Below are 44,838 nucleotides of genomic sequence, written 5' to 3'. Positions count from 1 at the left end.
TTCGGCTCTTGGCAGAAAACCTCCAGCTTCATGTCTGAGCAGAGGGTGAACAACGTATTGACACTCTACACCTAGGGCCTGTTAATACTTCGCTGCCTGTTTGGGGGAAGGGCCCCCTCGCTCTGCCGTCGATGCCCGTAAGGCGCCTGCGTCACCTCACGGGCATGGCCCTGCGGGCCGCCTTTCGATCGCCGCCGGCGCGGGAGGGCCAGTCTTTTCGCAGGGAAGCGAGAAAAGGCGTTCCCGCCCTTCTTCCCCCAAGCCCCCCCATTCCTTCCCCAGCGCGCTTTCGCCGGGGAAGACCGCGGGATATGCGGCGGATCCCCACGAAGCTACCGGAACGCCCTGCCGCGCGTGCGCGCGCATTGCGGAGGATCATTTATGGATGAAAAAGTTCGCGAACGTCAGGCGCAATTCGTCCTGCGCGAGAAGACGCTGGGCCAGATCCTGGACGAGACCGTGGCGCGTTTCCCGGACAGGGATGCCGTGATCTATGCCGACCGCAACTACCGCAAGACATGGCGGGAATTTGCGGAGGTCGTGGATGATTTCGCCAAGGGACTGATGGCGCTGGGCGTGCAGAAGGGAGAAAAGGTCGCCGTCTGGGCCACCAACGTGCCGTACTGGGTGGCCCTGCAGTTCGCCACGGCCAAGATCGGCGCCATCCTGCTGACGGTGAACACCAATTACCGGGAGCATGAGCTGCGGTATCTGCTGCAGCAGTCCGAGTGCGAGAACATCTTCCTCATCGACAGTCTGCGCGATCACGACTATGTGGACACGCTCTACAAGATCGCACCCGAACTGCGGATACAGTCGCGGGGCGAACTGCGCTGCCGGGATCTGCCGCATCTGAAGCGGGTCTGTTTCCTCGGGGCGGAAAAATACCGCGGCATGTATTCCGTCTCGGAGATCATGGCCATGTCCGTCATGGTGGACGACGAGGAATACGCGGCGCGGCAGGCGTCCCTCGACCCCTGGGACGCCATCAACATGCAGTATACCTCCGGCACTACGGGCTTTCCCAAGGGGGTCATGCTCACTCATGTGGGCGTGGGCCTCAACGGTTACTGGATCGGCCGCCACCAGCGTTTCACCGAACAGGACCGCGTCTGCCTGCCGGTGCCGCTCTTCCACTGTTTCGGCTGCGTGCTGGGCGTCTCGGCCTGCGTCAATCACGGGGCCTGCATGGTCATCCTGGAGTCCTACAATCCCCTGCAGGTGCTTGCCGCCGTGGACAGCGAGCGCTGTACCGCCCTCTACGGCGTGCCGACCATGTTCCTGGCGGAGCTGGAACACAAGCTGTTCAAGCGCTTCGATGTCTCCAGCCTGCGTACGGGCATCATGGCCGGTTCCGTCTGCCCGGAATCGCTCATGCGTCGCGTGGTGGACGAGATGAACATGAAGGAGATCACCATCTGTTACGGCCTGACCGAAGGCTCGCCCGTCATGACCCAGTCGGACATCCATGACCCGCTGTCCGTACGTTGCGAGACCGTGGGCTGCGCCATGCCCGGCATCGAGGTGCGCGTGGCCGATCCGGATACCTGCGAGGAACTGCCGCGCGGGCAGGTGGGAGAGATCATCTGCCGCGGTTACAACGTCATGAAGGGCTACTACAAGATGCCCGAGGAAACGGCAAAGGCCATTTCCCCTGACGGCTGGCTGCATTCCGGGGACCTCGGCATCATGGACGAAAACGGCTACGTGCGCGTGACCGGCCGCATCAAGGACATGATCATCCGCGGCGGCGAGAACGTCTATCCGCGCGAAGTGGAGGAATTCCTGCTGGAGATGCCGGGCGTGCTGGACGTGCAGGTGGTGGCCGTGCCCAGCCGCAAGTACGGCGAAGAGGTCGGTGCGTTCCTCATCCCCCGGCCGGGCGTTGAACTGGCCCCGGAGGATGTCCGCGCCTTCTGCCGCGGCAAGATCGCCTGGTACAAGGTGCCGCGTTATGTGGCCATCGTGTCCGGTTTCCCGCTCACGGCCAGCGGCAAGATCCAGAAATACAAGCTGCGGGAGATGGCCGCCGAGCGCTGGCCGGAAGCCATGCAGAAATAAGCCTCACGGCCCCTTCCGGACATGGCGCGTCCCGGACCGGAATCCCGCAAGAACCACAAAGGAACCCTGATGAAAAAGGCCATGCCTCTGCCCGAACCCTGGTCGGAAAACGACAACGCTCCGCACAGCACCGCCCTGCCCGGCGCAAGGGACGTGCTGTTGTCGCGAGGACCAGCCTCCTCCCCGGCAGCCGCGACGGAAGAAGCCCCCAACCCGGCTGCCTCCTCCGCCCCATCCGCGACGACGGACGCCGTTCCTCGTGATGAGGAGACGCCCGCCTCCCAAAAACTGACGGACATCCCCCTGCCCGGCGAAAACTTTTCTCCGGAAGAAGGACCGCAACGCGCGGGGACCAGCGTGCTCCCGACAGCGACCTGCCCCGGACAAGGACAATGTCCGCTGGCCCGCATCCCCGAAAGCGCCTGGAAGGAGATTTTCCGCCGTCCCTTCCGACGGCGGCATCCGGTGATCTTCTGGAGTATCGTCCTGCTGGTGCTGGCGGGGCTTGCCGCCGCCCTCCTACTGGATGAGGACGACCTCGGCGGCGAACGCATCGCCCTGCTGGAAGTGCGCGGCCCCATCAGCGACGTGCGGCCTCATCTGGAATGGCTGGACAAGGTAGCCGCCAACCCTGACGTCAAGGGCCTGTTGGTGCGGGTGGATTCCCCCGGCGGCAGCGCCGCGGCCTCGCAGGAACTTTATGAAGCGATAGCCGCTCTGGGCAAACGCATCCCCGTGGCCGTCTCCATGGGCGGCACGGCCGCGTCCGGCGGTCTGATGGTCAGCATGGCGGGCAAGCGCATCTTTGCTAATGCCGCCACGGTGACGGGGTCCATCGGCGTGCGTATGGATATCCCCCAGATACGCCAGCTACTGGACAAGATCGGCGTGGGGCAGGAGACCCTCACTACCGGCCCCTACAAGGATGCCGGTTCCATGCTGCGTCCGCTGACGCGCGAAGAACGCGAGTATTTCGAGGGCCTGCTCAAGGATATGCACGACATTTTCGTGGGCATCGTGGCGCAGGCGCGCGATATGCCGCAGGCAAAGGCCGCGGAGCTTGCCTCCGGCAAGGTCTTTACCGGACGGGAAGCGCTCCGGCTGGGCCTGGTGGACGAGCTGGGCACGGCCAGCGACGCGCGGCGCTGGCTGGCCGAACAGTGCCATGTGCCTGCCACACGCAAGCTGTTGCGGCGCCCCCGCGAGGACAATTGGTGGCGGCAGTCCCTGCAGAGCCTCCTGCAATCGCTGCTGCACCTGGATACGGCCGCCGCGGGAGCCGGTCCGGCCTTCCTGTATCAGATGTAGCCGCTTCCCTCGCCCTCGTTTCAACGCCGGAGCCGCCTTCCCTGCGAAGCGCTCCGGCGTTCCTGTCCCAGGGCCTGTTAGGACCTGTTAGAGCATTTTCAGTTTGAAACGCTTTGCGTTTCAAACCATACGGCCTGTCGTTTCGCGGAAAAACGCGGTTTTCCTGCTCACTTTGGGCCGGGCGGCGCTGTGCCGGGCCTCGCATTTTGCCTTTTTCAAAGGCAAAATGCTCTAACACTATTCGCTGCCTGTTGAGGGGAAGGCCCCCGCTCTGCTGTCGATGCCCGTAAGGCTCCTTTGTCGCCTAACGGGCACGGCCTACGGCCGCCTTTCGGTCGCTCCCTTCCCCCAAGCCCTCCATTCCTTCCCCAGCGCGCTTTTACCGGGGGAAGAGCCGAGGACACGAGGCAACCCTGCTCCAAAGGCAAGTGGACGGCAGGACCGGTCCGTCGCGGGATGCGCTGGCTTGACGCTGCCCGTTCAGTCCGTCCGGGGCCGGGCAAAGGCCAGCAGCGCCACGCCGAGGACAAGCAGGCCGATGCCGCAACCGTCGGTCAGGCTCACGTCTTCATGGAGCAGGAAGATGCCCCAGCAGGCGGCGGCCAGAGGTTCGGCCAAGGCCAGCGTAGCCGCCGTGGCCGCCGGCGTGCGCGCCAGTCCGGCCGTGGTCAGACTGAAGGCCAGTGCCGACGTGACCACGCCGAGATAGAGCGCCGTCCCCGCCCCCGCCGCGCTGGCCAGCCAGCCTACGGGAAAAAGCAAGAGCATGGGCAGCAGGAGCGTGCCGCTCAGGCCGCACAAGACCAGCATGACGCTGTCCGGCGCGAAACGGACGCCCAGCGGTTTGCTGAACACGAAATAACAGGCATAGCCTGTGCCGGCTGCCAGCGGCAGCAGCAAACGCTGCCAGTCAGCCGTATCCCCATCCCCCAGATTAAGGAAGACCAGTCCGGCCAGCGCCAGCGCCGTGGAAGGGTACCAGAGCGGCGCCGGCCGTTCGTCCAGCACGGCCCAGGCCAGCAGAGCGGCCACCAGCGGCGAAAAGCCGATGGCCACCACCGTGCCCACGGCTACGCCCGCAAGCTGCACGCCCTTGAAAAAACAGATCTGGAACGCCACCAGTCCCAGCGCCGCGGGAAGCATCCAGCGCAGGGGCCACTCCGCCAGTCGCGGCAATCTGCTCCGCAAGGCACACCAGACGAAGAGAGCCAGCGCCGCCACCTGCATACGCAACGCGCCGATGACATAGGGGGTCGCCCCTTCGGGCGCAAACGCCTGCGCCGTGCCTGAGGTACTGAAACAGAGCGCCCCCAGCAACACGAGCAGCGCACCGCTCGCCCCCGTCTCCCGTCGGGCGGCAAGCGAAACATCACAGACGGCGTCAGGATGGAACGAGGTTTTGTCCACAGATATCCTCCGGCGACAAATAGGCAGCGCAGAGGCGACAGACGGCGTATCCTGCCGCTCCGCCGCCGCAGACGACAGGCGCGCAACGGCGATGCCCGCGCTCCCTTTGCTTGAACATGCCCGCTTTCCTTGTTGCAGGCAATGGGAATTTTTGCACAAGCCTGCTCTTTCATCAGGACGGCGCTCGACGAACAGGCTCCCGCCCACGAGCTGCCAGCCGTTTCGACTCCATTTCCCATCGCTCGCCAAAAAAATGCGAGAAAAAAATTTTTTTCTCTAAACCCCGTTCCTTTTCCGCCGATAAAGAGGGCAGTCGCCTGCAGGGAAGCAGGTTATCATCCACTCCGTACAGACATTCAGGGAGGAATGTTATGTATATCAATCACAACTCGATGGCCACCAACGTTGCCAACACTCTGACCGGTCACTATGGCAACCTGCAGACCTCTACCCAGCGCCTGTCCTCCGGTATGCGCATCAACAGCGCCGCTGACGACGCCGCCGGTCTGGCCATCAGCGAACTCATGCGCGCCGACGTTGCCGCCCTCAATCAGGGCGTCCGCAACGCCAACGACGGTATTTCCCTTATCCAGACCGCTGACGGCGCCCTTGGCGTTATCGACGAAAAGCTGATCCGCATGAAGGAACTTGCGGAACAGGCCGCCACCGGTACCTACGACTCCACGCAGCGTCTGATGATCGAATCCGAATACCAGCAGATGGCTTCGGAAATCACCCGTATCGCCAACGCCACCGACTTCAACGGCATCAAACTGCTCGACGGCACGCTGTCCGCCATGAACAATGCCGACGGCAAGATCCACGACGGTTCTCAGCTGACCGCTCAGGGCGCCTTGAAGGTGCACTTCGGTACGGCCAACGACTCCGCTGAAGACTACTACTACATCGAGATCGGTGACTGCACCGCCTCCGCTCTGGGCGTGGGTATCTCCGCTCGCGCCGGCGCCGCCGGTAGCACCATCTCCACGCAGCAGGCCGCTCAGGAAGCTCTGGTGGCCATCAACAACGCCATCGTGTCCAAGGACAAGATCCGTGCTCACCTCGGCGCCATGCAGAACCGTCTGGAAAACACCGTGACCAACCTCACCGTGCAGTCCGAAAACCTGCAGGCCGCCGAATCCCGTATCCGTGACGTGGACGTGGCCACCGAAATGACCAACTTCGTCCGCAACCAGGTGCTTACGCAGTCCGCCGTGGCCATGCTCTCGCAGGCCAACAGCATGCCGCAGATGGCTCTGCAGCTCATCGGCTAAGCGCTCTGAAGCCTTTCCGACTCTCTGGGCAGCCCGCAAGGGCTGCCCTTTTTTTATGGTTTTAGCCAGTTGAGCGCCCAAGGCGCGAAAAGGAACCCACCGGCAAAGCCGGTGGTTCTTCATATGCGCCTATAAGGCTTTTTTACCAGCCGCGCCCTAACAGGCACATAGCGGTCTGACATCTGCATATTTGTTACTTGCGGCCCGTAAACGAGCTGCCTGCATGAAGACTGAGCTGTGCCCCCAGCTTGTCTTCTTCTAATTGCTTGCGGATATATTCACGGATTTTTGTCGCATTTTTGCCTACTGTATCCACATAATACCCACGGCACCAAAACTCACGGTTGCGATACTTGAGCTTCAAATCTCCGAATTGTTCATATATCATCAGGCTACTTTTCCCCTTCAAATATCCCATGAACCCCGAGGCACTCATTTTGGGCGGAATTTCAAGCAACAAGTGGATATGGTCAGGATAACATTCAGCCTCAATGATATTAACCCTTTTCATTCGCACAATTTACGCAAAATTTCACCGATTGCTCGCTTTTTCTCTCCATAGAAAACTTGGCGACGATATTTGGAAGCAAAGACTACATGATATTTGCAGTTCCATTTGGTATGTGCTAGACTTTTGTTGTCACCCATTGTGACCTCCTTTTGATTTGCTTCATTGTTGCAGTTGCCAGACCGCAACGAGATACTAGCAAATCAAAAGGAGTTTTTATAACACACGCAAAGCTTTAAGCTTTTTTGAACCTCCCGCCTAGCGGGAGGTTTTCTTCATACAAAAAGTGGGCGCACTTTCGTGCGCCCACTCTTCACAACTTCGTTTTCAGAAATGACTAAGGCGTTGCCTTCATATCCTGCACGATGGAGTTGAGCGTGCTCGTCTCGTGGGCCAGGTCGTTGACGGCCTGCGCCGCCTGCTCCATGGCCGAGGCATTCTCATTGGCTACCTTGTTGATGTCGGAGATGGAGCGGTTGATCTCCTCGCTGGCGGCGGACTGTTCCTCACTGGCCGCCGCAATGGCGCGGACCTGATCCGCCGCGCTCTCGGCAAGCTGCACGATCTCCTCGAGCGCCGAACCGGACGTATTGGCCAGGTCCGTGGCCTCATTGATGCCGTTGACGGCCACGTCCACCTGCCGGATGGATTCATCCGCGCTCTGCTGGATGCTGCGGATGGCCTGTCCCACTTCGGACGTGGAGGCCATGGTCTTTTCCGCCAGCTTGCGCACCTCGTCCGCCACCACGGCAAAACCGCGACCGGCTTCCCCGGCGCGGGCCGCTTCGATGGCGGCATTGAGGGCCAGCAGGTTGGTCTGGTCAGCGATATCAGAGATGACGCCCATGATCTGTCCGATGGACGCGGCGCTTTCGCCCAGCTTGCCCATATCTTCCTTGAGCACCAGCGAGAGCTGATGCACGCCCTCGATGCTGCTGACCACCTTGCGGACGATCTTGGCCCCGTCTTCGGCCTTGAGCCGCATGGAATTGGAGACTTCCGCGGCGCTGCCCGCGCTGCGAGCCACTTCCATGACGGTGGCGTTCATCTCATTCATGGCCGTCGCCGTCTCAGCGGCGCGGTCCGCCTGCTGCTGCGCGCCGTCGGCGGAAAGCTGCACCTGAGCGGAAAGCTCGGTCGCCGCCGAAGAGATGACGTTGGTCGCTCCTTCCAGCTGCTCGGCGGCGTGCAGGATACCTTCCCGCTTGGCCACTTCCGCCCGCTGGAACGCCTTTGTGGCCGCTTCCGTGGCTTCCTTGGCGCGAGCTGTCTGCTCTTCGGCCTCGCGTGCCTTGTTCTTGGCGTTTTCGATGCTGTCACTCAGGTTATGGACCATGCCGCCAAGGCTCATATGCAGCTTGAGCAGTTCGCCGTAGAAGATCTTGCTGTCGGGGATGGCGCTGAAGTCGCCCGCCGACACGGCTTCGGCCGCCGTGAGCATGATGCCGAGCGGACGGGTGATGCTGCGCGCGATGAACAGAGCGATCGCCAACGCGATGAGCGTGATGATCCCTGTAAGCAGCAACAGCCGCAGCACGGCCTCATTGCAGTGAGCGTAGATCTCTTCCACATCCTGCACCGCGGCAAGCTTCCAGCCGTTGCCCGTGGTCAGCACGTTGACCCGCACGGCCTTCCCGCCGATGGTCGTCTCGATGATGGAAGAATTCGCCCGCAAGATGGCCGCATAACCGGGGTCCGGCAATTCCTTGCCCACGGTCTTGCCCACATTGCCGGCCGCGATGGGATCGCAGAGGACGCGCCCCGTCCCTTCCAGCACCAGGAAATACCCGGTCTTGCCGAACTTGAGACGGGTCAGCATGGCGGAAAAGCTCTTGAGAGAAACATCTATGCCCACGATGCCGGCCAGCTTGTTGTCCGGCCCCTTCATCTTCTGCGTGACGGCAAAGACGATGTCCCCGGTAAGCGAGACATAGGCCTCAGACAGCAGCCCATCTTGCGCGGAGGCAGCCGTGGCCGTGTACCACGGCCGCTTGCTGGTATTGAAACCGGCAGGGACCTTCATCTCGGCAAGGCCGGTGGCGTAAGCCCCATTGGGATAACCGACATATACCTCGAGATAGTCGGCATTCTTGCTGTTGATATTTTGGAGCGGCACAAGAGCGGCGCGGACTTCCGGGCTGGTGACGGCGGAGGCGTAGTCGCGTTCCTGCGTGGTGGTGCTGAAATTGGGCATACTGTCGGCCAGGGCGACAAGATCCGCCATACTGGCCACCAGGGCGGCATTGGTTTGTGCCGTGCGCAGGAAGTTCTCCAGATAATCATCCAGAAGACTCAGCTGCCTTCCCGACGACTGCGAGAACTCGCTGTCCGCATCATCACGCATCTGCATACTGGCAAAAAAGATGCCGCCGCTTGCCGTGAGTAAAATGGTCAGGAAAAAGCCCAGGATTATACGCAGTTTTATGCTCATTCGCCCTCCTGCCGCCGGTCGGCTCGCGACCACGTGCTAACAAAGTTCCTTATGTCTTAACGGCAGGAATCATGCAAGCTATAGGCCGGACAGGCGGCGCGCCCGTGCCCGTTCAGCGGGCCTGCGAGGCATCCCCTCCTTCCGCGCGCAAACGCCTGTAGTCGATCTTGCCGGAACCCAGCAGGGGCAGCGCGGCAAGATGGCGGACATGGCGCAGCATATGCAGACCTGAGAAGCCCTCCGCCTGCAGGACGGCATTGGCCTCGGCGCAAGTCACGGATAGCGTGGTATACAGCGTCAGCTGCGGCTGCTCATCCGCATACACGGCATCCACCGCCAGACAGGGACCTCCGTCCGCGTCCTGCGCGACGAAATGACGCCGCAGGACGTCCTCCAGCTGCGGCAGGGAGATCATCTCGCCGCCCAGCTTGAGGAAACGTTCCCGTCGTCCGGCAAAGGTCAGCAGGCCCGTCTGGTCAGCCAGGACAAGATCCCCGGTATTGTACCAGCGTTGCCCGTCCAGCGTGACGAAAGGCATGGACGGTTCACCGCCCTCCGACGAGAGATATCCCCCGAAAACATTGGGGCCGCGTACGAGCAGCAGGCCCGCCTGTCCGGCTTCAAGGCGCTGATAGGGCGGATACGGAGACACCACGGCCACCTCGACCGACGGCAGGGGCCGCCCGATGGTGCAGGGACGGGCCTCCTCCGGCAGGTTGACGCAAACGACGGGGGAACATTCCGTCACGCCGTACCCCTCACAAAGCAGGCCGCCACCGGTCTGGCGGGCGAATTCCGTATACAGGCGCTGCGGACAGGCCTCCGCGCCCACAAATCCCAGTCGCAGGGAGTCGAGGTCCCCCGGCCGGGCCTGCCGCAGCATCCCTTCAAGGAAGGTCGGCGGGGTGACCAGCAGGGTGGGCCGCCAGCGGCGGCAAAGCTCGGCCAGCCGCCCCCCTTCGGCGGGGTTGGCATGGTAGACCACCGGCATACCGAAACAGAGCGGCAGGACGATATTGCCCGTCAGTCCCAGAGAATGGAAGGGCGGCAGCATGGCCAGCATGGCGTCATGCGTGTCCAGAGCAAGGACGGACGCCACGTCCCGGCAATTGGCCAGGATGTTGTCGTGCGTCAGAGGCACCCCCTTGGGCGAGGCTGATGAGCCGGAGGTAAAGAGGATGGCCGCCTGCGGCGATATGTTCCGCCCGACGGCGCAGCCTTCCCAGCCGAGCAGAGAGAGCCGGGCGCGCAAGACGCCTGCCAGCCGCAAGGAAAGGGGCAAGGCGGCGCTGACTTCTTCCAGCAGCAGCCAGTCGGCCCCGCTCTCGGCAACGGTCTTCTCGATGGCCCGTTCATCAAGGCGGCGAAGCAGCGCACGAGCGCTGATCAGATGATGCACGCGCGTCAGCGAAAGCGCATGGCGCAGATTGCGTACGCCGGTCGTCCAGTTGAGCATGACCGGCGTATTGCCCGACAGCAGTACCGCCAGCCAGCACAGCGCCGCAGCGGAAGAAGCGGGCAACATGATGCCGAGAGGCTGCCCGCTGCCGACGCGTCGGCGCAGGAAAAGGGAAAGTACGACGGCGCGCGTCCAGAAGGCGCTTGCCGTCAGCATCTGCCCGCCGTCGGCAAGCAGCGGACGGGACGGCATGGTGCGGATCTGACGCAGGATGGTCCGCACCAGATCGTCCGCCTCCGGCAACACGAGCGGTCGCCTGGGCTGGCCCCGCAGACAGGACTGCCAGCGTTCGGCCTGCTCCCGCGCGGCCTCTTCCTGAGCGGGGGAACGCGCGACGAGTTGTCTGCAAGCGGCCAGCAGACAGTCATGCACCGTCCGCAGATCACCCGGCTCGGCAGCGGCCCGCCCGGAGAGGGACGCGAGTTGCAGGCTCAGGTCCACGACGGCAAGGCTGTCCAGACCGAGATCGCTGTCCAGCCGCTGCTCCGGCCGCAGATCCTCCGGTCGGGGCTGGAGCGGCGAAAGCTCGGCCAGCAGGCGGACCACGTCCAGATAGACCTTTTCATCCAGACCGGAAGGCGTCGTATACTCGCTCCGGCTCTCCCGAACGGTCAGCGGCTGATCCGGCACTTCCGGCTCACGCCGGGAAAACGGTACGCGGCGCAACACATCCGGCTCCGCGGCGTAGCAGGCTTCCAGCAGGGCATTGAGCGCCGTCACGCCGTCTTCCGGGCCTGGCAGAGGCCGCGGACGGACAAAGGTGATGCGTACCTCCCGGCGACGCAGGAAAAAGATGCCGTTACGCAGGAGCGCAAGCAGTCCCCGGAGCAGGGAACGCCCCAGCGACGGCGCGCCGTCGGCCCAGCTGAAGGAAGAGCCCCAGAGGCCCCGCGTACGGATGACGACAGGGACGCAGTCGGGCACGGCCCGCAACAGACGATAGGCGCCGCTGTTGCCGCCAAGATGCGTCTGTCCGTCATGGCTCAGGCTGCCGGAGGGATAGACGAGCAGGTTCTCCCCCTGTTCCAGCGCGTCGGTACAGCGGGCAAGGCTCTCCTGTACCTTCTTGCGGGCGGAGATACCTTCCCTGCGCAGGTCGGGCAGGGGGATGCAGCGCATGAAGGCCGCCAGCGGCCGCAGCCAGAAACGCCCGATCTGATGCCTGTCCGCCAGCGGACGCGGCGACCACGGCGCAAGCCAGGCGCAGAGGATCACCGGGTCCATGAAGGCGGGATGGTTGGGCAGCAGCAGCAGGCCGCGCCCGCGTGTTTCGGCTTCCTTGGCGGCTTCCCGCAGGCAGTCCAGCCCTTCGAGACGCACCTGATAGCGAAGGGAGAGCGCTCCCCGGAGGAAGGCCCCCAACGCCCGCCGTGCGGTCTGGAGGAACACGCCGCTCTTTTCCGTGCGCTGCGGCAGGCGGGCGATCCCGGCTGCGAAGCCTCCTGCCGTCAGAAGGGTGAGGAGACCGAGCAGGGCCTGCCCTGTGGCGGGCGAGAGCAGCGACAGCGGGTAGTAGCAAGCCCCGGCAAGCAGCATGGCGAAAAAGGAGAAGAAGTTGCACAGACCGAGGATACGCCCCTTTTCTCCGGCTGCCGGGCGTACCTGCAGATAGCTGGATACAGGCACGATGTAGAGGCTGCCGCAGACGCCGATGGCGGCATAGCAAAGGCAGAGCAGGGGGAAGTGCCATGCCGACGGCGCATGGGGGACGCAGGCCACGAGCAGCAACAGTACGCCGATGGAGGCGGCCGCCGTCGGGACGGTCCGTTGCCAGTGCTGTTCTTGCCGCCGGGTCGTCAGCAACGCGCCGCCGCAGATGCCGAGCATGAGCGCGCCGGGCAACAGACTGGTCAGCGTGGCGCTGAGGCCGAGCTGATCGATGCCGAAGGCATTGATCTCCAGCAGGACCAGGACCGACAAACTGTAAAAGAAGGCATCCGCGCACAGACAGAGGAAAATGTCCCACCGGGCCCGCAGACGCAGGAACCCGACAGCGGAATCCCATGCGCCGAACAGCGGAAAGGGGGGGAGCTCTTCCGGGCGGGCCGCGGCGGGACGGAAGGGGATGAAAGCCACGGAACACAGCCCCAGCAGGGCTATGCCCAGTACGGTCAGGGCGACCAGCCAGCGTCCAAAGGGGATGCTGGTGGCAAACCATTCGCATTCAATCGCGGCGCCGGACAGCGCCATGCCCAGCAGGATGGAGAGCGTGGTGGAGAGCCTGAGCAGGGCATTGGCCCGCGGCACCTGCGCCTGCGGGAAGATCTCGGGCAGAGAACCGTTGAGGGCCGGACTGAACAGCGCCGAGCTTGCGCCCATGCAGAAGAGCATGGCCAGCATACCGCCCCAGTTCAGGGTGAGCAGCCCCCAGGCCCCGGCCAGCATGGCGGAGACTTCCAGCAGCTTGGCCGCCAGGATCACATGGCGCTTGGGGAAACGGTCCGCCAGCCAGCCGGCCCAGGCGGAAAAGAGCACGAACGGCAGGGAAAAGAGCACCGTCCCCCAGGACTGCAGGCTGGGGAGGTGCATACTCACGGCAAGCAGCAGGACCGCCTGCTTGAAAAAATTGTCGTTGAACGTGCCCAGCGTGTAGCTGAGCCCCAGCGTCATGGCCTGACGAGTAAGATTCCGCTGCATAGCGCGCTCCTTGCGGTGCTCCGCGCATGGCGTCAGGTCGGCGCCGCCCGTCAGTCGCGGGGGATGTCCTCCGCCATGCCGCTCAACGAGGGCCGCCGTCTTCCACGGCCAGCTCCGCGAGCGCATAATCCCTCACCCGGTCGAGCATCTCCAGCGTGAAGGGGAGGTCTCGCCGGTAGAAGACTTCCTTCCCTGAGCGTTGCGGGACCAGCAGGCCCGCGCGTACCAGCACGTTGACATGGTGGCTGACGGCGGTACGGCTCATGCCCACGGTGCTCACCAGCGTGCTCAAGCTGATGCGCTCCCCCGGCTCGAAAAGCAGAAGTATCTTCTGGCGCGTGGCATCTCCCATAGCGGAAAAGACCTGCGCCACACGCTTCCAGTCGTCCGGCAGGGCAGCGATGTACTGTGTGTTCATGACCCCTGTGTAGACGGCGGGAATGTGGCTGTCAAGGAACAGCCTAGGCAAGTGAGGTAGGCTTGTCAACTAAAAAAATAGTTATGTAGTTTTATGAAACGTATGCCGCCGCATAACGCGCGACGCCTGTCCAGACGACGTTCCCCGTCGATACGCTCCGGCCATAGGCAAAAACAACGGGGAAGACGGCCCGGAGGCCGCCTTCCCCGATCTTCGCAAAAGGTGATCGACGCGGAGGCTCGCGCTCAGCCCCTGAGGCAGTGCCGCGTCCAGAGCTCCAGCATGAGCAGGGCCCAGAGCTCGATGGTGTTATTGGCGGTCCCGTCCATATGTTGGGCGACGAGCCGCCGGATCTCGGACTGATTGACCCAGTCCCGGATGGAGCATTGCGTGCTCATGAGCGCATCGAGCACCAGGGTCCGCAGCGGGCCGCGCAGCCAGCTTTCCAGCGGCACCATATTGCTGTGCCGCCGCCGGAACACGAGGTCGTGCGGCAGATGGCGCAGACCGACCATCTTGACCAGCCATTTGGTCTCATAGCCCTTGCCGGTGCTGCCGGGACGCCGGTCCGGCATACGCCTGACGCGCATACCCACCGGCAGGGTCAGGGCGAAGTCCACGATATCGTTGTCCAGCATGGGGATGCGGATATCCAGCGTGTGCGCTCCGGTGACCATGTCGATGCGCGGCAGCAGGCGACCGGCAAGGAAGTGATCCAGCTCGAAGAACTGGATCTTGTCCAGCCAGGTGGCACGCGGGCAGCGGGCAAAGGCCCGCAGCATGAACATGATGGTCAGTTGCGGATCCGCCGCGCCGCGCAAGTCCATGGAACAGAGGCTTTCCTTGCGGTTGCCGAAGAACAGGGCAAACTGGCTGTAATAGTAGCTGGCGCAAGGATCCATCTCGCCAAGCAGGCTCTTGCCGCCGTAGGCATGGGGCACGGTCTTGGTCAGCTCGGTATGCACCTTGCGCACTTCGGGCGGCAGATCCGGCGTATCGTAGAGGAAGGGCGCAAGATACCGGGCATAGCCGCCGAAGATGTTGTCCGTGCCGCTGGTGGTCACGGCGGCCCCCACATGCTGGCTGGCCATGCGGGCAAGCCGCCAGGAAGTGAGCAGGGGCGGGTCGGCAAAGGGTTCGCCCATGCGGGAGACGATATGCGGCAGTTCCTCCATGATGCCGACATCGAGCATTCCGCTCACATGGCGCGTGCCGCAAAGCTCCGCGGCCTGCATGGCCTGAGCGTTGACGCCGTGATCGGCGTCCACATAGTCCAGCGAGAGGCTCAGCATGTCCCCGGTCTGCCGGGCCGCCTTGCTGGCAAAGAGCGAGGAGTCCAGCCCGCCGGAAAGGAAAAGCCCCGTGCCGGGCGTGACGTGCCGCCGCGCCACGCGGTCCATGAGACCGTCGAGCTCTTCGATGGCGTCCTCGTCGGTGCCCTCGAATTTGCGGCTGCCGTCCACATTCCAGTAGCGCAGGAAGAAGGCGGCGCGCCCGGGCTGCCATTCCAGCCAGCTCGCCGGTTCCAGCTTGTGGATGCCTTCAAAGGCCGTCAGCGGCGCGGGCGGCATCATGAAGGTGAGATAGTGGAAGAGGGCGTTATAGTTGGGACGGCGCTCGAGGGCCGGATGCTTCAACAGGGACATGACCTCCGAGGAGAACAGGATGCCCTTGCCGGAGGAGGCGTAGTAGAGCGGTTTCTGCCCGAAGCGGTCACGTACGAGAAAGAGTTTCTGGTCCCGCAGATCCCACATGGCAAAGGCGAACATGCCGTTGAGCCGGGTCAGGCATTGCGGCCCCTGCGAGAGGAAAAGATAGGAGAGGATCTCTTCGTCCTGGCGGCTGCGGAAAACGTGGCCGCTTTTCTCGATCTCTTCGCGCAGCTGCGGCCCGTTATAGATCCGGCCGTCCAGGACGACGAGATAGCGCCCGCAGGGACTGACGAAGGGACGTTTGCCGTTGTCCTCCTCCGACTCGCTGCCGCAGTAGCCCATGATGGCCTTGTCTCCGAGATGGCCCAGCCGGGGAGGGTTCTTCCCTCGGTGGGACAGCGCGTCAAGCATGGCCGCCAGGGCCGTACGTTCTTCATCCCTCACAACTTCCGAGGTCAGGACACCACAGATTCCGCTCATAGTCACATCCTTGGGGCACGGCCCGGCCCGCCTCCCTCCCGGATGAAGGGGCAGGGCAAGGCTTTTTGGTTATCATGCAGCACTTGGTGAAAATAGACAATAGCCGCCGCCACGGCGGCAGCTTCCTCCGCGCGGCGGGCAGGGATCGTCAGTTGAAATTGATGGCGATCTTGAGATTGGGGGCCTCGTACTGACTGAAGAGCGCCATGCGACCGCCGGTGGCGGGCTGGGCGTTGTCGACCAGCGTGAACGGCTGATCGCAGACCCAGCGGTCGATGGTGTCGCCAAGCGTATAGACCTTGCCGTCCCTGACGCGCACGGCGTGGACGTAGAACACCGTATTCTTGCTGTCTATCTTGAGATGGAAGGTCTTGCCGGGCTGGATGCTGTACCAGCCGTCCGTCGACCAGTGCCCCGAGGGGCGCAGATAATGCACGGCCAGCGCGACCACGGAGCGGGAATTGTTGTTGGCTTCGATATCCAGCGCATGGACAAGGCCGGTACTGCACAACAGGCTGCAGACGAGCAGCAGGGGCAGGAGGAGAAAACGCATGGCAGGTCTCCCGTAGATTGACGGTGCATGACGCGCGGATCGCGGCGCTCTCGTCACCATGCCAAAGGTGCTCCGCAATGTCGAGAGGCGGCCCGTCATAGCGGAGGGCCGCCCTTGCGGACGGCCCTCATGGATACGACGGCAGGCGGCAGAAGGTGCTCCTGCCGACCGTCAGGCCGCGAAATCGTACCCCGCTTCCAGCGCCTTGATGTTGGCGGGGATGAGCTTGGCATAATGGGCATTGACCACGCTGTGCATGGCCTGCTTGACCGCCTCCGGGTCCAGCGCGCCGGTCGCCCGCAGCCACGCGCCCAGCGCGACCACATTGGCCATCTTCACGTTGCCCAGCTCATGGGCCATGTCGTTGACCGGGATATAGACCGTCCTCTTGCGCGCATCCAGCAGATCGCGGGACACCAGCGAGGCATTGACGATCTGCACGCCGTCCTCCCGCAGACGCGGCTGGAACTTGTGCAGGGAAGGTTCATTGAGGATGATGGCGGACATGGGCCGGTTGACCAGCGGCGAACCCACGGGGTGCGTATCCAGCACCACGGTGCAGTTGGCCGTGCCGCCGCGCATCTCCGCGCCGTAAACGGGGATGAAGCTCACTTCCAGCCCCTGCTCCAGTCCGGCCTGCGCCAGCAGATTGCCGATGAGCATGACGCCCTGACCGCCGAAACCGGCCATGATGACATCCTGATAGCCGTTCATGCCTGCACCTCGCTCTGTTTGCGCTCCTCCCGCACATCCCGAAAGACGCCCAGCGGGAAGACGGGGATCATCTCCTCACTGATGCGGCGATTGGCTTTCACGGGATCCAGATGCCAGTTGGTCGGACACCCGGCCAGCAGTTCCACGAAGCTGAAGCCCAGCCCCTGTATCTGACAGCTGAAGGCCGCCAGCAAGGCCTTCTTGGCCTGCCGGATGTGCTTCACGCTGTCGAGGGCGCAGCGCTCGGCATAGGCCACCCCGGCCAGCCCGCCCATGATCTCGCTCATGTGGATGGGCCCGCCCTCGCCCAGCAGGTGACGGCCCAGCGGGGTAGTGGTGGTCTTTTGTCCCAGCAGGGTGGTGGGGGCCATCTGGCCGCCGGTCATGCCGTACACGGTGTTGTTGATGAAGACCGCCGTGATGTTCTCGCCGCGATTGGCGGCGTGTATGGATTCCGCCAGACCGATGGCCGCCATGTCCCCGTCCCCCTGATAGGTGAAGACGATGCTTTCCGGCCGGGCGCGACGGATGCCCGTGGCCACGGCGCAGGCCCGCCCGTGCGGGGATTCCACGGCGTCCACGTTGAAATAATCGTAACTGAAGGCCGAACAGCCCACCGAGGCCACAAGGATGGCCCGATCCGCCAGTCCCAGTTCATCCAGTGCCTCGCTCACCAGACGGTGGGCGATGCCGTGGTGGCAGCCGGGGCAGTAGTGCGTGGGCTTGTGGGCCAGTGTCGGCGTGGCGTCAAAGACCAGTTCCTCGCCCGCGCCGGGGCGCAGGCGTTCGTCCGAAGTCGCGTCCTGCATGTCAGTCCTCCCTGAGTGCGGTGAGAATGGGGTCCACGAGGTCGTCCGCGCCGATGAACATGCCGGGCATGATGCCGTGCCAGCTGACCGAGGAGCGGCGGGCCAGCACGTCCAGGGCAAGGCGCACGTCCTCCACCATCTGGCCGGTATTCTGCTCCATGACCAGCAGACGGCGGTCACGCGCCACACGGCGCAGGGCCGCTTCCGGGAAGGGGAAGAGGGTCACCGGACGGAACAGGCCCACGCGGCAGCCCTGTTCGCGCAGCTGCCGGACGGCGCTGCGGGCGATGCGGGCCACGGAACCGAAGGCCACCACGATGAGCTCGGCGTCCTCGCACTGCCATTCCTCCCAGTCCACATGGGCGCGCATGGCCTCATACTTGCGCATGAGCAGCACGTTGCGCTCGGCCAGCGAGCCTTCGGCCAGATAGACCGACTTGAGCAGGCGCGGCGTCGCGCCGGGGCCGCGTCTGCCGTGCCCTTCCAGCCGCCAGGGCGCGGACAGGGCGGCATAGCCGTCGGCCGTCAGGGCGTCCTCGGGCGGCTGCCGCCGCACGCCTTCCTTGATCTGGGCCACGATGGCGTCGCCCAACACCATGACCGGATTGGCGAAGGTGAAGGCCAGACGAAAGGCGCGGAACATGAAGTCATAGCATTCCTGCGCCGTGGACGGAGCAAGCACGAAATTGCGATGGTCGCCGTTGCCGCCGCCCTTGACCGCCTGGAAATAGTCGCCCTGCGAGGGGCCGATGTCCCCAAGCCCCGGCCCGCCGCGCATCATATTGACGATGACGCCGGGGATCTGGCTGCCCGCCATGTAGGAGAGGGATTCCTGCATGAGCGCGATGCCGCAGCTCGAGGAGGAGGTCATGGCCGGGATGCCGCAAGACCCCGCACCCAGCAGCATGGCGCTGGCGGCAAGCTCGCTCTCGGCCTGCACGAACTGGCCGCCGTTCTCCGGCAGCAGACGGCTCATGGCTTCGGGGATCTCGTTCTGCGGGGTGATGGGATAGCCGAAATAGCAGCGGCAACCGGCGTCCAGCGCGCCATAGGCCACGGCCTCGTTGCCCTTGATGAGGATACGTCCGTCATTCATGCCGGTCTGCCTCCGCTCTTGTCGCGGAACACGCGGATGGCCGTATCGGGACACATGAGGGCACAGGAGGCGCATCCCGTGCAGCGGCCTTCCGTTTCCATCACTTCATAGCCCTGCCGGTTGAATCGCCCGGCGGGACGGATGATGTGCGCCGGGCAGGCTTCCACGCACAGGCGGCAGCCCTTGCAGCGCTCTTCCAGAAATACGATTCGAGACATAGATGATTACCCTTTGCGGCCGCGGTATGGGCAGCGCCCGCTTCCGTATTTGATTCCTGTTCAGCCAAACAGTCAAGCGGGAAGGCCTCTTGACTTTTCTCCGGTTTTGTTGCCAAAGCCGTCTTTCTGCGGCGGGCTTGATCAGGCACCGCCCATCTTCTCCCCTGAGACAGGCTTGCCGCCGGACCGCGGGCAGGCCCTGCCGGGCACGCCGAAAACGACGTGCCGTCAATCTTCAAGAAACATCCGACGGAGGCTGCCGCATGATGCTGGGGAACAACGGCGCGGGCTTGCTGCTGGCGCTTTTGACGGCGCTGTTCTGGGGCGCATTGCCGCTGGCGGTGAAACATCTGCTGCCGGTCATGGATGCGGTGACGCTGGTCTGGCTGCGCTTCTGCGTGGCGGCTGTCTGGATATGGTGCGCTCCCGCCGTGCGCGCCTCGCGCGATCCGCAGCGGGCCGCCGCCGCGGTCCCGGCCGCTCCGGCCGCGCCGTCCCGGCGGCGCACCTGGCTGCTGCTGGCGGTGGCCTCGGCCAGCCTGGGGGCCAACTTCGTGTTCTTCAACTCTTCCGTGGCCTATCTCAGCGCCTCGGCCTGTCAGATCCTGGCGCAAGCCGGCCCGGTGCTGCTCCTGCTGGGCGGGGTATTCATCCTGCGGGAAGCCTTTTTGCCCGTCCAGGCCGTGGGCGTCGGCCTGCTGCTGACCGGACTGCTGTTGTTCTTCAATACCCGGCTCGGCCTGCTCTGGGGCGGCGACAGCGATTTTTCCTTCGGTATGCTGCTGGGCGGCTCCGCCGCGCTGGTCTGGGCGACCTACGGTCTGGCCCAGAAGGTGCTGCTGCGCCACCTCACGCCCACCCGCATCTTGCGGGTCATCTATCCCTGCTGCGCTCTGGGGCTCGCGCCGCTCGCCACGCCCGCGGACATCCTGCGTGTGGACGCGGTACAGCTCGTCTGCCTGATCTTCGCCTGCATCAATACGCTGGTGGCCTACGGGTCCTTCACCAAGGCCATGAGCATCTGGCACGCGGCCAAGGTCAGCGCCGTGGTGGCGACCACGCCGCTGTTCTCGCTGGTGCTGGAATCCCTGTTGCACAGCCTCTGGCCGTCGGCCTATCCGCTGGACAGCGTGGGCCTGCTCAGTCTGCTGGGCGCGTGCGTCGTCGTGCTGGGCGCGCTGGGCATAGCCGTGGGGCCCATGCTGCATCTGCCCCACCTGCCGCATCTGCCGCGCCGCCACCGCCGGTAAGCCGTTCCCCAAAGAAGACCGGGCCGCCCCGACAGGCGGCCCGATACGCATCACGCAACGAGAGACAGAGCCCCGCAGCTGTTTCGCTCCGTCTGCTTTGGGGGCGAGGGCGCCTCGTGTCTCCGGCTCTTCCCTCGGTAAAAGCTCGCTGGGGATGGGAAACCCGCTCCCGCGCTGGCAGCGCCCCAACGGGCGGCCCGCAGGGCCGTGCCCGTTGCGACGCAGGAAGCTACGGGCATCGACAGCAGAGCGCGACCGAAAGGCGGCCCGCAGGGCCGTGCCTGTTAGGCGACAAAGGAGCCTTACAGGCATCGACAGCAGAGCGAGGGATTCCCCTTCCCCTCAAACAGGCAACGAATAGTGTTAACAGGCGCTAGACCTGCCCCTCCGTCAGACGGAGGACGGCCTCCACGCAGTCGTCCAGGGAAAGACGTGCCGTGGGCAGCACCAGATGCGGGGACAGCGGCAGATCCACCGGGGTCTCCGCTCCGGCCATCTGACGCACGCTGCCGTTACGCGCCGCCGCATACAGCCCCTTGGGGTCCCGCTGGCGGCGGACCTCCTCCGGCACATCCAGGAAGATCTCCCGATAGCCGGGCAGGTTTTCCCTGTTCCATTCGTGGATCTCATGGAACAGGGAAATGGTGGCCATGATGACGGTATGGCCCTGTCCGGCCAGCAACTTGCAGAAACGGGCATAAGTGCGGGCCAGCTCAAGACGGCTCTCCCGGTCGAAGCCGGAAGCCGTCACGCCCAGCACGGCGCGCAGCTCGTCGCCGTCCAGCAGGATGGACTGCGGCAGCCGGGCCTGCAGGGCGCGGGCCAGCGTGCTCTTGCCCGCGCCGGAGAGGCCGGTGATCCAGAAAACGCGCCCTGTCTGCGCGCCCCTGTCCATACTCAGTCCACGCGACGGGCAAGCCAGGCCCGCGTCGTATAGGGGATGGCGATGCTCTCCCGGCCGAGCCCGGCAAGATAACGCTCGATCCGGTCTATGATGGTCGCGAACTTGTCGCCCGCCTGCCGGTGCAGCGTGGAATGGGAGCGCCATGCCTCCACGATCTCCGCCGGGCTCTGGGCATGTTCCACCTCGCCCTGCACGGGAGTGATGTCCGTGAACAGGCCGGAAGCGCGGATGACCTCGGTCTGATCCTCGCGGCGCGTGCCGTAGCCGTATTCGGGGATGGCCTGCCTGATGATGTCCTCGATGCCCTGCTGGACGGGATCCCGCAGATCCCTGTGGTTCCAGAGGCAGACGAACCACTTGCCGGGCTTGAGCAGGCGGTGGGTCTCGGCAAGGGCGGCGGCCCGGTCGCAGACGTTGAAGGAGGAACCGAAGGAGACGAAGTCATATATCCCCCCCGGCCGTCCGGTATGTTCGCCCGTGCCTTCGTACCAGCTCACCGCGGGGAAGTCCGCCGTACGCCGCGTCCCCAGCGCCCGCATGGCGTCGTTGGGCTCCACGGCATCCACCCGACAGCCGAAACGGACGAGCGGGAGCGTGAGATGCGCGACGCCCGCGCCGATGTCGCAGACAAGATCGTCCGCCCGCAGCCCGGCGATGCGGAAGATGTCCTCCAGAGCGGACGGGGCATAGTCCGGACGCTTGAGATAGCTTTGGGCCAGCGTGGTATAATCCCAGGCTGTCTTCATGGATCCCTCCGATATGCGGGGACATGCGCTCCCGTGTCCGACGAAGCGTCCCCCTTTTTTTGGCTAGATGCTCTTCAATTCGCCCGGCGGGCGATCCAGGCCCGCGTCAGGTATTCGGCTTCGATATCATGGAGATCCGCCGTCTTTTCCCGGATATAGGCAAGGAAGGCGGCGAACTTCTCTTCACCGAGCTGCACGCGCACGTCATTGACGGATTCCCACAGGCCCAGATAGCGCTCGGGGCTCTGGTGCTCGATGTGGCGGCCTTCAAGATAGATGACCTCATCGAACTCGCGGCAGGCGGCAAGGCGCTCCGTCAGCTGGTTGCAGAAGGCCGAGCGGCCGGATGAGACCCGTTGCATGTCGGGCGCAAGGCTGCGCAGATGCTCCTCGATCTCCACCAGCAGCGGATTGGATTCATAATAACGGGTGTTCCAGAGCGCCATGAAGTGACCACCCGGTTTGAGCAGGCGATGGAACTCCCTCACGGCGGCGTCAAAATCCGGCCAGTGGAAGGACGACGCCATGCAGGCAAGATCGAAAACGCCGCCTTCCAGGCCGGAAGCTTCGGCGGAGTCTTCGTGCCAGCGGATGGCGTACGGCCCGTTCTGCTTCTGTCCGGCCTCGCGCATGGCGGCATTGGGTTCCACCGCGTCCACTTGCGCCCCGACGGCCGCCAGTTGCCGGGACCATATGCCTGTCCCCGCGCCGGCGTCCACGCAGCGCGGTCGCGGCTGTCCGCTCAGGCGGACGAATACCTCAGCGATCATGGGCGCATAGCCGGGGCGGTAGCAGGCGTACTTTTCCGCCAGCGCCGTAAAGTCACCGTGTTTCATGCGGGATACCTCCGGGTGTCCCCATTTCGGGAAAGCTTTATGCGCGCACGGCCCAAGGCCGCGCCTCCTCATCGCCAGTCATGATCCCAGCCGCCCTGCGCAAGGCGGCTCTCGTAGGCGCGCAGATCGTCCTGATCGTCCACCTCGCACCAGCGCCCCTCCACGGGAACGGCCGCCACAGGTATCCGGCGGCTCAGGAGCAGGCGAAGGAAACTCGTCATATCGGTGCGATCCACCGCGTCGCCAAGCTCCCGGCAGACGGCGGAAACGGTCTGCCAGCCCTGCGGCGTCAGGCGCAAAAGCCCCATATACTGCCCGTGGATGTCGTCCATGCCGCACGGCTTGCGTCCGATGTCGCACAGCAGGCCGTCACGGCAGGCAAAGCTTTCGGCATCCGACAAGGGATCGGCAAATCGGATGCGCCAGAGCGCTTCCCACCGTGTATCGTAGGTGAGGGACACGGCATGATCGCCGCCCCCGGCGCACAGGGCGCGCACATGCTCCGCCGGATAGACGATGTCCGCATAGCTGACGACCACTTCCGTCTCGCCGTCGGCAAAGGCCGCCTCCAGCCACGGGCCGGCACAGAGCAGGGAGGCCAGCATGTTGCATCGTGCCCAGCGCGGATTGTCCACCGTGGCAAAGGCGCCGGACGGCAGCCCGGCGGCCTCCGGCACAAGGCGCTCCGCCAGATAACCACGCACCACCAGCACATCCTTCGCTCCGGCGGCCCGCAAGGCGTCATATTGCCAGCGCAGAAGGGGCTTGCCCGCAAGGGGGACCAGACACTTGGGCCTGTCGTCGGTCAGTTCGCGCAGCCGGGAACCACGCCCGGCGGCAAGGATCAGCGCGTCCATTCATACCTCGGTATGCAGGGGGGTTATACGTTTTCCGGCGCAATCCAGCAACAGCAGACGGGCCTTGCCCGCACGCTCATAGAGGATGCCGCCGCAACCGATGGCGGCGGGCAGGCCGTATTCCGCGCAGCGGATGGCCATATGAGAATTGGCCCCGCCGTAGCAGGTGACGAGGCCCGCGATGTTGCGGGTGAACAGCCAGTCGTAGCCGGGATCGGCGCTTTCGATGCAGACGATGTGCCCTTCCAGCGCTCCGGCCCCGGCCTCGCCGCCGTCCAGCACCGTTACCGGCGCTTCCACGCGGCTGCGGGTGATGAAATTGGGCTCGCTGCGCTGCTGGGCCGCCACATAGACATCCCGCTCCGAACGGATGAGGGGCGCGAGGCGCAGCGAACGGGCCAGTTCATGCTGGCGACGCTGTTCCGCGATGACGGAAAGATAGTAGGGTCGGGCCTCGTCCGGCAAGGGCGCGTGCAGACTGCCGGTGATGACATCCAGCGGCAGCATGGCGCAGGCTTCGCGGTCGAGATCCAGCCGTTCGCCCCAGGCGGCGATGGTCTCCAGGACGGCGGAGACGTGGCGCGAAAAAATGAACTTGATGCGCTCGCGTCCCGCGATGGCCTGACGGGCATAGTCCAGCAGACGGTCGGGCGTACAATCCAGTCCGGCTTCGTCCAGCAGCAGGCTCAGGGCCTCGTGTTCGGCGGGCGTCAGCACAAAGCCCTCGGGTTGCGGCGGTTCGGGCGACTGCGCCGCCCCGGCAAAGAGATCGCGCCGGGCGTAGCAGGGAGTCAGGATGTCATAGGTACCGGGCCGCAGATGGCCGTAGCGCGCCATGAAGGCCGGACGCCGTTCGGGCTGGCGCACCGCCTCGGCAAAATCGTGCGAAAGCTCGCCGGAGACCGTGCGGATGGTCCGCTTGAAGGCGGCCAGCCGCTCTTCGCTCAGGGCCTCGCGGCGGACGGCCGAACGCAGCAGGCTTTCCGCCATGAAGGCATGGCGGGCGGCCACGGAAAAGGGCAGCGTGCCCCATTCCTTGCATTCCTCCAGCAGGGAGATGAGCGAAGCCGCCAGCGAGAACGGCGTCCCCGACGGCGTGGCGGAGAGCATGATGCCCCGCTGGCGCGCCTCCAGCTCGCAGGCGTCCCGCAGGGCTTTTTCCAGACTGCCGGGGGCGGGCGTCTGTCCGGCGGGCCGCAGGGCACGGTTGGTGAGGCGGCGCAGGGCGGCCTTGTAGGTCAGACGCTCCGTGACGGAGAGCGTTTCCGGGTAACGCTCGCGGAACGTCTCGTCAAAGTCGAAGTCCAGCACGGTGGGAACGATGGCGAACTCGATCTTGTCGTGCAGCTCCGGATGCGCGTCGAGGCGATCCGTCCAGGCGTCCACCAGACGCTCGGCCGCCGGTTCGGGGATGCCGTCCGGCAGGAAGGAATTGAAGCTCGCGCGCACGTCGATATAGGGCCGTCCGGCGAGAGAGAGCATGAGTTCCACCGGCGGCAGGGCCCGGTAGCCCATCTGACGGCGGGCCAGACGCCAGACCTGCCGGGTGATGATGTCCCGGTAAAGGCTCATGGCCAGCGGACGCGGCGTGATGCCGATGATCTCCGCCGGGTTCCAGTCCGGCATGACGCCGAGCATACTCCGGCTGCCCGCCAGTCCCGGACGCCGGGCCATGATGTCGCGGGCGTAGGTCTCCACATGGCGGATATGGCGGGAGACCGCCTCCGCCACCTGAGCGCGCCAGTGTCGCGCCGCGGCGATGGGCCGGGCCTGGAGCAGGTGCACCACGGCCCGCGTGTCCACCACGAACTCCACGTCCAGCGGCAGACCGGCAAAGAAGTCCTCCAGACGCCGCACCAGCTCCAGCACGGCGCGCAGGCGCGGCGAATCGAAATATTCCGCCCTTGCCCCCCGATAGACATAGACCGTCTTGCTGACGCCGCTGCCGCTGGTGATGGTGTCCGTACGGCCGGAGACATCGTCATAGTTGATGACATAGTACGGGGAGCCGTCATCCAGCGTACGGGTCATGACCACCCCGCTCATGGCCACATGAGGGATCATGGGCTGGACGAGCACCTGATCCTCGTCGTGCGCATAGCGGGAGACCACCTTGCCGATGGCGCTCCGCAAGCCCGCAACGTCCTGTGAAGGTACATGCAGCACGCTGTCGAATGCGCCCGCAAGGGATTGCGTACCGCTGTCCTCCCCGCAGGCCGAGGACCGCACCGCCAGTGACGTGGCGGGGAAACGCTCCCTGATCCCGTCAAGCACGGCTTCCGGTTCGGCAAACCAGCGGGCGCGGGTAAAGAACAGCAGCGGAGGTACCGGGAAATCATGCCCATACAGCAGGGCCAGCGTTTCCGCCTTGGTGCCGGGCGTCGGAGGAGCTGCGGGAGACGAGGTCATGGCGTGCGACGCATGTCAGTTGATGGTGAAAAGGGCCTGCAACAGGGGCAGATCGCAGGCAGCCGGCTGCGGTTCGCGTTCAGGATGCCAGAGGATGCCCCGCCACGGCAGGCGGGTATGGACAAAAGCCTCCACGCTGCCGTCCTCCGGACAAACGGCCAGAGGGGCCAGACAGGCGGGCAGATGAGCGGCTTCCAGCCCCCAGGCGTGGTAGGAATTGACCTCCCCCCTCCGCCCGGCGGGCGGCAGTCCGGCGGGACCGGCCTCGACCGACCGCCAGACGATGTCATGCCGTGTCGCCACATGCCGCTCCGGTGCCAGGGGAACGAGTCGCGCGCCCGCCTGACAGGCCAGCAGTTGCGCTCCCCGGCAGACGCCCAGTACCGGCAGCCCTTCCCGCTCGGCCCAGCGGAGCAGAGCCGTTTCCGTCTCGTCCCTGTCGGGCGTGGCGCCCAGATCGTCGCCGCCGGTCAGCAGCAGCCCCCGGACGCCCTGCCGCCGGGCAAGCTCCACGCAATCCCCTCCCGTATTGGGCAGCATGAGCCAGTCCGGCGCATGACCGCCGAGGCGTCCAAGGCGATCGAAAAGGACTGGCCAGTCCCGCGCCAGAGCATCGCGCGTCTCGCCATGATCGGAACGCACCACGCGCATGGTCACGCCTATACGACGGGCATGTGGCATAACTTCCCCAACCGGCATCGAAGATCTTGCGGGTCATCGCGGGCATCGGGCGGGCATCGGAGCCCGCGCGAACGGATACACCTGTCTATAGCTTCGCTTTCCCGACCCTGTCCAGCCGTATCTGCCGCCGAAAAGAAGCGGACGGCCCCCATGCGCTCCGGCAAGGACCGTCCGTTTATCGAGCATTTTCCGTTTGAGGCGCGAAGCTTTCCAAGCCATGCGGCCTGTCGTTTCGCGGAAAAACACGGTCTTTCCGCTCACGCTGGGCCGGGCGACGCTGTGCTGCCGCCTCGCGTTTTGCCTTTTTGGGGCGAAGCGCTCCCAAAACCAAACGGGGGCTACGGCTTGACCGGTTCCCGCGTCAGGTCGTCCGTCGTTTCGCGGGCATGACGGATGAACACCGCCCGGACACCGGCGATCTCCCCGAGGCCCAGCAGGTTGGTCTTTACCTGAAAGCCCTTTCCACGCAGCCGGGAGGCCCAGCTGTCCGGCTCTTCGCCCGCAAGGTCGTTGCGGGCATGGTCACCGGCCACGACCATGAAGGGTTGCAGCCAGAGCGTCCGCAGCTTGTGCGCGGCAAGCTCCTCCACAAGTTCTTCGAAGGTGCGCGAGCCTTCCACCGAGGCCATGAACGTCAGGCCGTCCGCCTCGGCAAGGATACGGCGGATGCCTTCAAAGACCAGATCCGCCCGGCCGTGCGCCTGTCCGTGCCCCATGAGCACGAGTCCTTCCCCGGCCTTGCGTCCGCCGCAGCTCTCCAGCACGGCGGCCGCCACTTCGCGGGCGTCCTGCCGGGACTCCAGCAGGGGCCGCCCCAGATAGACGGCCTCGAAACGGCCGGGATGCGCCTTGACATCCAGCAAGACGGCCCGCTCCAGCGCGCCGAACTCTTCCCCGGCCATGACGTGCAGGGACTGGACGCGAACGACCTTCACGCCCTTGCGGGCCAGCGCCGCCAGCCCTTCACTGATGCCGCCCACGGGCGTTCCCCGCGCGGCCAGTTTCTTGCGGATGATCTGGGAAGTGTAGGCCCACTCCACGGCGGCGTCCGGGAAAGCCGCCCGAAAATCGGCATCAAGGGCTTTGAGGGCAGGGACGGCTTCGGGCACGCTGGTGCCGAAAGCCACGATGAGCAGGCCCTCGCGCGGCCCCGTCGCGGCCTGGACGGCGGGGGACAGGCTGACGAGCCAGAAGGCAAGCAGCAGGACAAGGAAACTGGGGAAACGCTGGATGTGAGACATGGATCCTCCTCAATGACGCGTCAAGGTGTGGATAACGAGCGGGTTTCGGACTTGAGGGAATATGGCGGCTCCCGCCGCCGGCCTTTGCTTCGCCTTCACCGCTTGCGCGACTGGCTGTCCGGACAGATACTGTCCGTGAAGCTCCGTACCCTCTTACCGCAGCGCGACTGTTTCCGATTCGCACGGAATTCCCCGCGATATGCTGTTCTCTGGCTATGTGAGGAAAGCTCCCCTGTCAAGCGTCATGCGGCGGACGGCTCACTGCCGCAGATCCACCACGCGCTTGGACTTGCTGAACGTGCGCGGCAGGCTGCCGGGATCGCAGATACGCACATCCACACGGGCCAGGATGGCCTTGTGCAGACGGCGGGCAAGGCTCTCGGCCAGCGCGGCGTCGCCGTCGGCGGAGGCCTGCGGGGCGCGCTCCACGGTGAGCGTCATATGGTCGAGCGCCCGCTCGTCCCGGCGCAGCTCCACCTGATACTCGCCGCCCAGTTCGGGATAAGCGCCGATGACATCCATGATCTGGCCCGGATAGATATTGACCCCGCGGAAAATGATCATGTCGTCCGAACGGCCGAGGATGCGGTCATGGCGGGGCATGGTCAGTCCGCAGGAACATTCGCCGGGCAGGAGGCGGGAAAGATCGTGCGTACGGTAGCGCAGCAGCGGCACGGCCTCCTTGCGCAGGCTGGTGACCACCATCTCGCCCACTTCGCCCACGGGAAGGGGCTGGAGCGTTTCGGGATCGACCACCTCGATGATGAAAAGGTCTGCCCAGTAGTGCAGGCCCTCGTGGGCATCGCAGTCCATGGCCGTCCCCGGCCCGTACATCTCGGTCATGCCCGCGATATCATAACTGGCCTCAAGCCCCAGCTTGCTCTCGATGGCAAGACGCATCTTCTCGCTGCGGGTCTCCGAACCGCAGATGACCTTTCTCAGTTTCAGCTCGTCGCGTATGCCCGCCCGCTCCACTTCTTCGGCCATGAGCAGAGCCATGGACGCCGTGGCCCCGAAGCAGGTGGCCCCCAGATCGCGCAGCAGCTGCAGATGCATGTCCAGATTGCCCGGCCCCACGGGGATGGTGAGCATACCCAGCTTTTCGCTGCCGAGCTGGAAGCCCGCGCCCGCCGTCCAGAGGCCATAGCCCACAGCCACCTGCATACGGTCGGCCGGGGTCAGTCCCGCCAACTCGTAACAGCGGGCCATCTGGAGGCTGAAGGTCTCGATATCCTTTTGCGTATACGCAAGGATCTTGCGTTTGCCCGTGGTGCCGCTGGAGGCGTGGATGCGGACGATCTCCTCCTCCGGCACACAACGGAGGGGCAGGGGATAGCCCGCGCGCAGATCGTCCACATCCACCGTGGGCAGGCGGCGCAGATCATCCAGACTGCGGATGTCGCCGGGCGCGACGCCGCAGGCGGCGAGTTTTTCCCGATACTGGGGAGAACGCAGGGCCTGCGCCACGGTAAAACGCAAGCCGTCAAGCTGGATGCGGGCCAGTTCGTCCGCTGAATATCGAGGAAGGAAACGGTATGCCATGCCGAACACCTTTTTTAGAGCATTTCCAGTTTGGAACGCATTGCGCTTCAAACCTTACGGCCTGTCGTTTCGCGGAAAATCGCTGTTATTCCGCTTGGTTTTGACCGAGAGAGCTGTGCCGCCCCGCGTCATATCTTTTCCATGGCAAAACGCTCTATGGAATGCCTGAACGGCAGCGACTCCTGCCGTCCGCCGCCGGGATTGTGCGCGTTTCCCGCGCACACCGCAAGGGGGAAACAGACGCCCGCGTCTTTCCGCGTTGCGCTTTGGCCTGTTAACACTATTTGCCGTTCGTTTGGGGAGAAGGGAAACCCCTCGCTCTGCTGTCGATGCCCGTAGCTTCCTGCGTCGCAACGGGCACGGCCTATGGCCGCCTTTCGGTCGCTCCCTTTCCCCCAAGCCCCCCACCCCTTCCCCAGCGCGCTTTTACCGGGAGAAGAGTCAGGGACGCGAGTCGCCCCCGCCCCAAAAACATATGGAGCGTGAACGGATCGCCCCCTTATTTAGTAAAATTATTTGTAAAATCTGTGTTGACAGGCCCTGGACGGGCGCGGGCGAGGTCCACTCACTTGTCGTGGCGGGGCGAGGCGGCGCGGCGTTCCTGCCGTTGCCGCCAGAAGCGCCGGGCCAGCTTCAGGAGGACATAGGCTCCCGCCAGCAGCAGGACGAAGGCGATGCCGAGCACCCCCCAGGCGTGCATACCCGCGCCCTCCCAAAGGCCAAGCACCCAGAAGAGCAGGAAGCAGCCGACCAGGAAGGCGGCCCAGCCCAGTGCCGGACGGCGTTCGATCTGGGCGAAGAAACTGATGCCCGCGGCAAGACCAGCCACAGCCACGGCGCTCATGACGAGCAGGGCCAAAAATTCCACCATGATAGTCTCCGTATCCGTTCTGTTGACTCACCAAAAAAATATGTCGCGCGCGCCGGGACGCATCGCGCCCGGAACGCTCATGCCGTCGGGCCGGGCCGCAGGGGGAGCTGTTCCTCCAGATCCACGCCCAACGCGGAGATCCGCGCCCGGAAGGGATATATCTCCACCCCGGCCTCCACGGCGGCATAGAACAGATCCGCATATTCGGGATCGATGAAGTCCGCCGGCGCGAAACATCTGCCGTCCGCCCGCTGCACCAGATAAAACATGGCTGCCCGTTCTCCGCAACGGGCGATATCCATGAGCTCCCGCAAATGCTTGCGGCCGCGCTCCGTGGCCGCATCGGGGAAACAGGCCGCATCATCTTCGGTCATGGTGACGTTCTTGCATTCCACCCAGAGCGGCGGCCGGTCCGGCGCGGTGAAACAGGCATCCAGCCGACTCTGACCGCGTACGGCCTCCCGGCGGCATTGCGTGTAGCCCGCGGCGAAGGGGAGCCTTCCGACATGGAAGGCGGCCTCCAGCAGACGATTGGGGACAGCGGTATTGACGCCGACCCAGAAGCCTTCCTTGCCGGGACGGACGCCGCCGCTGCCGTCCGGGAGGGTCTCGCCCAGCCAGACGGCTTCCTGCGTATAGGCCAGTTTGCGGGCGGGATTGGCGGCGGGACTGGCCAGCATGGGAGTGCCGGGACGGGTCAGCCCCAGCATACTGCCGGAATTGTTGCTGTGCACCCAGACATCCCGCCCGTCGAGACGCATCTCCACGCTGAAACGCTTGTGGCGGCGCAGGAACGTGCCGCAGACGCAGGGCCGGGCATGGGGCAGGAGCGGAGCGGGGGGCGACGTTTCTGACTGCGGGAGCTGCGGCATGGGATATCCTTGTCCGCCGGGGGCGGCGTCAATTTACAGCGTTGGGGGAAATTGCTACCCTTAACCGTTGTCCCTGCTGACGGATGGGCCGCCCTGCGGGACAGTCAAGCTTGCAAGGAGTCCCACATGCAGATTTCCGAACGGTTGCGCACCATCAAACCTTCCCTGACCCTCAGTGTCAACACCCGCGCCATGGAATTGCGCGAGCAGGGGGTGCAGGTCATCAGTCTTGCCGTGGGGGAACCGGATTTTCCCACGCCAAAACATATCTGCGATGCGGCCAAAGCCGCCATTGACGACAATTTTTGCCGCTATACCGCCGTGCCCGGCATCGCTGAACTGCGGCAGGCCGTGGCCGGTTATTTCAAAAAGGTGTACGACGCAAGCATCAAGCCCGAGAATACCATCATTTCCGCCGGGGGCAAGCACGCGCTCTACAACTTCGTGCAGGCCACCATCAATCCGGGGGATGAGGTAATCATCCCCGCGCCGTATTGGCTGAGCTATCCGGACATCGTCTGCCTTGCCGGCGGGACGCCCGTCATCGTGCAGGCTTCCGCGGCCCAGGGATTCAAAGTCACGCCCGACATGCTGGAAAAACATGTCAGCGAACGTACCCGTCTGCTCATCCTCAATTCCCCCAGCAACCCCACGGGCGCGGTCTACACCGCCGCCGAACTGGACGCTCTGCTGGAGTGGGCGCACGGACACGGCGTCTTTGTGCTCTGTGACGAGATCTACGACCAGCTCGTCTTTGCCCCGGCAAAGATGGCCAGCGCCATCCATCACTTCGAGCGCCGCCCGGAAGAGATCGCCATCCTCGGCGGCCTGTCCAAGAGCTTTGCCATGACCGGCTGGCGCGTAGGTTACCTGGTGGCCCACCCCGACCTCATCAAGAAGATCTCCAGTATGCAGGGCCACAGCACGTCCAACATCTGCTCCATTGCCCAAAAGGCGGCTGTGGCGGCGCTCAATGGCCCGCTGGACTGCCTGAGACCCATGCTGGAAGCCTTCCAGCGGCGGCGGGACATGGCCATGCAGGTCATCCGCAGCTGGCCGTGGGCCGTCTGCCCGCAGCCGGACGGGGCGTTCTATCTATTCGTGGACGTGAGCGGCTGTTACGGCGGCAGCGTGAAGAATTCCACGGAACTGTGCACGCGCCTGCTGGACGAAGCCCATGTGGCCCTTGTGCCCGGGGCGGCCTTCGGGGATGACAACTGTATCCGCTTCTCCTATGCCGTGGCCGATGACGTGCTGGCCAAGGCGCTGGAAGCCAGCGGCAAGGTCATGGCGAAGCTGGCGGCCGAAAAGTAACCCGTTGGATAATAAGGATATTTTCTCCAAGAAAAATTTTTTTGGAGACTTTAAAAGTTTTTCGTTGACAAAGTGGGACGTTTTCGGCAGTATCCATCTTGTCCGAAAGGGGTTGTAGCTCAGTTGGGAGAGCGCTTGAATGGCATTCAAGAGGTCGGGAGTTCAATTCTCCCCAGCTCCACCAGAAAATATGGGGACTTCGCAAGAAGTCCCCTTTTCTGTTTCCAAAGTCGACTAAGACGCTGCTCCAGTCGGTTTTTTGCATCGAGCCGGGGAAGCGGTAACACCGCGGATGAAAAATTCGGAAAACGCGAGAGAGCGGCAATCTTGCGCCCAGAAAGCTTGCCTGATCGCAAGCAGGGCGACAACGATTGCCCACCACATACGGCGGTCATGGCGAACGCGGCGTTGACATGTTGACAAAGAGGGGCGTTTTCGGCAATATCCATCTTATCCGAAGGGGTTGTAGCTCAGTTGGGAGAGCGCTTGAATGGCATTCAAGAGGTCGGGAGTTCAATTCTCCCCAGCTCCACCAGAAAAAAAGGGGACTTCGCAAGAAGTCCCCTTTTTTTGTCGCCAAAGCCGGTTGAACACAGTTCCAATCGGCTTTTTCGTCTCCAGCCGCGCGCAAAGCCGCTTCCTTCCCGGCCGAGCCACCACAACCGATGCCAAACCGCAGAGGATGGCGGCCTGTTCCCAAGCGCACTACGCAAGTACGCTTTTCTGAGCAGCATACAGGCCCAGGCCTTGCCCGCATTGCCCCTAGTCGCCGCATCCGAAGTCTCCCCCCAGCACATTTTCCGTTTGCAATGCATTGCGCTCAAACCCTGCGGCCTGTCGTCTCGCGGGAAAAATGCGGCTTTCAGCTCACCTTTGACCGGAAGACGCTGCGCCGCCCCTTGCGTTTTGCCGTTTTTACCGGCAAGCGCTCTACCACGATCTGCGCACGGCCCCGCAGATAGTGTGCAGAAACTATCAGTGCAGCTTGTTATTCCCTCGAAACACGCAAAAACCACCCGTGATCCGGGTGGTTTCCTGTTTCGCGCCTGACGCGCAATGACAACAGACATAAAAAAGGGGATGCCCGAAGGCATCCCCCTGCATAACCCGTTGGTGAGGCGAGGCTCCCCAGCACTCGCCTCCAGGCTTGCGCTTTTCTCCCTCCACCACAACAGTCTGGTTAGCCGATAAGCTGCAGAGCCATCTGCGGCATGCTGTTGGCCTGCGAGAGCATGGCCACGGCAGACTGCGTAAGAACCTGATTGCGGACGAAGTTGGTCATTTCGGTGGCCACGTCCACGTCGCGGATGCGGGATTCGGCGGCCTGCAGGTTTTCGGACTGCACGGTGAGGTTGGTCACGGTGTTTTCCAGACGGTTCTGCATGGCGCCGAGGTGAGCACGGATCTTGTCCTTGGACACGATGGCGTTGTTGATGGCCACCAGAGCTTCCTGAGCGGCCTGCTGCGTGGAGATGGTGCTACCGGCGGCGCCGGCGCGAGCGGAGATACCCACGCCCAGAGCGGAGGCGGTGCAGTCACCGATCTCGATGTAGTAGTAGTCTTCAGCGGAGTCGTTGGCCGTACCGAAGTGCACCTTCAAGGCGCCCTGAGCGGTCAGCTGAGAACCGTCGTGGATCTTGCCGTCGGCATTGTTCATGGCGGACAGCGTGCCGTCGAGCAGTTTGATGCCGTTGAAGTCGGTGGCGTTGGCGATACGGGTGATTTCCGAAGCCATCTGCTGGTATTCGGATTCGATCATCAGACGCTGCGTGGAGTCGTAGGTACCGGTGGCGGCCTGTTCCGCAAGTTCCTTCATGCGGATCAGCTTTTCGTCGATAACGCCAAGGGCGCCGTCAGCGGTCTGGATAAGGGAAATACCGTCGTTGGCGTTGCGGACGCCCTGATTGAGGGCGGCAACGTCGGCGCGCATGAGTTCGCTGATGGCCAGACCGGCGGCGTCGTCAGCGGCGCTGTTGATGCGCATACCGGAAGACAGGCGCTGGGTAGAGGTCTGCAGGTTGCCATAGTGACCGGTCAGAGTGTTGGCAACATTGGTGGCCATCGAGTTGTGATTGATATACATAACATTCCTCCATGAATGTCTGTATGGGAGTTAATTCGCATCCCGCATCCTTGCGGGCATAGCCTGTTACTTAGCTTATCGACGCTCCGGTCTGCGCCATTAGGGGCGAAATAAAATTTTTTGCAGAAAAAAACGTGCGGTCAGCTGAGCTGACCGCACGTAACGATGTGCGTCGTTTTGCGCCGCAGGCACGCGACCTTGGGGCCTCCTCAGTTTGGAACGCTTTGCGTCTCAAACCATACGGCCTGTCGTTTCGCGGAAAAAACGCGGTTTTTCCCCTCACGTTGGGCCGGACGGCACTGTGCTGCCGCCTCCCATCATGCCTCTTTCAAAGGCAAAACGCTCTAGCAGGAAGCCCCGACCAGACGCAGCAGGCGCACCAGCTGGTTGGTGAAGCCGGCTTCGTTGTCATACCAGACGATCAGCTTGAGCAGGGTGCCGTCCATGACCTGGGTGGTCAGGGAGTCCACCACGCCGCCGTGCGTATCGGCCTTGAAGTCGATGGAGACCAGCGGTTCTTCGCAGTAGCCGAGGTTGTCCTTGAGCGGGCCTTCGCAGGCGGCCTTGAGGGCGGCATTCACTTCTTCGGCCGTGGTGCTCTTTTCCAGCTCGCAGGTGAGGTCCACCAGCGAGATGTCGGGGGTGGGCACGCGCACGGCCATGCCGTCCAGTTTGCCCTTGAGGGCGGGGATCACGAGCGCGGTGGCCTTGGCCGCACCGGTGGAGGTGGGGATCATGGACACGGCGGCCGCACGGGCCCGGCGCAGGTCCTTGTGCGATCCGTCAAGGATGCGCTGGCTCATGGTATAGGAATGGATGGTGGTCATGAGGCCGTGCTTGATGCCGAACACGTCGTTGATGACCTTGGCCGCGGGAGCCAGACAGTTGGTGGTGCAGGAAGCGGCGGAGATGACGCTGTGGGCCGCGGCGTCATAGACGGCGTCGTTGACGCCCATGACGATGGTGGCGTCGGCTTCCTTGCAGGGAGCGGAGACCACGACCTTCTTGGCTCCGCAGGCCAGATGCAGGGCGGCGTCGTCGCGTTTCTTGGCGGTGCCGGTGGTTTCCACCACGAAATCGACCCCGAGTTCCTTCCACGGCCATTCGCCGGTCTTGCAACGGGTCACGGTGATGTGACGCCCGTTGACGATGATGCCGTTCTCGTCATGCCCGACGGTACCGGCAAACGTGCCGTAGACGGAGTCATACTTGAACAGATGGGCCAGAGCGGCATTGTCCGCGCGGGCATTGATGGCGGTGATGACCACGTCCTGCGAGTCCGCCATGAGACGCAGCAGGTAACGACCGATGCGACCAAAACCATTGACACCAAGTTTGACGGCCATTGTATACTCCTCTTGTGATCTGTCTGAAGAACGGGTTAGGCCTTGCCGGACGAGCCCATGACGTTGCGGATCTTGTGCGCGACCATCTTCTTGACGGCCTCACGCGCGGGCTTGAGATAGGCACGCGGGTCGAAATCTTCGGGATGCTCCACCAGGTGCCGACGGATGGAGGCCGTCAGCGCAAGACGGATGTCCGTATCGACATTGATCTTGCAGATACCGAGCGAAGCGGCGCGGCGCAGCATCTCCTCCGGCACGCCCTTGGCGCCGCCGACCTTGCCGCCGTACTGGTTGCACAGCTCTACGAACTCCTGCGGCACGCTGGAAGCGCCGTGCAGCACCAGCGGATATTCCGGCAGACGACGGCTGATCTCCTCAAGGCGATCGAAGTCCAGCTTGGCATCTCCCTTGAACTTGTACGCGCCGTGGCTGGTGCCGATGGCGATGGCCAGCGAGTCGCAGCCGGTACGCTCCACGAAGTCCACAGCCTGCGCCGGGTCGGTATAGATATGCTCGGCGGAGCTCACATGCTCCTCCACACCGGCGAGCTTGCCCAGTTCGGCCTCGACCCAGACGCCGCGGGGGTGAGCGTATTCCACCACTTTGCGGGTCAGCGCCACATTGTCCTCATAGGGCAGGTGGGAACCGTCGATCATCACGGACGTGAACCCTCCGTCGATGCAGGCGGCGCACATCTCGAAATCCGGCCCGTGGTCAAGATGGACCACCACCGGCACGGAGGGGTCTTCGGCCAGCGCGGCTTCCACCAGCTTCATGATATAGGTCTGCCCGGCGTATTTGCGCGCTCCGGCGGAGACCTGGAGGATCACCGGGGATTTCTCCTCGGAAGCGGCCTGCATGATGCCCTGAACGATCTCCATGTTGTTGACGTTGAAAGCGCCCACGGCGTACTGGCCCTTGTAGGCGGCCGCGAACATTTCTTTCGGCCCGATAAGCGGCATGATTTCCTCCTGAAAGGGTATATGGATCGACATGAGCGTGACGCCATGTCCGACACTCTTGCGTATCGCCAGCATATCCCATTTGTGAAAAAAAGAAAATACCCGCCGTTACGGCAAAAGGTATGCCGAGCCCTGACGAGGGGGCGGGAGAGGACGGGTGAGAGAGACCCCGTGCCCGAGCCGGTCGACGCGAGCTGAAAAGCTTCCGCAGGGGAAAAGAGACCCCTTGCCGCAAGGTCGGACACATCTTCTTTTGCCGACAGGAAAAAGGCCTGTACGCTGCTCACCCCAAACGGCCGTGTCCGTGCCGTCAGGAAAGCGCCTCTCCCGCGCGCGGGGTGCTAGGCGTGTTGCGTGCCCGCCGTGTCTTGTTCCCTGGAATAATGGCAGACCCGGTTCCTGCCGGAATTTTTGGCCGCGTAGAGGGCGCTGTCGGCATTGGCCAGCAACTCTTCCACATGCGTTATCTCACCCTGTTCACGTGAGGCCACGCCCACGCTGATGGTCAATACGCCCGATTCCAGCCCGGGGTGCGGGATATGCAGCTTTTCCACAGCTTCCCGCAGACCTTCGGCAACGGCCATGGCGCCCTCCCGGCCCGTTGCGCTCAGCAGGCCCACGAATTCCTCCCCACCATACCGGAAGGTCTTGTCCGAGGAGCGGGCGCAGCTCTGCTTCACCATGCGCGCCACCGTCTGCAGGGCCACGTCCCCGGCCAGATGGCCGAGCGTATCATTATACAGCTTGAAATTGTCCACATCCACCATGAGGATGGCAAGCGCATTGGTCTGGCGGTCCTGCTGTATGGCCTGATCCAGCGCGCGCCGGTTGCCGAGCCCGGTCAGATCGTCGGTCAGGCTCAGACCGGCGAAACGCTCACGCTCCTGCTCCAGCAGTCCGGAACGTTGATGCAGGTCATTGAGATAGGCATTGAGGCTCGGCAGGATGTCGATGATGTCGGAAAGCTCCTCGATGCAGGTCTTCGGCAGGCGCGCCATACCTTGCCCCCCGCGCATGTCGCGCAGGATCTCCGTCGTGCGGCGCAGCGGCAAAAAGATCTGTTGCTGGAGGGCCACGAAAAGCAGCAGCAGGAACAGGGCATTGCCGATGCCGAGGATCGTGAAGATGCTGCGGATGCGGCGGGTCTCGCCATCAATGGTCTCCATGCCCTCATAAATGCCGCGGGCCTCCACGGAAGACGCCTCCACGCTCAGGCCCACCAGCACCTGATCGATATCCTTGACGAGCAGGTCGAAATGCTCCTGATAACGGCGTATCTCCTGTTGCTTGTCTCCGATGCTTTTCCAGACGCTCTCAAGGCGCCCGCAAGACTCGCGGGTCTCCGGATCATTTTCCCCATGCTTGCGGCAAGCGCTGAAAAGCTGTCCCACGGAGTCGGACGTAAAGGCGTAGGAGCCCGTCACGAGCGACAGATATTGCGGCTGATCGGGCAAAGGCTCCGCAAGGAGCGGGAAAAGAGCTTCATCCCAGCTGACATGCTCGGCCAGTCGGCCAAGCGTCAGCAGGAATCGCCATTCCTCCCGGCGAACCTCATCCACCAGCTCGAAAAGCGCAAGCCGCTGGGCCATCAGCTCGTCCAGCAGCGGGTAGACCTTGTCCAGCACAGGCTTGAATCCGACATTGCCGAAACCCGCATCCGCCAGCAGCATACGCAGGGACGTGGACGCCTGTTGCAGCTGGCGGGTATTGACCGCATAGCGCATCTGCGAGGCGTTGAGGCGCATGTGCTCGATATTGAGCAGGAACTGCTGGCGCTGCAGGATATTGGGCAGATAATCGTGGGCTGCGGCATTGGCCATGCTTTCGATGCGCTGCAGGGTGCTGAGCATGTACATCTGGAACACGAGCAGCACGAACATGACAAGCATGATGGACAGGCCAAAGGATCTGATGCCGATACGCATGGCCGGCCGCCTTGGTTAATAGATGCTGAAAGAAAAGTACTTGCGCATGATGCGCTCGTACTCCCCGGTGACGCGCAGCGTGAGGATGGCCTGATTGACGCGCTCCACCAATTCGGGATGTTCCTTGCTGACGGTCACGCACGAACCGCTGGGGTTCTCCCGTGGAAGGACGGGATTGCCCAGCATGACGAAGCCAGCCCCTTCGGGCGACTTGAGGAAATTCATGCCCGGAAAGCCGTCGATGAGCACCACGTCCACCCGATCCCTGGCCAGCGCCTCCAGCAGGCTCTGGTGGGACTCGAAGCCCACCACGACAGCCTTGCCCTTCCAGATCCTGCGCAAGGCGATGAGCTGCATGGAATTGTGCTGGGCAGCCAGGATCTTGCCTTCGAGCCCCTTCTCGTCGAGACGGATGCCGGGCCTGCCGATGTAGAGAGAGTGCGACCGATAGTAGCTGTTGGAAAAGAGCATGATGCGCTTGCGCTCTTCCGTCACGCCGAGACCGGCCACCGCCATATCCAGTGACTGCGAGGACATGGCCGAGATGATGGCGCTCAACGGCAAGGCTACGGTCCGGCATCGGGCGTGCAGCTGACCGCAGAGAGCCGCGGCGAATTCGACATCAAAACCGACCAGATTTCCCTGCTCATCCAAATAGGAAAAAGGAGGATAGTTCTGCAGGACAGCCACACGCAGTTCGTTCGCGGCATGGGCGTCAAGGGGAGCCTTGCCGAAAAACGCCGGCAGGAACAGCAGACAGAACGTCATGAAAAACCGGCTCAGGGGAAAGCGTTGTTTCATAACAGGACCGCACCGATGCCCTTTCTTCCGCCTGGAGGCAGCAGAAGGGTCAAAGATCTCTCCTGCCCGTGGGGCGAGACCGCCCGTCCGACAACTGCCGGGTCAACCGCAGGTTATGTTTTTTCATACACGGCAGACGACGACTCTGCAAGCGCAACGAGATGTCCCGGCCCGAAAAAGCGGGACTTCCCTCGACGCAACAATCAAGCTTTTCTCCGGTCCGTCCCCGCGCTTTGCGCCTCCGCTCTCTCCGTGGGGGCAGATCGCCCCCTCTGTCAGAGGCAAGACCGCCTTTTTTCCTGTCCATGCCGAAAAAAACGACCTTGCGGACAAGGATGCCGCTGCGATCGTTTTTCCGCCCTCCGCCGTCCTTCCCGCAGGCCACACGACGCCGCCGCGCGGGCTACGGCCTGCCGCCCTCCTCCAGCATACCCGCAAGGGCAATCAGGCCCTGCTCATCCGTAAAGTCGAAGCGCAGCGGGGTGACGGTGATATAGCCCCGATTCAGCAAGTCCTTGTCCGAACCGGCATTGATGGTCTGCGGCGGGATCTCGCCCACCAGCCACCAGTAGGGTTCGCCGCGCGGGTCCTTGCGCTCGAGATAGGCATTTTTCCAGACGGCGCCGGTCTGCGGGCAGACCCGCAGCCCCCTGGCCTCATGCAGCGGCCCGCGAGGGTAGTTCACATTGATGACCCGGCGCGGCGCAAGGCGGCTCCAGTCGATGCGCGACGCCAGCTCCACGGCATGGCGGGCCTGCGGCAGGAGGTCGTCCTGCGGTGAAGCCACATCGCAGGAGACGGCCAGCGTGGGCAGCTCCTCGTGGGCGGCTTCGGTGGCCGCGCCCACCGTACCGGAATAGAGGATGTCCGGGCCCACGTTGGCCCCGGCGTTGATGCCGGACATGACGAGATCCGGCCGCCGGGGCAGCAGGCAGGCAAGGGCGAGCTTCACGCAGTCCGTGGGGGTGCCGTACAGGCCGATCCCCCTGAAATCTCCCTCCTCTATGCGCTCGGCCCGCAGGGGATCGAACACGGTCAGCGAGTGGCCGACGCCGGACTGCTGGCGCATGGGGGCCACCACATGCACCGCATGTCCGGCCTCGGTCAGGGCCGTGTACAGGGCGCGCAGGCCCGGTGCGCGGATGCCGTCGTCATTGGTCAAGAGAACATCCATTTGACAATCCCCCGGAAACAAGGAAATGTGAGGCAACATGCCCGCTACGGCGGGCCGCCAAGGGTACTATATGGAAAAAGGTCACCACGTCAAAGAGATAACTCCTCCCTGCGAGGCGCAGGGCGTATTCGCCGTTTCGCAGGCCTCGCTTGCGCAATCCCGCAACGGGCCTTACTGGCGGCTTGCGCTCAGTGACGCCACGGGGACGCTGGAGGCCAAGATATGGTCCCCGCTCAGCACGGAATTCACCGACATCCCCGTGGGCAGCCTGGTGGAAGTGCAGGGCAGGGCGGCGCTGTTCCGCGAGCAGACGCAGCTCACCGTCGAACGCCTGCGCGTGCTCTCCGACGAGGAGGCCGCCACGCTGCCGCCTGCCGCCTTCATGCCCGCAAGCCCCTATGATCTGGACGAGATGATGGCGGAGCTGCACGAACTCATCGGCAAGGAGTTCGTGCACAAGCCGTGGCGCAAATTCGTGCAGGGCGTCTTTCGGGATGCGGAGCTGGCCGCGACCTTCCGGGTCTGCCCGGCGGCCAAGAGCGTGCATCATGCCTATGTGGGCGGCCTGCTGGAACACAGCCTCGGCGTGTTCAAACTCTGCCGCCGCCTTGCCGACCAGTATGTCGAACTGGACCGCCAGACGCTGCTGGCCGGGGCCATCTTCCACGATATCGGCAAGATCCGGGAATTTTCCGGCGGCCTGGTCAATGATTATACCGACGAGGGCCGCCTCATCGGGCATCTGGAACTCGGCATCGAGCTGCTCGCTCCCTTCTGGCACAAGGCCGGACTGGAGGAAGGACTCGTACGCCACCTCAAGCACCTCATCCTCAGTCATCATGGCGAACCGGCCTTCGGCGCGGTACGCCTGCCGCAGACGGCCGAGGCCCTCGTCCTGCACTATGCGGACAATATCGACGCCAAGATGGCCCAGTGCCGCGGCCTGTTCGCCGCGCTGGAAACGGAAGAGGGCTGGACGCCCTACCAGAATACCCTGAGCCGGGCCCTGTTCCGGGGGCCGCGCACGCCGCAGGCATCCCCGACGGAAAAGGAGCCGCGCAAGAGCCGTCAGCGTCCCGCTGACGACAACCTTCTTTCCCTGTTGTGAGGCTGGCCATGTTCATCACGTTTGAAGGCATAGAAGGTTCAGGCAAGTCCACGGCCCTGACCCTGCTGGCGCAGGAGCTTGAACGCCGCGGTTTCGATGTGTTGCGGACCCGCGAGCCCGGCGGCTGCGGACTGGGCCGCGCCATCCGTCCCATCCTGCTGGATGCGCGGACGCGCTGCCTCAACATGCGGGCGGAACTCTACCTCTTCCTGGCGGACCGGGCCCAGCACGTGGCCGAGGTCATCCGTCCGGCACTGGAGGCCGGACAGATCGTCCTCTGTGACCGCTATACGGATTCCACGCTGGCCTATCAGGGCTACGGGCGGGGGCTCGACCCGGAAAAGCTGCGTCGCATCAATGAGATGGCCACGGGCGGCCTTGTCCCGGACCTGACGTTGCTCATGGACCTGCCCGTGGGACTGGGACTGGAACGCGCCGGGCTGCGCAATCAGCGGCAGGGCACCGTCATCTCGGAAGGACGGTTCGACGCCGAAAGCATGGATTTCCATGAGCGGGTACGGCAGGGCTATCTTGCCCTTGCCGAGGAGGAACCGCAGCGCATCGCCTGCATCAACGCCGAACAGCGGCCGGAGGACGTGCTGTTGCAGGGCCTCTCCGCTGTGGAGGATTATCTGGGCCGGAGCGGCCGCGGCCTTGAACCCTGAGTCCGGGAGCCGGGAACATCCGGCCGTCCGCTATCCCCGGATACGCGCACGCCTGGAGCATTTTACCGTTGAAAAAGGCAAAATGCGGAGCGACGGCACAGCGCCGCCCGGCCGAAACCACGCGGGAAAAACCGCGTTTTTTCCGCGAAACGCCAGCCGTACGGTTTGAGATGCGAAGCGGTTCAAACTGAAAATGCCCTATGTGGAGCCTGTCACATGATGGAGATCTATACGCTTACCATGCTCGATAACGGCAACATGACCTACCAGCCCCGTCAGGACCCCGCGCTGGAACAGGCGCTGGCGGCGGGCGAACTGCCGACGGGACATGTGCTCGTCAACCGTCTGGGCGACCCCGAATTGCTGCATTGCGCCGTCTGCCGCCGCGAGGACGGCGCGGGCGGTTGCTTTTTGCTGGAGGACGGCGGCGGACTGCTCATGGCCGTAGTGGCGGAAAGCAACCTGGCCTATGCGCTGGGTCTGGGGCTGTTCGGGCCCATGGTTTCCGAAGCCCGCTATGCGGCGGACATCTTTGAGAACGGAGCCGATGACGATGACGAGCTTTAGCGCCTCGCGGCGTCTGGGCGTGGTCTTTTTCCCGGCCTTCGACTGGGCCATCTCGCCCACGCATCCCGAACGGGAGGAACGCCTGCTCTACACGCGGGATCAACTGCTGGAAGAGGGGCTTTTCGATATCCCCGGCATCACGGAACACCGGCTGGACATGGCCGAATATGGCCAGCTCGAGCGCGCACATTTCTGCCTGCCCTCGGTGCGGGCCGTGTGCACGGATTCGCATCTGGCCTCGGCGGGCGGAGCCATCACCGCCGCCCGCCTGGTCATGGAAAAGAAGGAAGACAAGGCCTTCGCCCTCGTGCGTCCTCCGGGACATCACGCCATGCGGGTGGTGCACGGCAACCGAGGCTTCTGCAACATCAACAATGAAGCCGTGATGGTGGAGTATATCCGCGACCACTATCCGCATCCCGACGGACGCCCGCTGCGCATCGCCATCGTGGACACGGACGTGCACCACGGCGACGGCACGCAGGACATTTTCTGGAACGATCCCTACACGCTCTTCATCTCCCTGCATCAGGACGGGCGTACGCTCTATCCGGGTACGGGCTTCCTCACGGAATGCGGCGGCCCGGCGGCGCTGGGACGCACGGTCAATATCCCCCTGCCGCCCGAAACGGCGGACTCCGGCTATCTCTATGCCATCCGCCATGCCGTGCTGCCCATCCTGGAGGAATTCAAGCCGGACCTCATCATCAATTCCGCCGGGCAGGACAACCACTTCACCGATCCGCTCGCCAACATGAAGCTGTCCGCCCAGGGGTATGCGGCCCTCAATGCGGCGCTCGATCCCGATATCGCGGTGCTGGAAGGCGGCTACGCCATCCGCGGCGCGCTGCCCTACGTCAACATGGGCATCTGTCTTGCGCTGGCGGGCCTGCCCGCCGACGACATCCGCGAACCGCAATGGACGCCGCAGAGCGAACGGCAGAGCGCCCGTGTCAGCGAATATATCGCCGGGCTCTGCGAGGCGGTGGTGGACGGTTACCGCAATCCGCCCTCCTGCCCCGACGAAGGCGCGGAAGAACGCCGCGCCGACGGCGTATGGTGGAGCCGGAGCAAACATATCTTCTATGACACGGACATGCTGCGCGAACAGCAGCGGGAAAGCTGGCGCATCTGCCCGCACTGCACCGGGCTGGGCCGCTTTGAAACGAGCTCCGAGCGTGTCCGCCGCTCCCTGTGCCTGCTGTTGCCGCGCCAGGCCTGCGAGCACTGCCGCCAAGTGGCGGAAAACGAGGCCGACGCGGCCCGCAAGAGCGGCCGTTACGCCCATGTCCTCCTGCTGGACGGCGACGCCCGCGACGGCGGCTAGGGGCCTGTTACCATTATTCGCTGTCTGTTTGGGGGGAGGGGTTCCCCTTCCCCCCAAGCCCCCCATCCATTCCCCAGCGCGCTTTTACCGAGGAAAGGATCAGGGGCACGCGGAGGCTCCGTCCCCAAAGGCAAGCGGAGCGCATACAGCTTTTTCCTTATTTATTTAAATTATTTGTAAAATTTTCACTGACAGCCCCTAGGCGACGCAGGGACCTTACAGGCATCGACAGCAGCGCGCGACCGAAAGGCGGCCCACTAGGGTCAGGACTCATTAAAGGTAAAAAATGACAATGGCAGCAATATGGATTGCCGAAAGGAATGTATGGGCAC

General features: G+C 63.8%; 35 protein-coding genes, 2 tRNA genes, 1 pseudogene and 1 riboswitch. Of the genes and pseudogenes, 11 read left to right on the top strand and 27 right to left on the bottom strand.

Going from position 1 to position 44,838, the window contains the following annotated elements; all coding sequences use genetic code 11:
* Positions 1-381 precede the first annotated feature (381 nt).
* Positions 382-2,061, top strand: a complete 1,680-nt coding sequence (locus Q0K00_RS03210; RefSeq protein WP_297227327.1) for an AMP-binding protein — start codon at positions 382-384, stop codon at positions 2,059-2,061.
* A gap of 69 nt (positions 2,062-2,130) precedes the next feature.
* Positions 2,131-3,369, top strand: coding sequence for a signal peptide peptidase SppA (gene sppA / locus Q0K00_RS03205; RefSeq protein ID WP_297227326.1), 1,239 nt, complete (start codon positions 2,131-2,133; stop codon positions 3,367-3,369).
* A gap of 480 nt (positions 3,370-3,849) precedes the next feature.
* Here sppA and Q0K00_RS03200 read toward each other — a convergent pair whose 3' ends face one another.
* Positions 3,850-4,776, bottom strand: coding sequence for an EamA family transporter (locus tag Q0K00_RS03200; RefSeq protein WP_297227325.1), 927 nt, complete (start codon positions 4,774-4,776; stop codon positions 3,850-3,852).
* Between the two features lie 371 nt (positions 4,777-5,147).
* On the opposite strand from Q0K00_RS03200, the gene Q0K00_RS03195 reads away from it, so the two are divergent.
* Entirely contained in the window at positions 5,148-6,050 is a 903-nt protein-coding gene (locus tag Q0K00_RS03195; protein ID WP_297227295.1) for a flagellin, read from the top strand.
* A 193-nt stretch (positions 6,051-6,243) separates the two neighbouring features.
* Here the strand turns inward: Q0K00_RS03195 and tnpA are convergent.
* The 10 genes and pseudogenes from tnpA to Q0K00_RS03145 all read right to left on the bottom strand — a co-directional run bounded on the left by tnpA (position 6,244) and on the right by Q0K00_RS03145 (position 19,025).
* Positions 6,244-6,698 (bottom strand): annotated as a pseudogene (gene tnpA, locus Q0K00_RS03190) (IS200/IS605 family transposase).
* A gap of 197 nt (positions 6,699-6,895) precedes the next feature.
* Positions 6,896-8,989, bottom strand: coding sequence for a methyl-accepting chemotaxis protein (locus Q0K00_RS03185; protein ID WP_297227324.1), 2,094 nt, complete (start codon positions 8,987-8,989; stop codon positions 6,896-6,898).
* Positions 8,990-9,101: 112 nt separating this feature from the next.
* Positions 9,102-13,085: an MFS transporter gene (locus tag Q0K00_RS03180; protein ID WP_297227323.1), complete on the bottom strand. Its 3,984-nt coding sequence runs from the start codon at positions 13,083-13,085 to the stop codon at positions 9,102-9,104.
* An 82-nt stretch (positions 13,086-13,167) separates the two neighbouring features.
* Positions 13,168-13,503, bottom strand: a complete 336-nt coding sequence (locus tag Q0K00_RS03175) for a metalloregulator ArsR/SmtB family transcription factor (RefSeq protein WP_297227322.1) — start codon at positions 13,501-13,503, stop codon at positions 13,168-13,170.
* 245 nt (positions 13,504-13,748) lie between these two features.
* Positions 13,749-15,635, bottom strand: a complete 1,887-nt coding sequence (locus Q0K00_RS03170; RefSeq protein ID WP_297227321.1) for an asparagine synthase-related protein — start codon at positions 15,633-15,635, stop codon at positions 13,749-13,751.
* Between the two features lie 148 nt (positions 15,636-15,783).
* Complete coding sequence (locus tag Q0K00_RS03165) at positions 15,784-16,188, bottom strand: DUF1036 domain-containing protein (RefSeq protein ID WP_297227320.1); 405 nt, start codon at positions 16,186-16,188, stop codon at positions 15,784-15,786.
* Positions 16,189-16,359: 171 nt separating this feature from the next.
* The gene (locus Q0K00_RS03160) at positions 16,360-16,902 is read right to left on the bottom strand and encodes a 2-oxoacid:acceptor oxidoreductase family protein (RefSeq protein WP_297227319.1); all 543 of its coding nucleotides are present in this window, start codon (positions 16,900-16,902) and stop codon (positions 16,360-16,362) included.
* The gene (locus Q0K00_RS03155) at positions 16,899-17,711 is read right to left on the bottom strand and encodes a thiamine pyrophosphate-dependent enzyme (protein ID WP_297227318.1); all 813 of its coding nucleotides are present in this window, start codon (positions 17,709-17,711) and stop codon (positions 16,899-16,901) included. The genes Q0K00_RS03160 and Q0K00_RS03155 overlap by 4 nt, the downstream gene beginning before the upstream one ends.
* Before the next feature lies 1 nt (position 17,712).
* Positions 17,713-18,807: a 3-methyl-2-oxobutanoate dehydrogenase subunit VorB gene (gene vorB, locus Q0K00_RS03150; RefSeq protein ID WP_297227317.1), complete on the bottom strand. Its 1,095-nt coding sequence runs from the start codon at positions 18,805-18,807 to the stop codon at positions 17,713-17,715.
* Positions 18,804-19,025, bottom strand: coding sequence for a 4Fe-4S binding protein (locus tag Q0K00_RS03145; protein ID WP_297227316.1), 222 nt, complete (start codon positions 19,023-19,025; stop codon positions 18,804-18,806). Before Q0K00_RS03145 ends, vorB begins: the two co-directional genes overlap by 4 nt.
* Before the next feature lie 263 nt (positions 19,026-19,288).
* Here Q0K00_RS03145 and Q0K00_RS03140 point away from each other — a divergent pair, with 263 nt between their 5' ends.
* Positions 19,289-20,275, top strand: a complete 987-nt coding sequence (locus Q0K00_RS03140; protein WP_297227315.1) for a DMT family transporter — start codon at positions 19,289-19,291, stop codon at positions 20,273-20,275.
* A 373-nt stretch (positions 20,276-20,648) separates the two neighbouring features.
* Here the strand turns inward: Q0K00_RS03140 and Q0K00_RS03135 are convergent, their stop codons facing one another.
* The 10 genes from Q0K00_RS03135 to sfsA form a co-directional block, all read right to left on the bottom strand.
* Positions 20,649-21,170, bottom strand: a complete 522-nt coding sequence (locus tag Q0K00_RS03135; protein WP_297227314.1) for an adenylyl-sulfate kinase — start codon at positions 21,168-21,170, stop codon at positions 20,649-20,651.
* A gap of 2 nt (positions 21,171-21,172) precedes the next feature.
* Positions 21,173-21,925, bottom strand: coding sequence for a class I SAM-dependent methyltransferase (locus tag Q0K00_RS03130; RefSeq protein ID WP_297227313.1), 753 nt, complete (start codon positions 21,923-21,925; stop codon positions 21,173-21,175).
* Positions 21,926-21,999: 74 nt separating this feature from the next.
* On the bottom strand, positions 22,000-22,761 hold the full coding sequence (locus Q0K00_RS03125) for a class I SAM-dependent methyltransferase (RefSeq protein ID WP_297227311.1): 762 nt from the start codon (positions 22,759-22,761) through the stop codon (positions 22,000-22,002).
* 68 nt (positions 22,762-22,829) lie between these two features.
* Positions 22,830-23,618: a phosphocholine cytidylyltransferase family protein gene (locus Q0K00_RS03120; RefSeq protein WP_297227310.1), complete on the bottom strand. Its 789-nt coding sequence runs from the start codon at positions 23,616-23,618 to the stop codon at positions 22,830-22,832.
* The gene (locus Q0K00_RS03115; RefSeq protein ID WP_297227308.1) at positions 23,619-26,027 is read right to left on the bottom strand and encodes a PEP-utilizing enzyme; all 2,409 of its coding nucleotides are present in this window, start codon (positions 26,025-26,027) and stop codon (positions 23,619-23,621) included.
* 15 nt (positions 26,028-26,042) lie between these two features.
* Positions 26,043-26,708 (bottom strand): gamma-glutamyl-gamma-aminobutyrate hydrolase family protein, encoded by a 666-nt coding sequence (locus Q0K00_RS03110; RefSeq protein WP_297227306.1) that lies wholly within the window; start codon positions 26,706-26,708, stop codon positions 26,043-26,045.
* Positions 26,709-27,046: 338 nt separating this feature from the next.
* Positions 27,047-27,949, bottom strand: coding sequence for a sirohydrochlorin cobaltochelatase (locus Q0K00_RS03105; protein WP_297227305.1), 903 nt, complete (start codon positions 27,947-27,949; stop codon positions 27,047-27,049).
* Positions 27,950-27,968: 19 nt separating this feature from the next.
* A riboswitch (cobalamin riboswitch) is annotated at positions 27,969-28,196 on the bottom strand.
* Between the two features lie 11 nt (positions 28,197-28,207).
* The gene (locus Q0K00_RS03100) at positions 28,208-29,491 is read right to left on the bottom strand and encodes a phenylacetate--CoA ligase family protein (RefSeq protein ID WP_297227303.1); all 1,284 of its coding nucleotides are present in this window, start codon (positions 29,489-29,491) and stop codon (positions 28,208-28,210) included.
* A gap of 565 nt (positions 29,492-30,056) precedes the next feature.
* A complete protein-coding gene (locus Q0K00_RS03095) occupies positions 30,057-30,362 on the bottom strand; it encodes a hypothetical protein (RefSeq protein WP_297227301.1) in 306 nt (101 codons plus the stop codon).
* 77 nt (positions 30,363-30,439) lie between these two features.
* Positions 30,440-31,234, bottom strand: coding sequence for a DNA/RNA nuclease SfsA (gene sfsA / locus Q0K00_RS03090; protein ID WP_297227299.1), 795 nt, complete (start codon positions 31,232-31,234; stop codon positions 30,440-30,442).
* 126 nt (positions 31,235-31,360) lie between these two features.
* On the opposite strand from sfsA, the gene Q0K00_RS03085 reads away from it, so the two are divergent.
* The 3 genes from Q0K00_RS03085 to Q0K00_RS03075 all read left to right on the top strand — a co-directional run bounded on the left by Q0K00_RS03085 (position 31,361) and on the right by Q0K00_RS03075 (position 33,083).
* Entirely contained in the window at positions 31,361-32,548 is a 1,188-nt protein-coding gene (locus Q0K00_RS03085; RefSeq protein ID WP_297227297.1) for a pyridoxal phosphate-dependent aminotransferase, read from the top strand.
* A gap of 108 nt (positions 32,549-32,656) precedes the next feature.
* Positions 32,657-32,732 (top strand) — tRNA-Ala (locus Q0K00_RS03080).
* Positions 32,733-33,007: 275 nt separating this feature from the next.
* Positions 33,008-33,083 (top strand) — tRNA-Ala (locus Q0K00_RS03075).
* Positions 33,084-33,728: 645 nt separating this feature from the next.
* Here the strand turns inward: Q0K00_RS03075 and Q0K00_RS03070 are convergent.
* The 6 genes from Q0K00_RS03070 to surE form a co-directional block, all read right to left on the bottom strand.
* Positions 33,729-34,631: a flagellin gene (locus Q0K00_RS03070; RefSeq protein WP_297227295.1), complete on the bottom strand. Its 903-nt coding sequence runs from the start codon at positions 34,629-34,631 to the stop codon at positions 33,729-33,731.
* A 344-nt stretch (positions 34,632-34,975) separates the two neighbouring features.
* Entirely contained in the window at positions 34,976-35,977 is a 1,002-nt protein-coding gene (gene gap, locus Q0K00_RS03065; RefSeq protein ID WP_297227293.1) for a type I glyceraldehyde-3-phosphate dehydrogenase, read from the bottom strand.
* Between the two features lie 35 nt (positions 35,978-36,012).
* A complete protein-coding gene (fba, locus tag Q0K00_RS03060) occupies positions 36,013-36,939 on the bottom strand; it encodes a class II fructose-1,6-bisphosphate aldolase (RefSeq protein ID WP_297227291.1) in 927 nt (308 codons plus the stop codon).
* 341 nt (positions 36,940-37,280) lie between these two features.
* Positions 37,281-38,864 (bottom strand): GGDEF domain-containing protein, encoded by a 1,584-nt coding sequence (locus Q0K00_RS03055; protein ID WP_297227289.1) that lies wholly within the window; start codon positions 38,862-38,864, stop codon positions 37,281-37,283.
* Between the two features lie 15 nt (positions 38,865-38,879).
* The gene (locus Q0K00_RS03050; protein WP_297227287.1) at positions 38,880-39,632 is read right to left on the bottom strand and encodes a transporter substrate-binding domain-containing protein; all 753 of its coding nucleotides are present in this window, start codon (positions 39,630-39,632) and stop codon (positions 38,880-38,882) included.
* Between the two features lie 436 nt (positions 39,633-40,068).
* Positions 40,069-40,839, bottom strand: a complete 771-nt coding sequence (gene surE, locus Q0K00_RS03045) for a 5'/3'-nucleotidase SurE (RefSeq protein WP_297227285.1) — start codon at positions 40,837-40,839, stop codon at positions 40,069-40,071.
* Positions 40,840-40,909: 70 nt separating this feature from the next.
* Between surE and Q0K00_RS03040 the strand changes: the two genes are divergently transcribed.
* The 4 genes from Q0K00_RS03040 to Q0K00_RS03025 all read left to right on the top strand — a co-directional run bounded on the left by Q0K00_RS03040 (position 40,910) and on the right by Q0K00_RS03025 (position 44,506).
* The gene (locus Q0K00_RS03040) at positions 40,910-41,947 is read left to right on the top strand and encodes an HD domain-containing protein (protein ID WP_297227283.1); all 1,038 of its coding nucleotides are present in this window, start codon (positions 40,910-40,912) and stop codon (positions 41,945-41,947) included.
* 8 nt (positions 41,948-41,955) lie between these two features.
* A complete protein-coding gene (tmk, locus tag Q0K00_RS03035; protein ID WP_297227281.1) occupies positions 41,956-42,612 on the top strand; it encodes a dTMP kinase in 657 nt (218 codons plus the stop codon).
* 216 nt (positions 42,613-42,828) lie between these two features.
* The gene (locus Q0K00_RS03030; protein ID WP_297227279.1) at positions 42,829-43,179 is read left to right on the top strand and encodes a hypothetical protein; all 351 of its coding nucleotides are present in this window, start codon (positions 42,829-42,831) and stop codon (positions 43,177-43,179) included.
* Entirely contained in the window at positions 43,166-44,506 is a 1,341-nt protein-coding gene (locus Q0K00_RS03025) for a histone deacetylase (protein ID WP_297227277.1), read from the top strand. Before Q0K00_RS03030 ends, Q0K00_RS03025 begins: the two co-directional genes overlap by 14 nt.
* Positions 44,507-44,838 lie beyond the last annotated feature (332 nt).

The organism is uncultured Desulfovibrio sp., from assembly GCF_944327235.1.
In the GTDB taxonomy this organism is placed as follows: Bacteria; Desulfobacterota; Desulfovibrionia; order Desulfovibrionales; family Desulfovibrionaceae; genus Desulfovibrio.
This window is presented reverse-complemented; position numbering and strand designations above follow the sequence as displayed.

What these genes read in the sequence shown, in the direction of transcription:
- Q0K00_RS03210 (WP_297227327.1), top strand. Translation starts at nt 382, where the DNA reads ATGGATGAAAAAGTTCGCGAACGTCAGGCGCAATTCGTCCTGCGCGAG.
- sppA (WP_297227326.1), top strand. Translation starts at nt 2,131, where the DNA reads ATGAAAAAGGCCATGCCTCTGCCCGAACCCTGGTCGGAAAACGACAAC.
- Q0K00_RS03195 (WP_297227295.1), top strand. Translation starts at nt 5,148, where the DNA reads ATGTATATCAATCACAACTCGATGGCCACCAACGTTGCCAACACTCTG.
- Q0K00_RS03185 (WP_297227324.1), bottom strand. Translation starts at nt 8,989, where the DNA reads ATGAGCATAAAACTGCGTATAATCCTGGGCTTTTTCCTGACCATTTTA.
- Q0K00_RS03180 (WP_297227323.1), bottom strand. Translation starts at nt 13,085, where the DNA reads ATGCAGCGGAATCTTACTCGTCAGGCCATGACGCTGGGGCTCAGCTAC.
- Q0K00_RS03175 (WP_297227322.1), bottom strand. Translation starts at nt 13,503, where the DNA reads ATGAACACACAGTACATCGCTGCCCTGCCGGACGACTGGAAGCGTGTG.
- Q0K00_RS03170 (WP_297227321.1), bottom strand. Translation starts at nt 15,635, where the DNA reads ATGAGCGGAATCTGTGGTGTCCTGACCTCGGAAGTTGTGAGGGATGAA.
- Q0K00_RS03165 (WP_297227320.1), bottom strand. Translation starts at nt 16,188, where the DNA reads ATGCGTTTTCTCCTCCTGCCCCTGCTGCTCGTCTGCAGCCTGTTGTGC.
- Q0K00_RS03160 (WP_297227319.1), bottom strand. Translation starts at nt 16,902, where the DNA reads ATGAACGGCTATCAGGATGTCATCATGGCCGGTTTCGGCGGTCAGGGC.
- Q0K00_RS03155 (WP_297227318.1), bottom strand. Translation starts at nt 17,711, where the DNA reads ATGCAGGACGCGACTTCGGACGAACGCCTGCGCCCCGGCGCGGGCGAG.
- vorB (WP_297227317.1), bottom strand. Translation starts at nt 18,807, where the DNA reads ATGAATGACGGACGTATCCTCATCAAGGGCAACGAGGCCGTGGCCTAT.
- Q0K00_RS03145 (WP_297227316.1), bottom strand. Translation starts at nt 19,025, where the DNA reads ATGTCTCGAATCGTATTTCTGGAAGAGCGCTGCAAGGGCTGCCGCCTG.
- Q0K00_RS03140 (WP_297227315.1), top strand. Translation starts at nt 19,289, where the DNA reads ATGATGCTGGGGAACAACGGCGCGGGCTTGCTGCTGGCGCTTTTGACG.
- Q0K00_RS03135 (WP_297227314.1), bottom strand. Translation starts at nt 21,170, where the DNA reads ATGGACAGGGGCGCGCAGACAGGGCGCGTTTTCTGGATCACCGGCCTC.
- Q0K00_RS03130 (WP_297227313.1), bottom strand. Translation starts at nt 21,925, where the DNA reads ATGAAGACAGCCTGGGATTATACCACGCTGGCCCAAAGCTATCTCAAG.
- Q0K00_RS03125 (WP_297227311.1), bottom strand. Translation starts at nt 22,761, where the DNA reads ATGAAACACGGTGACTTTACGGCGCTGGCGGAAAAGTACGCCTGCTAC.
- Q0K00_RS03120 (WP_297227310.1), bottom strand. Translation starts at nt 23,618, where the DNA reads ATGGACGCGCTGATCCTTGCCGCCGGGCGTGGTTCCCGGCTGCGCGAA.
- Q0K00_RS03115 (WP_297227308.1), bottom strand. Translation starts at nt 26,027, where the DNA reads ATGACCTCGTCTCCCGCAGCTCCTCCGACGCCCGGCACCAAGGCGGAA.
- Q0K00_RS03110 (WP_297227306.1), bottom strand. Translation starts at nt 26,708, where the DNA reads ATGCCACATGCCCGTCGTATAGGCGTGACCATGCGCGTGGTGCGTTCC.
- Q0K00_RS03105 (WP_297227305.1), bottom strand. Translation starts at nt 27,949, where the DNA reads ATGTCTCACATCCAGCGTTTCCCCAGTTTCCTTGTCCTGCTGCTTGCC.
- Q0K00_RS03100 (WP_297227303.1), bottom strand. Translation starts at nt 29,491, where the DNA reads ATGGCATACCGTTTCCTTCCTCGATATTCAGCGGACGAACTGGCCCGC.
- Q0K00_RS03095 (WP_297227301.1), bottom strand. Translation starts at nt 30,362, where the DNA reads ATGGTGGAATTTTTGGCCCTGCTCGTCATGAGCGCCGTGGCTGTGGCT.
- sfsA (WP_297227299.1), bottom strand. Translation starts at nt 31,234, where the DNA reads ATGCCGCAGCTCCCGCAGTCAGAAACGTCGCCCCCCGCTCCGCTCCTG.
- Q0K00_RS03085 (WP_297227297.1), top strand. Translation starts at nt 31,361, where the DNA reads ATGCAGATTTCCGAACGGTTGCGCACCATCAAACCTTCCCTGACCCTC.
- Q0K00_RS03070 (WP_297227295.1), bottom strand. Translation starts at nt 34,631, where the DNA reads ATGTATATCAATCACAACTCGATGGCCACCAATGTTGCCAACACTCTG.
- gap (WP_297227293.1), bottom strand. Translation starts at nt 35,977, where the DNA reads ATGGCCGTCAAACTTGGTGTCAATGGTTTTGGTCGCATCGGTCGTTAC.
- fba (WP_297227291.1), bottom strand. Translation starts at nt 36,939, where the DNA reads ATGCCGCTTATCGGGCCGAAAGAAATGTTCGCGGCCGCCTACAAGGGC.
- Q0K00_RS03055 (WP_297227289.1), bottom strand. Translation starts at nt 38,864, where the DNA reads ATGCGTATCGGCATCAGATCCTTTGGCCTGTCCATCATGCTTGTCATG.
- Q0K00_RS03050 (WP_297227287.1), bottom strand. Translation starts at nt 39,632, where the DNA reads ATGACGTTCTGTCTGCTGTTCCTGCCGGCGTTTTTCGGCAAGGCTCCC.
- surE (WP_297227285.1), bottom strand. Translation starts at nt 40,839, where the DNA reads ATGGATGTTCTCTTGACCAATGACGACGGCATCCGCGCACCGGGCCTG.
- Q0K00_RS03040 (WP_297227283.1), top strand. Translation starts at nt 40,910, where the DNA reads ATGGAAAAAGGTCACCACGTCAAAGAGATAACTCCTCCCTGCGAGGCG.
- tmk (WP_297227281.1), top strand. Translation starts at nt 41,956, where the DNA reads ATGTTCATCACGTTTGAAGGCATAGAAGGTTCAGGCAAGTCCACGGCC.
- Q0K00_RS03030 (WP_297227279.1), top strand. Translation starts at nt 42,829, where the DNA reads ATGATGGAGATCTATACGCTTACCATGCTCGATAACGGCAACATGACC.
- Q0K00_RS03025 (WP_297227277.1), top strand. Translation starts at nt 43,166, where the DNA reads ATGACGAGCTTTAGCGCCTCGCGGCGTCTGGGCGTGGTCTTTTTCCCG.